The 57,289-nt window shown below is 58.1% G+C and carries 56 protein-coding genes and 1 tRNA gene (1 of these 57 cut by a window edge); 25 read left to right on the plus strand and 32 right to left on the minus strand.

All coding sequences use genetic code 11. The annotated features are described in order from the left end of the window. Window positions 1-132: helix-turn-helix domain-containing protein (locus BM035_RS12375; protein ID WP_139216039.1), on the minus strand; the 132-nt coding region annotated here is incomplete at its 3' end. A 96-nt stretch (window positions 133-228) separates the two neighbouring features. Between BM035_RS12375 and BM035_RS12385 the strand changes: the two genes are divergently transcribed. Both BM035_RS12385 and BM035_RS12390 read left to right on the plus strand, forming a co-directional pair. Next, entirely contained in the window at window positions 229-1,218 is a 990-nt protein-coding gene (locus tag BM035_RS12385) for a toprim domain-containing protein (protein ID WP_092032153.1), read from the plus strand. Continuing rightward, a complete protein-coding gene (locus tag BM035_RS12390; RefSeq protein ID WP_092032156.1) occupies window positions 1,215-3,116 on the plus strand; it encodes a DUF927 domain-containing protein in 1,902 nt (633 codons plus the stop codon). Before BM035_RS12385 ends, BM035_RS12390 begins: the two co-directional genes overlap by 4 nt. A gap of 688 nt (window positions 3,117-3,804) precedes the next feature. Here the strand turns inward: BM035_RS12390 and BM035_RS12395 are convergent. Both BM035_RS12395 and BM035_RS22795 read right to left on the minus strand, forming a co-directional pair. Continuing rightward, window positions 3,805-4,731, minus strand: coding sequence for a DUF5655 domain-containing protein (locus BM035_RS12395; RefSeq protein WP_092032157.1), 927 nt, complete (start codon window positions 4,729-4,731; stop codon window positions 3,805-3,807). A 56-nt stretch (window positions 4,732-4,787) separates the two neighbouring features. Then, a complete protein-coding gene (locus BM035_RS22795; RefSeq protein WP_217646350.1) occupies window positions 4,788-5,018 on the minus strand; it encodes a hypothetical protein in 231 nt (76 codons plus the stop codon). A 223-nt stretch (window positions 5,019-5,241) separates the two neighbouring features. Between BM035_RS22795 and BM035_RS23195 the strand changes: the two genes are divergently transcribed. Then, window positions 5,242-5,445, plus strand: a complete 204-nt coding sequence (locus tag BM035_RS23195; RefSeq protein ID WP_368073266.1) for a hypothetical protein — start codon at window positions 5,242-5,244, stop codon at window positions 5,443-5,445. A gap of 39 nt (window positions 5,446-5,484) precedes the next feature. On the opposite strand, the gene BM035_RS12410 is transcribed toward BM035_RS23195, so the two are convergent. The 13 genes from BM035_RS12410 to def all read right to left on the minus strand — a co-directional run bounded on the left by BM035_RS12410 (window position 5,485) and on the right by def (window position 22,310). Beyond that, window positions 5,485-5,916, minus strand: coding sequence for a hypothetical protein (locus BM035_RS12410; protein WP_092032164.1), 432 nt, complete (start codon window positions 5,914-5,916; stop codon window positions 5,485-5,487). After that, on the minus strand, window positions 5,913-7,307 hold the full coding sequence (locus tag BM035_RS12415; RefSeq protein ID WP_092032167.1) for a restriction endonuclease subunit S: 1,395 nt from the start codon (window positions 7,305-7,307) through the stop codon (window positions 5,913-5,915). The genes BM035_RS12410 and BM035_RS12415 overlap by 4 nt, the downstream gene beginning before the upstream one ends. Further along, a complete protein-coding gene (locus BM035_RS12420) occupies window positions 7,307-8,926 on the minus strand; it encodes a class I SAM-dependent DNA methyltransferase (RefSeq protein ID WP_092032170.1) in 1,620 nt (539 codons plus the stop codon). Before BM035_RS12420 ends, BM035_RS12415 begins: the two co-directional genes overlap by 1 nt. 148 nt (window positions 8,927-9,074) lie before the next feature. Further along, window positions 9,075-12,590: a type I restriction-modification system endonuclease gene (hsdR, locus tag BM035_RS12425; protein ID WP_092032354.1), complete on the minus strand. Its 3,516-nt coding sequence runs from the start codon at window positions 12,588-12,590 to the stop codon at window positions 9,075-9,077. Window positions 12,591-12,821: 231 nt separating this feature from the next. Next, window positions 12,822-13,622, minus strand: coding sequence for a hypothetical protein (locus BM035_RS12430; RefSeq protein ID WP_092032173.1), 801 nt, complete (start codon window positions 13,620-13,622; stop codon window positions 12,822-12,824). Window positions 13,623-14,162: 540 nt separating this feature from the next. Beyond that, window positions 14,163-14,239: transfer RNA gene (locus BM035_RS12435), tRNA-Pro, on the minus strand. A gap of 35 nt (window positions 14,240-14,274) precedes the next feature. After that, complete coding sequence (gene gmhB / locus BM035_RS12440; protein WP_014578870.1) at window positions 14,275-14,832, minus strand: D-glycero-beta-D-manno-heptose 1,7-bisphosphate 7-phosphatase; 558 nt, start codon at window positions 14,830-14,832, stop codon at window positions 14,275-14,277. 28 nt (window positions 14,833-14,860) lie between these two features. Continuing rightward, window positions 14,861-16,942, minus strand: coding sequence for a glycine--tRNA ligase subunit beta (gene glyS / locus BM035_RS12445; RefSeq protein ID WP_092032176.1), 2,082 nt, complete (start codon window positions 16,940-16,942; stop codon window positions 14,861-14,863). 2 nt (window positions 16,943-16,944) lie between these two features. Further along, window positions 16,945-17,970 carry a glycine--tRNA ligase subunit alpha gene (glyQ, locus tag BM035_RS12450; protein WP_092032180.1) on the minus strand — a complete coding sequence of 342 codons (1,026 nt, stop codon included), beginning with the start codon at window positions 17,968-17,970 and terminating at the stop codon, window positions 16,945-16,947. Window positions 17,971-18,075: 105 nt separating this feature from the next. After that, window positions 18,076-19,479 carry a Trk system potassium transporter TrkA gene (gene trkA / locus BM035_RS12455; RefSeq protein WP_008176663.1) on the minus strand — a complete coding sequence of 468 codons (1,404 nt, stop codon included), beginning with the start codon at window positions 19,477-19,479 and terminating at the stop codon, window positions 18,076-18,078. Beyond that, a complete protein-coding gene (gene rsmB / locus BM035_RS12460; RefSeq protein WP_092032183.1) occupies window positions 19,476-20,777 on the minus strand; it encodes a 16S rRNA (cytosine(967)-C(5))-methyltransferase RsmB in 1,302 nt (433 codons plus the stop codon). Before rsmB ends, trkA begins: the two co-directional genes overlap by 4 nt. 1 nt (window position 20,778) lies before the next feature. Then, a complete protein-coding gene (gene fmt, locus BM035_RS12465; RefSeq protein WP_092032186.1) occupies window positions 20,779-21,714 on the minus strand; it encodes a methionyl-tRNA formyltransferase in 936 nt (311 codons plus the stop codon). 92 nt (window positions 21,715-21,806) lie between these two features. Next, window positions 21,807-22,310 carry a peptide deformylase gene (gene def, locus BM035_RS12470; RefSeq protein ID WP_053113430.1) on the minus strand — a complete coding sequence of 168 codons (504 nt, stop codon included), beginning with the start codon at window positions 22,308-22,310 and terminating at the stop codon, window positions 21,807-21,809. A 418-nt stretch (window positions 22,311-22,728) separates the two neighbouring features. Here def and BM035_RS12475 point away from each other — a divergent pair, with 418 nt between their 5' ends. From BM035_RS12475 to BM035_RS12510, 8 genes are all read left to right on the plus strand, one after another. Beyond that, a complete protein-coding gene (locus BM035_RS12475) occupies window positions 22,729-23,745 on the plus strand; it encodes a LysM peptidoglycan-binding domain-containing protein (RefSeq protein ID WP_014578875.1) in 1,017 nt (338 codons plus the stop codon). Between the two features lie 70 nt (window positions 23,746-23,815). Next, window positions 23,816-24,958, plus strand: a complete 1,143-nt coding sequence (dprA, locus tag BM035_RS12480) for a DNA-processing protein DprA (protein WP_092032188.1) — start codon at window positions 23,816-23,818, stop codon at window positions 24,956-24,958. A gap of 45 nt (window positions 24,959-25,003) precedes the next feature. Continuing rightward, a complete protein-coding gene (locus BM035_RS12485) occupies window positions 25,004-25,576 on the plus strand; it encodes an L-threonylcarbamoyladenylate synthase (protein ID WP_092032192.1) in 573 nt (190 codons plus the stop codon). Between the two features lie 8 nt (window positions 25,577-25,584). Beyond that, window positions 25,585-26,511, plus strand: coding sequence for an oxygen-dependent coproporphyrinogen oxidase (gene hemF, locus BM035_RS12490; protein ID WP_092032193.1), 927 nt, complete (start codon window positions 25,585-25,587; stop codon window positions 26,509-26,511). Then, entirely contained in the window at window positions 26,504-27,331 is an 828-nt protein-coding gene (gene aroE, locus BM035_RS12495) for a shikimate dehydrogenase (protein WP_092032195.1), read from the plus strand. The genes hemF and aroE overlap by 8 nt, the downstream gene beginning before the upstream one ends. 54 nt (window positions 27,332-27,385) lie before the next feature. Continuing rightward, complete coding sequence (locus BM035_RS12500) at window positions 27,386-28,159, plus strand: motility protein A (RefSeq protein ID WP_053113435.1); 774 nt, start codon at window positions 27,386-27,388, stop codon at window positions 28,157-28,159. Window positions 28,160-28,163: 4 nt separating this feature from the next. Further along, complete coding sequence (locus BM035_RS12505) at window positions 28,164-28,997, plus strand: flagellar motor protein MotB (RefSeq protein ID WP_062783609.1); 834 nt, start codon at window positions 28,164-28,166, stop codon at window positions 28,995-28,997. A 112-nt stretch (window positions 28,998-29,109) separates the two neighbouring features. Beyond that, window positions 29,110-29,427 (plus strand): PA4642 family protein, encoded by a 318-nt coding sequence (locus tag BM035_RS12510; protein ID WP_014578883.1) that lies wholly within the window; start codon window positions 29,110-29,112, stop codon window positions 29,425-29,427. 41 nt (window positions 29,428-29,468) lie between these two features. Here BM035_RS12510 and BM035_RS12515 read toward each other — a convergent pair whose 3' ends face one another. The 6 genes from BM035_RS12515 to BM035_RS12535 all read right to left on the minus strand — a co-directional run bounded on the left by BM035_RS12515 (window position 29,469) and on the right by BM035_RS12535 (window position 34,456). Continuing rightward, window positions 29,469-29,924, minus strand: coding sequence for an Hsp20/alpha crystallin family protein (locus BM035_RS12515; protein ID WP_014578884.1), 456 nt, complete (start codon window positions 29,922-29,924; stop codon window positions 29,469-29,471). Window positions 29,925-30,113: 189 nt separating this feature from the next. Beyond that, window positions 30,114-31,664, minus strand: a complete 1,551-nt coding sequence (locus tag BM035_RS12520) for a sulfatase (protein ID WP_053113437.1) — start codon at window positions 31,662-31,664, stop codon at window positions 30,114-30,116. Continuing rightward, window positions 31,661-32,143 carry a hypothetical protein gene (locus tag BM035_RS22970; RefSeq protein WP_227507858.1) on the minus strand — a complete coding sequence of 161 codons (483 nt, stop codon included), beginning with the start codon at window positions 32,141-32,143 and terminating at the stop codon, window positions 31,661-31,663. Before BM035_RS22970 ends, BM035_RS12520 begins: the two co-directional genes overlap by 4 nt. Window positions 32,144-32,175: 32 nt before the next feature. Next, window positions 32,176-33,615, minus strand: coding sequence for a glucans biosynthesis glucosyltransferase MdoH (mdoH, locus tag BM035_RS12525; RefSeq protein WP_053113439.1), 1,440 nt, complete (start codon window positions 33,613-33,615; stop codon window positions 32,176-32,178). After that, entirely contained in the window at window positions 33,608-33,853 is a 246-nt protein-coding gene (locus BM035_RS12530; protein WP_053113440.1) for a hypothetical protein, read from the minus strand. Before BM035_RS12530 ends, mdoH begins: the two co-directional genes overlap by 8 nt. 66 nt (window positions 33,854-33,919) lie before the next feature. Then, window positions 33,920-34,456 (minus strand): gamma carbonic anhydrase family protein, encoded by a 537-nt coding sequence (locus BM035_RS12535; protein WP_092032197.1) that lies wholly within the window; start codon window positions 34,454-34,456, stop codon window positions 33,920-33,922. Between the two features lie 306 nt (window positions 34,457-34,762). Between BM035_RS12535 and prlC the strand changes: the two genes are divergently transcribed. Genes prlC through BM035_RS22340 form a run of 3 tightly spaced genes read left to right on the plus strand, consistent with a single transcriptional unit; the run spans window position 34,763 to window position 37,352 of the window. After that, window positions 34,763-36,808 carry an oligopeptidase A gene (gene prlC, locus BM035_RS12540; protein ID WP_053113466.1) on the plus strand — a complete coding sequence of 682 codons (2,046 nt, stop codon included), beginning with the start codon at window positions 34,763-34,765 and terminating at the stop codon, window positions 36,806-36,808. A gap of 57 nt (window positions 36,809-36,865) precedes the next feature. Continuing rightward, window positions 36,866-37,120 carry a YheV family putative zinc ribbon protein gene (locus BM035_RS12545; RefSeq protein WP_041645867.1) on the plus strand — a complete coding sequence of 85 codons (255 nt, stop codon included), beginning with the start codon at window positions 36,866-36,868 and terminating at the stop codon, window positions 37,118-37,120. Between the two features lie 40 nt (window positions 37,121-37,160). Beyond that, window positions 37,161-37,352, plus strand: a complete 192-nt coding sequence (locus BM035_RS22340) for a hypothetical protein (protein WP_139216041.1) — start codon at window positions 37,161-37,163, stop codon at window positions 37,350-37,352. A 93-nt stretch (window positions 37,353-37,445) separates the two neighbouring features. Here the strand turns inward: BM035_RS22340 and BM035_RS12550 are convergent, their stop codons facing one another. Further along, window positions 37,446-38,768, minus strand: coding sequence for a Na+/H+ antiporter family protein (locus BM035_RS12550; RefSeq protein ID WP_092032198.1), 1,323 nt, complete (start codon window positions 38,766-38,768; stop codon window positions 37,446-37,448). A gap of 116 nt (window positions 38,769-38,884) precedes the next feature. Continuing rightward, the gene (locus tag BM035_RS12555; protein WP_008176702.1) at window positions 38,885-39,115 is read right to left on the minus strand and encodes a DUF1653 domain-containing protein; all 231 of its coding nucleotides are present in this window, start codon (window positions 39,113-39,115) and stop codon (window positions 38,885-38,887) included. Between the two features lie 159 nt (window positions 39,116-39,274). On the opposite strand from BM035_RS12555, the gene BM035_RS12560 reads away from it, so the two are divergent. Then, entirely contained in the window at window positions 39,275-41,071 is a 1,797-nt protein-coding gene (locus BM035_RS12560; protein ID WP_175497391.1) for a sensor domain-containing diguanylate cyclase, read from the plus strand. 14 nt (window positions 41,072-41,085) lie between these two features. On the opposite strand, the gene BM035_RS12565 is transcribed toward BM035_RS12560, so the two are convergent. The 7 genes from BM035_RS12565 to BM035_RS12595 form a co-directional block, all read right to left on the minus strand. Then, window positions 41,086-41,472 (minus strand): DoxX family protein, encoded by a 387-nt coding sequence (locus BM035_RS12565; protein ID WP_008176705.1) that lies wholly within the window; start codon window positions 41,470-41,472, stop codon window positions 41,086-41,088. Window positions 41,473-41,488: 16 nt separating this feature from the next. After that, entirely contained in the window at window positions 41,489-41,938 is a 450-nt protein-coding gene (locus tag BM035_RS12570) for a group I truncated hemoglobin (protein ID WP_008176706.1), read from the minus strand. A gap of 2 nt (window positions 41,939-41,940) precedes the next feature. Beyond that, window positions 41,941-42,816 (minus strand): DUF3034 family protein, encoded by an 876-nt coding sequence (locus BM035_RS12575; protein ID WP_092032201.1) that lies wholly within the window; start codon window positions 42,814-42,816, stop codon window positions 41,941-41,943. Further along, complete coding sequence (locus BM035_RS12580) at window positions 42,813-45,167, minus strand: putative bifunctional diguanylate cyclase/phosphodiesterase (protein ID WP_092032202.1); 2,355 nt, start codon at window positions 45,165-45,167, stop codon at window positions 42,813-42,815. Before BM035_RS12580 ends, BM035_RS12575 begins: the two co-directional genes overlap by 4 nt. After that, a complete protein-coding gene (locus tag BM035_RS12585) occupies window positions 45,167-45,832 on the minus strand; it encodes a methylamine utilization protein (protein WP_008176712.1) in 666 nt (221 codons plus the stop codon). The genes BM035_RS12580 and BM035_RS12585 overlap by 1 nt, the downstream gene beginning before the upstream one ends. 16 nt (window positions 45,833-45,848) lie before the next feature. Next, window positions 45,849-46,499, minus strand: coding sequence for a hypothetical protein (locus tag BM035_RS12590; RefSeq protein WP_008176713.1), 651 nt, complete (start codon window positions 46,497-46,499; stop codon window positions 45,849-45,851). Window positions 46,500-46,705: 206 nt separating this feature from the next. Beyond that, complete coding sequence (locus tag BM035_RS12595; protein WP_008176715.1) at window positions 46,706-48,034, minus strand: MATE family efflux transporter; 1,329 nt, start codon at window positions 48,032-48,034, stop codon at window positions 46,706-46,708. A 200-nt stretch (window positions 48,035-48,234) separates the two neighbouring features. Between BM035_RS12595 and coxB the strand changes: the two genes are divergently transcribed. From coxB to BM035_RS12615, 4 genes are read left to right on the plus strand one after another with little or no spacing between them, the layout of a single operon-like run. Continuing rightward, complete coding sequence (coxB, locus tag BM035_RS12600) at window positions 48,235-49,359, plus strand: cytochrome c oxidase subunit II (RefSeq protein WP_092032205.1); 1,125 nt, start codon at window positions 48,235-48,237, stop codon at window positions 49,357-49,359. A 57-nt stretch (window positions 49,360-49,416) separates the two neighbouring features. After that, window positions 49,417-51,000: a cytochrome c oxidase subunit I gene (ctaD, locus tag BM035_RS12605; RefSeq protein ID WP_041645872.1), complete on the plus strand. Its 1,584-nt coding sequence runs from the start codon at window positions 49,417-49,419 to the stop codon at window positions 50,998-51,000. A 15-nt stretch (window positions 51,001-51,015) separates the two neighbouring features. Beyond that, window positions 51,016-51,618, plus strand: a complete 603-nt coding sequence (locus BM035_RS12610) for a cytochrome c oxidase assembly protein (protein ID WP_092032207.1) — start codon at window positions 51,016-51,018, stop codon at window positions 51,616-51,618. Between the two features lie 16 nt (window positions 51,619-51,634). Further along, window positions 51,635-52,522, plus strand: a complete 888-nt coding sequence (locus BM035_RS12615; RefSeq protein WP_014578903.1) for a cytochrome c oxidase subunit 3 — start codon at window positions 51,635-51,637, stop codon at window positions 52,520-52,522. Between the two features lie 10 nt (window positions 52,523-52,532). Here the strand turns inward: BM035_RS12615 and BM035_RS12620 are convergent, their stop codons facing one another. Then, window positions 52,533-52,736 carry a twin transmembrane helix small protein gene (locus BM035_RS12620; protein ID WP_053113472.1) on the minus strand — a complete coding sequence of 68 codons (204 nt, stop codon included), beginning with the start codon at window positions 52,734-52,736 and terminating at the stop codon, window positions 52,533-52,535. Window positions 52,737-52,816: 80 nt separating this feature from the next. On the opposite strand from BM035_RS12620, the gene BM035_RS12625 reads away from it, so the two are divergent. From BM035_RS12625 to hrpB, 6 genes are all read left to right on the plus strand, one after another. Continuing rightward, window positions 52,817-53,554, plus strand: coding sequence for an SURF1 family protein (locus tag BM035_RS12625; protein WP_092032210.1), 738 nt, complete (start codon window positions 52,817-52,819; stop codon window positions 53,552-53,554). Next, window positions 53,547-54,185 carry a hypothetical protein gene (locus tag BM035_RS12630; protein ID WP_053113474.1) on the plus strand — a complete coding sequence of 213 codons (639 nt, stop codon included), beginning with the start codon at window positions 53,547-53,549 and terminating at the stop codon, window positions 54,183-54,185. The genes BM035_RS12625 and BM035_RS12630 overlap by 8 nt, the downstream gene beginning before the upstream one ends. 64 nt (window positions 54,186-54,249) lie before the next feature. Continuing rightward, a complete protein-coding gene (locus BM035_RS12635) occupies window positions 54,250-55,311 on the plus strand; it encodes a COX15/CtaA family protein (protein WP_053113475.1) in 1,062 nt (353 codons plus the stop codon). Next, window positions 55,308-56,228, plus strand: a complete 921-nt coding sequence (gene cyoE / locus BM035_RS12640) for a heme o synthase (protein ID WP_008176734.1) — start codon at window positions 55,308-55,310, stop codon at window positions 56,226-56,228. The genes BM035_RS12635 and cyoE overlap by 4 nt, the downstream gene beginning before the upstream one ends. Before the next feature lie 148 nt (window positions 56,229-56,376). Next, window positions 56,377-57,048: an SCO family protein gene (locus tag BM035_RS12645; protein ID WP_092032213.1), complete on the plus strand. Its 672-nt coding sequence runs from the start codon at window positions 56,377-56,379 to the stop codon at window positions 57,046-57,048. A 22-nt stretch (window positions 57,049-57,070) separates the two neighbouring features. Continuing rightward, window positions 57,071-57,289 carry the 5' end (the start) of an ATP-dependent helicase HrpB gene (gene hrpB / locus BM035_RS12650; RefSeq protein ID WP_092032215.1) on the plus strand. Its footprint extends 2,262 nt past the window's final position, so 219 of the gene's 2,481 nt are visible here — the first part of the coding sequence; its start codon is at window positions 57,071-57,073; the stop codon falls past the right edge of the window.

Genomic DNA, 57,289 nt, shown 5'->3' on the forward strand with positions numbered 1-57,289 from the left:
GCGCAGGTATTCGCTCACGGTGGGACGGCTGATACCGCAGGCCGCCGCAACCTGACGGTTGCTCAGCCCTCGCTCCCACTTGAGGCGAAGGACTTCTTTGATCTTACGCATGGATAACCTCTTCGCTGGCATCTGACCCTCTCCGGATGAAAAGGGTCAGAGTACCGTTAGTTATCCCGCGTCGAACGTTTTGATGGGGAAGTCAGGCAGCCTGCCGGGGTGGCAGCTTTGCCGTGGAATCAGTGGCAGCTTTCGCGTGGAATGGGTGGCAGGCTTCGTCTGGAATCAGTGGCAACTTTGGTCTGGAATACGCACCATGAGGTCATTCGTTCACTATTTGCAACGCTCGAGCGCGCTGGAATTATTCCGGCCGATCCCAACGCCTTGCTGAATCAAATAGCTGATTGTCAGCTCATCCGATTCCCAACCGCTAACAAGCGCCGTAAAAAAAATGGCTACCTGATTGCGTTTTTTGAAGGAGAGGTGCCGAACGTGGTCGTGGCCGGTGATTGGTCCACGAACGCTCGAGTCACATGGAGTTCTGGGTATTCCGCTTTTCTCTCAAAGTCTGAGCGAGCTGCATTAGATGAAAAGATGCACCGTGCCCGGGAGGAGCGAAAGGCAGAACGACAAGCCGAGCAAGGCAGCGCTGCTGCTACCGCTTCTAAGATTTGGAACTCCGCTGAATCAGCCGAAGAAACTCACCCGTACCTTGTGCGAAAGCAAATTTCACCTGCCCGCGCGCGCCAGTCTGGGAACTCGTTAATTCTGGATGTGAGGGACTTCGATGGAAGGCTGAAGAGCTTGCAGTTCATTCATGCCAACGGCACCAAAAAGCTCTTGCCCAGAGGAGCAAAACAGGGCCATTTCATTCCAGTATGTGTACCCCAAACGCCATCTCAGATCTTGATCTGCGAAGGCTGGGCCACCGGCTGTACTCTGGCTGATTTATCCCCTGATGCTCTGGTTTTAGCAGCCGTGGATGCGGGAAACCTGAAAGCCGTAGCGACCGGTGCGCGCAATCACTGGCCTGATGCACATTTGATTATTTGTGGAGACGATGACCGAGAAACCCCCGGAAATCCTGGGGCCACCGCGGCGCGCGAAGCGGCAATTGCTGCCGGCGCCGAATATGCCCTGCCCTCCTGGCCCTCGGATGCGCCTACCTATCTTTCTGACTACAACGATCTGATTAATTGGTCAGGGAGGATCAAATGAAAGATAGGCACCTCGTTCATAAGGTAACAGAGGGGATGGAGGGGACGGTCAATGGAAACGCTAACTTAGGCGTTCCCCAGCCTCCAATTCGCGGGGATAGAGAGGGAACGGCCCCCTTTTCGGGTCAGCAGATCATCGAGCCGGTCTCACCCATGGTGCAGCCGCCGACCAACGTGTTGGAGCCGGAAATAGACCGGCCCTGCTTCAAAACCCATGATGATTGGTTTGCACTGAAGGGCTCTCGCAAGAAGCCTGGGCTCTACTGGCACGGCTACAAACCAACCAAAGGTGATGCGGCTCCGGAGGAGGTAGACATTTGGATCAGCTCGCCAATCCACGCCGAGGCAGAAACATCTGATGAGCTTGGAAGTGGGCACGGTTTGATGTTGCGGTTCTGTGATTCTAGAGGCACCTGGAAACGATGGGCCGCGCCGCTAGTAATGCTTAAGGGGTCCGGTGAGGAGCTGCGTGGGGAGTTGCTCGACAACGGGGTTCGAATCAATCCGAGAGCGCAGCGGCTATTGATAGAGTGGATGATGGAGCAGTACCCCAAGCACAGGATTGTTGCGGCTACTCGGACCGGATGGACGCGCGATAACACGGCTTTTGTGTTACCCGGGAAAACGATAGGAAATCATAAGTATTGCTTCCAATCCGAACACGCTGCACACGATGCCTACACCCGGCAAGGAAGTCTGAGCGAATGGAGAGAAAGCATCTCTGCATACTGCTCTGGCAATCCTTTGTTGATCCTTGCCGTCTCCTGTTCGCTGGCAGCGCCTCTGTTGCGAACGGTTGCGCAAAGGGAATCCGGCGGAGCCGGCTTACACCTACTGGGTGACTCCTCCAAGGGCAAGACAACAGCGTTGCAGGTTGCGGCAAGTGTATGGGGTAGTCCCGGCTATGTGCTGACATGGAGGGCCACCGGGAACGGGCTTGAAGCCACAGCTGCCGCGCGTAATGACACACTTCTCCCCCTAGATGAGATTAGCGAGAGCAATCCAAAAGAAATTGGTGCGGTGGTTTACGCTCTGGCTAACGGCCATGGTAAGCAAAGGGCGAGTAGAACAGGGGGTGCCAGAGAATCCCAGCGCTGGCGCGTCTTATTGCTGTCCAGTGGCGAGCGCTCGTTGGCGGCGCACATGGGCGAAGCCAATCAAAAAGCCAAAGCCGGGCAGCAGGCTCGATTGCTGGATATACCGGCGACCTCTCGTCGGTTTGGTTTATTCGATCACCTGCATGGCCATGGAACTCCAAGAGCTTTTGCTGACTACCTCAAACGGGCGACCGGTCGGTGCTATGGACTCATCGGCCCCGCTTTTGTCGAAGCGTTCCTCGAAGATAATCGTGATTTGAAAGAACGCTACGCAGAGGTATTAGAGGCCCCTGAGTTCGCCGGCAGAGATGGGCTTGAGTCGCGAGCAGCAGGAACGTTTGCGCTACTAGGAGTGGCTGGAGAGCTGGCGATCGATTATGGCCTGACGCTATGGAGTCAAGGTGATGCATTTAAAGCGGCCCTCGAGGCGTTCACCAGCTGGCGAGATAACCGTGGGTTCGGCCAGAACGAAGATAGTCAGATACTGGTGGCTGTAAGGGATTTCATTGCACGCCATGGCAGTGCTCGATTTTCATCTTGCGTAGAGACAGACGGAGGAACCGTCATACGAGACCGCGCAGGTTATTGGCGAGATGATCTGGGAGGTCGTGTTTATCTTTTTTTCAGTCATGGACTTCGAGAAGCGGCGAGCGGTTTTGATCTCAAGCGAATACTGCAGGCCTTGGATAATGCAGGTTGGATAGTCGAGCGTGAGAAGGGGAAAAATTCCAAAAAGATACGGATAGGTAATGACACTCCCCGCCTCTACTGGATCCGCCCGATAGAGGAGGCCGCAGAATGAGTGTTGATAGTTTGCTGCGAAGCCTGGGAGTTCAGCACACGCCCCCCCGGCCCCCAAGCCGAAACTAGTGAGGGGAGCCAAAAAGTCACCGAAACACAGAAGAGTACCCTTCATACCCCCGGTTCCCCGGGGTATGCGCCGAACTCCAAAAGCTCCAGGACGAATGACCCACAAGAGGTACTTGTTGAGGTCGCTCGGATTGTCAGAGGAGATTTGGATCTGTTACGACCACTATTTTCAGAGGATGATTTAGAGGCAATCGCAGTGGGTATTTATTCTGTTCCCCTGTTGGTTGCCTATGTGAGGCAGATGCAATTGGATGGGCATCCCATTGTTGATCCTTTTGTGCCCTTAAACCGACTTTTGGAAAGCGCAACGATGTTTGGGTTTTGCATGGGATCGCGGGGATCCGAATCGACCAGCGTATGGCGAGAAGCGCATGAAAGTTTTCTGAATCACACCATGGTGTGCGGAAACTGCCACGCGCCAAGGAGCAGATATTGTGCGATAGGGGCTCAGTTGCGGGGCAAGTACGAGGTGGAATACATCAACCGGCGACGAACCCACTAGCCAACCGGGGAAGTGTCGGTCGACACACTAAGGTTTTGCTAAGGGTTGTTTGGGCCAGCCGAAGTTACCTGCATCTTCGGATTGCTGTCTGCTGACACCGGTCCTTGAGAGCCATGTTTTAACTTTCTTGGTAGGCCTTGTCCACGAGTGGCCGAGCTTTTTCCCAATCGTCCGGGGTCCGGACATTTACCTCCAGATTCCCGGTCCCCCAGTGGCCGATGTGCGTGACATCCCGACTGAAGGGGCTTTCCTCCCCGAGGTTTCCAGGGAGCTTCAAGTACATCTGAAGACGAGGGTCTTTACCTGGTTGCACGACAATAGAAACAAAGTTCCGAATCCGTTTGAAGGCGGTATAGAGCTTCAACTCTTTGCGTTGGACTTCGTCTCCAAGTTGCTCCACGTATTGGCAAGCAGAATCGTAGAGGTCTAAAAGGGGTTTCGGGGCTTCTGTAAGACGCTCCTGCTGGCTCTTGTCTTTGGCGTTCGGTTTTAGGGGTTTCTTGCCGGTGGCCGGCGCAGTAAGTGGAGCTGCCTGATTCACGGTTTGCGCATTGACCAGTTCCAGTAACAAAAGCTCGTTGCCAAAGTAACGATAGCGCATCAGTTCAATATTGCGATTGATCTGCTGAACGGCGTGTTCGTCGTAGCGATTGAAGTCGGAGGCGATACAGACTAGTCGGGTTCCTCCCCATTCAATCGATTCCGCGGCTGACTTGCCAATCTTCTCCATCACGAGCCATTTGAACTCGGCTTGATGGTCGAGAAGCCAGTCCAAGTAAAACAGTCCCTGGTTGATCACGTTTTCGTTGCTGTGACGTTTGTATTCCACAATGACGGGGCAGCCGTTTTCATCCAGACCCAGTGAGTCGATCCGTCCTTTGTGGGTTTTCCCAGTACCATATTCGCTGGCCAAAAAGCGCACGCCAATGAGCGAATCCATGTTGGCCTCGATATGGTTTTGAAGGTCCTTCTCCAGCTGTGCGCTCTTACCACTCAGTTCGGTAGCGGTGTCGCCACTGAGCTGAAAAAGCTTTATATCGCTCATTCGCTGGTTCTCCCGTCTGGAAAGTATCTGCTGGCCTCTTGGCCGAGATGCTAGTTTCAGTCTCTGTTCCGGTCCTTCAGTGACTGCGTAAGACCCTTTGAGAAATCCAAGAGCGCCCCTTCAATTTCGGGATCCAAAAGCTTTGAAGCAGTGTATTGAGGAACAACCAGATTTGCCTTTTCAATTTCTGGCAGACGACGAATGACGTCGAGATAGTGCTCTAGCAGTTCAGGTTTCGTCGTGGGCCGGGTCAGTTCCTTCTTCAGACGTTCCTCGAAACGCTTCAAGTCTTCCTCATTGTCCGTGTCATTCAGTTCCCAGTGGAGTTGCCTGGCAAGCGACTTGCGGGACCAGCCGGCCCTCGCGATAAGTGACTCGATAATCTTTTGAAGCTCTAGTGTCCTCTCGGTCCCCATTTGTCCCCGACCCCCTATGTATCTTTTAAGTGTCCCAGCGGGGACACAAACCAATCATCAATGGAGAAATACCATGAAAAAGGCAAAAACCCCGATGTCGCCGGCCGCTGCTGCACGTATTCAGAGCGCAACCTCAAAACGACATGGTGGAACCACTCCCAAAGGCTCTTTCGCAGCGAAAGCACAATCCGCTGCATCGAGGAATACGGCTTCTAACGGTCAACGTCCACCTAATGGTCCAAGCACCACTGGCAATAAATCTGGTAAAGGGCGTGGCAACAATCGGCCATCTCGCTGATTAAGCTCGTTCGCACGCGGGGGCTTCTACGCCCCCGCTTCACCAGCATTCATAGACACTATTTTTGAGAAGGCCTTTAATCTCGGATTTCCTTTCTTCAATTTCTCCGTATGGCAGAGCTTCAACGGTTTTCCCAACGGCGCAAATACAAATCTCCTGCTTGGAATCATAGAGTTCCCTTGGTAGCGCGCCCAGGTCTCCATTTGTACAGGCATTGACCATGGCGTATTCCAGTTCTATGGGGTAGCGCTTGGATTCCAGGAAATTACGATCGACCAGACCATACCCAGTAAACCCGACGGTGAAAGCTAAGACCGCTGGCAGGGCTCCCTTTGCCCCATACTTATGACCAGTGATTGGCTTTTCGCATTTTTGGCATTCAACCCTGTGTCGCTGATCTAGCTCGTTGACGGCAGAGCAGGCGGGGCAATTTACCGTAACAGTTGTGGAACGCTCTATTTCCTGAGTCATGTTGCCGGAGTTTCCGTTTTCCTAGTTTTGGTGCGACGTCTTGCCGGTTGTTGTTTTGCCCGCTCAGTTTTGATTCTCTCCAGCAAAGCCTTCGCACTGTTCTCCCCGCTGATCAGGTCGGGGTTATCATTGCGCCATTGCTCGGTAAGTTCGCCCCGGAAGGCTTTGGCCAGGATGGACTGTGTGAGTTTGTTGATGCGGGTCAGGGCATTGTTAACCTGTTGTTCGATGCGGTCAGCGTGGGCGAACAGTTGGTCCACTCGGCGGACGATTTCGGCTTGTTCTTCCGGGGTAGGCCACTTGAGGTCTAATTGGCGAAACTTTTTTTGAGTCAGGTTCATGCCACTTTCGGAGATACCGGTCTTCAGGGTTTCGATCTTCTCAAGTACAGAAGGGCTGTTGAGCTGCAGCGCCAGAAATTTGCTACTGCCTTTTCCTTCAATGACTCTATAGCGATACACCTTGTCGCAAATCATCAGATTCCTCGATGTGCTACTGACGTAACAAGTGATACCACACCGCGATCTAGGCCCTGCTCTTGTCGTGAGTATGTCATTGGGCAACACACGTAAATTTGGCTTTACATCCAGGCTTTCCGGAAGTTTTTTATTTTCATTCTCAGCAAAGGTCATCGGGAGAACTGATGAGGTCTTTATAATCGCCCAGCTCTCATCAGTCGTAGGCTCATTGTGGCATTTTGGGCTCCACCCCTGATCAATGTTTCCAATTACGTTATCTACGACTGTTACCTCCCATGCCGGCAAACAAGCTCGGTTCCGCCACTCCTCCGTCAACCGCCCACTCACCGCCGCCGCCAACACGGACTGGCGGAAGCGTTTGAGGAGGTGCGGGATGAGTTCGAGGCGGGCTTTGGTGTTTTCCACCTGGGCCAGCAGAGTGTCGAGTTTGTCGGCGATGACTTTTTGTTCGGCGAGGGGGGCCAGAACGAATGGTGCAGCCACTCCATCCTTAGTCCCAAGCCGAGGCATATTTACGCCGTAACTGACTGCGTTGACGTAATTCAAGAAATCGCGGGTTCTAAGCCAATGAAACATGTATCGGTTGAGGACGAATGGCTCGGAATCCAGCGGGACGATCTCTGTGGTGCAAACTCCGTTAGTATCGGCAACAACCACTTTGTTGAGGTAGGGGCGCAGCTTGCCATATAGAACATTCCCCTTGTCAAAACGGTTTTTCGTACTTTTAAATGGTCTTTCTTTGGCCGTCTTCCGGCTGATTATTCGGGAACTTTCTTTCTCGACATCTTCCAGCTCCAAAACCCAGGTGTCATTAGTGACATCTGAGAGCTCGCATTTCTGGGTTTTGCCGTAGGAAACGACATCGCCAAGATGAATTTGAAGCCATTCATGGGGCAATTTGAGCTGAGCCATTACTTAACCTCACCCATCACTTCTCCTAACAGCACTCTCGCTCCATCAGCCTCCTCCTCAGCCCCCAATTCCCGCATCAACGCATCCAGCTCACCCAGCGCCTGCACCAGTTCACCCATCGCCTCACCGGCCAACACACTCGGCTCCGGCAGACTGGCGGCATCCAAACTCTCATTGTCTTTCAGCCACGAAATATCCAGCGAGTCGCCTTTGTGCTCTGCAATCCATTGGCGACTGAAGCTGCGCCAGCGGCTGTGGGCTAGGCGTGCGTCGACGCCTTCGTTCTCGTCGCTGTGCTCGGGCAGCTCAATGGCTTCGGAATGGAAGCTGTATTCGCCTTCTTTGCGTTCGCTGTCGCCGTTGGCACTTTCGCCATACACGCTTTCAAACGGCTTCAGGTGCTGGTCGCCAAAGGGAGTACGTTTGCCGAAGCTGGGCATGTTGGTGCGCAGATCGTAGACCCAGACGTATTCGGTGCAGTTCTCTTCCTGGTGCTTGTCTGCCGCGCTACCTTTGGTGAAGAACAGCACGTTGGTTTTCACGCCCTGGGCGTAGAAGATGCCTGTGGGCAGGCGCAGGATGGTGTGCAGGTTGCACTTGTGCATCATGTCCCGGCGCACGTCGGTGCCGACGCCAGCTTCGAACAGGACGTTGTCTGGCAGTACCACGGCGGCGCGTCCACCGGGCTTGAGGTTACGGTAGATGTGCTGCAAAAAGGCCAGCTGTTTGTTGCTGGTTTTGTAGGTGAGGTCGTCCCGGGTGATGCTGGCGTCGCCGCCTTTGCTGGTACCGAAGGGCGGGTTGGCGAGGATCACATCGGCCTTTTCCAGCCTGGCGCCGGTCTGGCCCAGGGCGTTCCCAAGGTGTACCACGCCCTCCTCGTCGCCTTCCATACCATGTAGCAGGCAGTTCATCAGCGCTAGGCGCCGCGTTCCGGGTACAAGTTCGATTCCAACAAAGGCTCGGTTGCGTTGAAACGCTTGCTGCTGGGCGTTGAGGTCGAACAGATCATCTGTCTGGTCTTTGATGTATTGATCGGCCGCAATCAGGAAGCCCGCCGTGCCAGCTGATGGGTCCTGAATGGCTTCGCCAGGCTGCGGTTTCAGACAACGCACCATGGTATTGATTAGAGCCCTCGGCGTGAAATACTGACCTGCACCCGACTTAGTTTCATTGGCGTTCTTCTCCAAGAGGCCCTCGTAGAGATCCCCGAGACCGTCTTTCTGGGCGCTGAACCAATCAATCTGATCCAGAGCCTTAATCATCTGTTCCAGGTGGCGTGGCTCACGCAGGCGGGTTTGAGCGTCTGAATAGATGGCGCTGATCAGCGGGTCGTCATGGATCAAGTTGCCCTCGCCGTCCTTGCCGGTGGACAGACTGAGGAGAATCCGTTTGTAGTCGTCCAGCAGAGTGATGCCTGACTTGTTGTTCAGATCTGTCCAGCGACACCCCTCGGGCAGGGGATGTCTCTTCAGTGTGCCGGCCTCCGTGTTCTCGTGCACCATCTTGATGAAGAGCAGTAGTACCAGTTCAGTCACGTAATCCGAGTAATTGATGCCATCGTCGCGCAGGACGTCACATAGGTTCCAGAGTTTCTGGACGATATCGTTGTTGGTCACTATTGGTCCTTTGGAGGTGTTTCAATTCGTCTATGTATAGAAAAAACCGAAATCTTTGCACATTGTGAGGGACCTGTTAAGAAAGCACGGTTTTCTTCACTGGTCGCGGTAATCTTCTCGGCAATTGCTATGATTGAGGCTTGCGCCGTCATGCACTCTGCTCCGGCCACATCGCATCTCCGAGCTCCTCCAGTACATCATCCAGCTGGTCTCCCAATATCTTATCGAGCTGCTTGGCTCCACCCTGGAACGCGGGTAATTGATTGACGGTCTCGCGGTCGATAATCACTTCATGGGTCAATTGCTTGGCGAGGCGATCCAGCCATTTGCGCTGAGCCGGTGTCCACGGATGTTGGGAGTAAATTCGATCCATTGCTTCCGCCACACGCTGTTCGAAGGGTTTTAGTGGCTCACCAAGCGCCGCCCGCCGGATATGGCCAATGATGCTGGCGGCGATGTCCTTGCTGGTTTGGTTACGTACAGCGCTTTGCAGCTTTGCTTCGGAATATCCATGGTTGTCCAACAGCAATTTAACCTCGCGAAGCTGCTCACGGGTAAGGTCTCTGGGCTTGTTGACGACTACAGATAGTGCAACAGATTGGTTGAGTTGCTCCCGGATAAACTGATTGAAGCTGTCCAGATAGTCCTCCGGACGATCGTGGATACCATAACTTTGGGTTCGTTCCCTTATTTCGTCTTCGTGTTCGGAGATCACGGGCATGTACTCACTGCCAGCCAGTGATTTCACTTCGGTCAGTTGATCGACTAGTCCGCTGTGTTCGCGAATGAATTCAGACGCCTGGCGTGGACCTAGTTTGTGTAGATATTGATGCAAAGATTTTGGTTCCACGCCCCAGAGCTGTTCGAGCTCGTCCAGTTTCTGCTTCAGCGCTGGTTTTTTTTCTGCCTTATTTTCCGCTTTGCGCAGCACACGCATCAATTTCTGGCTCAACTGGCTGAGTACTACATCTGCTTGGGTTTCGCCTTCCTGCTCGCCGGGGTTGTTCATGGCGGTTTCTAGCTGGTGCTCGTCGGTGAGTTCGTCTACCAGTTGCTCCAAGGTAATGTTTGGGTCTCTCACCAGAGGCTTCATGGTGTTCACATCTTGAAGAGCCGCATAGATGTCCACCGGATCATAGATGCGGAACACGGTTTTGCCGATCTCGTCGCAGCGACGGGTAGCGCGACCAATCATCTGCTCATACAGGATTCGAGAACGCACTCTGCGCATAAACACAAGATTGCAGATGCGGGGGACATCGATGCCGGTCGTGAGCAGATCTACGGTGACGGCGATACTTGGGTAACGCTCGTTCTTGTAGCGTCGTATTAGCTGTCCTACCTTGTCGCTTTGACCGGTGATCTTGGCAACGGCGGCCTGATTATAGTCGCCGTTATAAAGATCCTTGAAAGCGTCATCGAGCAGTCGCTTCACCATATCGGCGTGCAGGTCAGTCGCACAGAAAATCATGGTTTTCTCGTCGCCGAACGGATCGAGTTCCTGAACCAGTTGCTCGCAGATCACGCGGTTGAAGTTTTCGTTGATGACTCGGCGGTTGAAGGTGTCGACCTCGAAGGTTAGCTCATCCTCAAGTTCGGTCGTATCGATTTCACCGGTTTGAGTGTTGATGACTTCAACCGGTTTCCCTTTCTCAAACTGGATCCCGTTCTGTGTTAGGAGTGTCTCGTAACGGATTGGTGGTTCGTGGTCGATCAGCCAGTCGTCCGCGACCGCCTCGCGGTATGAGTAGGTGTACACCGGCTTGCCAAAAATTTCGCTGGTGTGTTTGGCAGGGGTCGCCGTCAGCCCGATTTTGACCGCATCGAAATAATCCAGAACCCGACGATAGCTGGAGATGTACTGGCTGCTGTCCCGGGTGGCCAACTCGCCTTCCGTCATCTCCTGATCCAGCGTATAGCCTCTGTGGGCTTCGTCGATAATGATGCAGTCGAACTGATCGATGGGAGGCGGCTCGTCACTCATGAATATGCGTTTGACCATGGCCTGAACGGTCGCGACCTGTACCCGTGTTTCAGCCTCTGCCGCCATGTCGCCGAGTTCTGCAACGTTGTAGATCTTGCTCAGAGTTTGATTCTGCTCCAGTGGCGCTTCGTTGAATGCGTCGATGGCCTGCTGGCCAAGAGCAGTGCGGTCGACGAGGAAGAGAATTCTGCGGAAGCGTTCGGTTTTCAGGAAGCGGTACATCAGACCGATGATAGTTCGCGTCTTGCCGGTTCCGGTCGCCATGGCTAGTAGGCCTGACCTAATACCCTGGGCAAGCGCATTTTCGGTAGCCGTGATCGCTTTCTGTTGGTAATCCCGCAATTTCAGGTAACCGAAGGGCTCATGCTTCAGGAGCTTCTCGGCGTTTTCCTTATCGCGCTCCAATAGATCCAGCAAGCCTCCTGGAGTGTGGAAACCCGGCAGAGCTCGCTTTGTGTTGCTGGATTCTCTAACGTCCCGGAACCAGGTGCCAGACTGTTCGGCCAGTTGCGGTATGAAGGGCCTGCCATTGCAGGAGTAAACAAAAGGCAACATGTAGTGGCCTTCCTCATCGGCGGGCCAAGCGATGGTCCGACCTGTCAGCTCCCAGGCTCCGACTAAAGGCATCTCAACCTTGAAGCCTTTGCTATAGCGTTCGGCTTGCCGGATTTTGCCTGAGACATTGGTGTTTTCCTTTTTGGCTTCCACCACGGCAATTGGTGTCAGGCCTGCGAAAAGGACGTAGTCTGCGCGCCCCTTACTGCCCTGGATTTCGGTAGGCCACTCTGCAATCGCCCGATTCACCCCTTTCTCGGGCCTTGCGCCTTTTTGGTACGTGATTTCCTGGCTGTCAGCTTCCCAGCCGGCCTCCGCCAGCTGCTGGTCGATCAGTATCCGGGTGAGTTCTTCGTTCAAGACCAGTGCAGCGCTGGCGGCTTTGGTCTGCTTGGCCACTTGCTGGCGTTGTTCGTTAACGGATTTTTCGCCCTGCTGCGTCAACTGATCCTGAAGAGCTTTAATTTTTTGTTCGTAGTCTTGCTGCTGTTTGTCGAGGGCTTGCTCGTGTTCGCGTGCCTGGTCCGCCAGGGCCCGCGATTCCTCGTCCATAGCGTGGGCCAGGGCTTCATACTCCGCCTTCTCTTTTTCAACTAACTCTGTCAGTTGCTGGCTGCTACCCAGCTCCATGTTTGCTTGATGAAGCTCATGGCGCAGCTTCTCAATATCTGTCTGGAGTAGTCGCAGTTCGCTACTGGGGTCGGATGGTGGAACAAAAGGACCGGGCTTGAAGTCCGCACCTTTTTTCCCGAAAGATCTGTGAAACCAGATCGCCAGCTCCCTAGCCAGCTTCAGACCATCCATCGCTTCTTTATGACGGGTACGGAATTGGTGGGTCGCCTTGTTGCCCTCTATGCGTAGGGTATGGAAAAGCTCTTTAACCTGAGGCTCCAGGCGAAGTTCGCGATTCAGACGATAGAGCAGATCGGACTGGCTGGTTTGTTCATCGAAGACAATGCCAGAAAGGGCAGCAAGATGCTGTGCCAGCGCCTCGCCCAATTGGCGGAGTTTGATTAGTGTGGTGTTGGGGTCGCTTGAAAAGACTCGTTCTGCTGATTCGGCGAGATCTACAAAGAGAGGATCGTGCTCGGCTAGAAAGCCGAAGTTGTGAGATGAGTGCTCCATTTCGAAATCCACTGTATCCCTCCATTACAGCAAAGACCAAACATTAGCAGACTTACTAAAAATCGCGAAACCGATGACGCGTAGTGCAGAAGGTCGAAGCTCGTAAGATAAAAAATTCTCGCTAACGAATATGAAAAATAGCGTTCTCAGGATCTCTTTCGAGGTGAATTGACCTAACAAGTTTGTAGCGGGGGAAAGTCAGCCTGGAAGCGATGAAGTTAAAACAGTCTATTATTCGCTGCTGGGAGCCGGTTGGTTATCGTCCCGATTTGAGACGTTAGCTTGTTTTTCGTTTGAAGAGTTTGCTTGAGGATCGGGGTTTTGCTTTCCGATCTCTTGTTGTTGGTCCCTTTGCCCATTGGCAGAAGTCTCAGGCCAATTCGAGATGAACCCAAGAGTAGTGAGAATGACACCGATTAGAGCTACAGAGAAAGCGGCTTTCCACCTTCTGGTTTTCGTTCTCTCTCCTGCCAGGTGTTTATTTAGTTCTGTCCTGGCAACTTTGAGCTTCCGATTGATCTGCTTAAGCTCCTTAAGATGAGACTCGGCGTCTTCATAATAGGCCTCGCGATCAGGAGCTTTTTCGTTTTGACCGAGCTTCTCCTTAATCCCCTCTACGCGCTCCATAAGTTCAACGTAATCCGGAAGAGCATTTGTTACTGGAACCAAACTATAGTCTCGCTCGAAATCGATGACTTGTTCGAGTTCATTAATCAAGCCGAGCTCGATTGCGTCGTAACTAGCGCGTCTGCAATGTCGAACGCCCTTGTTGAATTCTTGAAGCTGAGCATGGAGATCTGTGGTTTCAAGAGCGTTTATCAGGTGAAAGCCGGCGTAGCGGAGCTCATTGATGGTTGGAATGTCTAGCCGAAGGTCGTCCCACTCAGCTGTCTTCAGGAGATTTTCAGCTTGCCGGAATTCAGCTACTAATGACCAAAAAGTACCCGCATTTTCTTCGACTATTAGCGGGGTATGGCGGGTATGGACCTGGGGATCCTGAGGTGATTGCGCTTCTTTCCCGTGTTCCGTCACAAGTATGTTCTTCTTTCGTAGAGACAAAAAAGGCTGGTCAACTTACCAGCCTTTTCTCAAACTGACTTGGTTCGAGTTATGCGAATTTGAAACCGAGGACTCGTTTCCTGCGCTCACTCTTTTCCTTCTCAGTTACAAAACGCTGGTTTTGTAGGCTTACATTACCACGAGAGTATTGTGCTACCAGTGCTTTGTTCCGATCTTTTTTTGCGCACTCGTCTTGGCGATGCTGCCAGAACATGACGTGCCTCCAGCGTTTGGCTGATTAAAAATTGGCGTAGGATTGTATCTATTAGCTTTTGTTGCGTCAATGCATAAGACAAGCATGTCTTGCAACCATCTTTAGACGCTCTTGGGCCCAAAGTCAATTATTACTTGAGTAGTGCAGGTTGGCTTTTGGTCTAACGTATACAAAAATTGGAACGGACTCTGGCTGGTATGAGAATTTCCAATTTTGGTGGCAATACGGTGGCTGGTCAGTTTCTTTGCGGTCGAGGCTAAAGAGTCGGACTTTTAACCATCTGATTTTTGAGGGATATTTGGTCGGCGTGGCAGGATTCGAACCTGCGACCCCTTCGTCCCGAACGAAGTGCGCTACCAAGCTGCGCCACACGCCGATCAACGGCCGGTATTATACGGATTCGCTTTGGTTTTACCAGCCCTCGGCGGATAAAAGGGCATCCGTAAATTTGCTGAGATTATCGTAGATACTGACATCGGCGCCGGGTATGGGTCTGGCGTCCAGATGGCGTTCGGTGTCCAGTCCATTACCGGTTCTCACCAGTACCGGACGACACCCTTCGGCGTGGCCGGCTTCCAGGTCCTTGCGGCTGTCTCCCACCATGATGACCCCTTCAAGGCTGGCGAGATGAAAATGCTCGCGGATCTGCTCCAGCAAGCCGGTGAGTGGCTTGCGGCAGCAGCACTGGTCGTCGGGGTGGTGGGGGCAGTAGGCAATGAAGTCGATGCAGCCACCCTGGGCTTCCACCAGCTGCTCGAGCTTCTCGTGCATGGCATCCAGCTCATCGGTGTCGTAGTAGCCGCGGCCGATGCCTGACTGGTTAGTGGCGATGGCAATGCGATGGCCGGCAATACAGAGCCGGGCCACCGCCTCAACGCTGCCGGGAATGGGGTGCCATTCATCCGCCGAGCAGATGTAGTTGCCATCGTACTCGTTGATGACCCCGTCCCGGTCGAGAATGATCAACATCGCTGTGCGCGTGCCCCTTGGTCCGGTCTCAGCCTGCTGTGGGCAGCAGGGAGATATCCGCAACGCGCAGGAACAGGTTGCGCAGGCGGTTCAGCAACGCCAGCCGGTTGTTCCTTACCGCCTCGTCGTCGGCCATGACCATCACTTCATCAAAGAAGTTGTCCACCGGTGCACGCAGGCTGGCCAGGGAACTCAGGGCACTGGCGTAGTCGCCGTTCTCGAACAGCGGCAGAACCTTCGCGGCCTGTTGGTCGACCTGCTCGGCGAGGGCCTTTTCGGCGCTGTCCTGCAGCAGGCTGGCGTCGACCGTTTCGCCGATGCTGTCGCCACCCTGTTTGGTCAGGATGTTAGAAACCCGCTTATTGGCGCCGGCCAGGGCCTGCGCTTCGGGCAGCTGCCGGAAGGCTTCCACCGCTTTTACCCGGCGGTCGAAATCCAGCGGGCGGGTCGGACGGCGGGCGTGAACGGCCAGGTAGACCTCGGCGCCAATGCCCTGCTCGTCGTAGTGGGCACGGAAGCGCTCCAGCATATAGTCCACCACGGTGCTGGCGGTGTTCTGCTCGGTCAGCACGGTGAAGTTCTCTTCGGCCCACTCGCAGCAGGTTTGCAGGTCCAGCGGCAGTTCGCGCTCGATGATAATGCGCAGCACCCCGAGGGAGGCCCGGCGCAGGGCGAACGGGTCCCGTGTGCCGGATGGCGGCTGGTTGATGCCGAACAGGCCCACCAGGGAGTCCAGACGGTCCGCGATGGCGATGGCACAGCCGGTCAGGGTTGTTGGCAAATCGTCGCCAGCGAAACGGGGCATGTACTGTTCGTTCAGTGCCTTGGCCACGTCTTCCGGTTCGCCGTCATTGGCGGCGTAGTATTGGCCCATGATGCCCTGCAGGTCGGTGAACTCCAGGACCATTTCGGTGACCAGGTCGGTCTTCGCCAGCATGGCGGCGCGCTCGGCGAGGGCCGGATCACTGCCGATGGCGTCGGCGATTTTCTTGGCCAGTGCGGCAACGCGCACAGACTTGTCGTAGATACTGCCCAGTTTTTCCTGGAACACGATGGGCTTGAGGGCGTCGATGCGATCCTCGAGTTTGGTCTTCCGGTCGGTCTCGTAGAAGAACGCGGCATCGGAGAGCCGGGGCCGGATCACTTTCTCGTTACCGGAAACAACCTGTGACGGGTCCTTGCTTTCGATGTTTGCCACGGTGATGAACAGCGGCAGCATTTCCCCGTCGGCGGCCACCACGTGGAAGTACTTCTGGTGTTCCTTCATAGAGGAAATCAGGGCCTCCGCTGGAACCTCAAGGAACCGTTCCTCGAATCGGCCCATCAACGGCACTGGCCACTCGTTGAGCGCGGTGACTTCGTCCAGCAGGTCCTCATCGATGACGGCCTTGCCACCGGCTTCCTTCTCGGCCAGCTCGGTGACGCCGGCGCGAATCTGTTCCCGGCGCTCGGCGAAATCGGCAATCACATAGCCTTCCTGCTTGAGGACGACTTCGTAATCACCCGGCGTAGGTACGATCAGGGATTTCGGGCAATGGAAGCGGTGACCGCGGGTCTTGTTGCCCGGAGTCAGGCCCATGATGGGCGCCTCGATCACCTTGTTGCCGAACAACATTACTACCCAGTGGACCGGACGCACGAACTCGGTACGGTGGCCACCCCAGCGCATGCGCTTGGGAATCGGCAGGCCGGCCAGGGATTGCTCCACCAATTCTGGCATCAGCTCTACGGTGGGCTTGCCCTGCTCGACCGTGCGGTAGACCACCCAGGCACCCTTGTCGGTTTCCAGGGTGTCGAGCTGGTCCGGGGTTACGCCCAGAGAGGTGGCAAAGCCGGTCAGCGCGCGGGTCGGATTGCCAGCGTCGTCGAATGCCGCCTTGACGGCAGGGCCACGTTTTTCAACCGACTTGTCCGGCTGGGAGTCAGCCAGATCCCGGATCCGCACGGCCAGGCGGCGCGGAGCGGCAAAGGCTTCAACCTTGCCGAATTCGATGCCCGCTTCTTCCAGGCCCCGGGCAATGCCCTGGGTGAAGGCGTCAGACAGCGGCTTGAGGGCCTTGGGGGGCAGCTCTTCGGTGCCCAGTTCGACCAGAAAATCCTGTGTTGCCATGGTTATGCGTTCCCCTGTTCCTGCTGTGCCTTCTTCGCTTTCTTGCCCTTCTTGCTTTTCGCCTTGTCGTCGGCGGCCTCAGCGGCGGCAAGGACTTCCTTGCGCAACGCCTCGGGGGCGAGCGGGAAGCCAAGCGAGCGACGGCTGTTGAAGTACGCCTGGGCGACGGCACGGGCCAGGGTGCGAACCCTCAGGATGAAGCGCTGACGCTCGGTAACCGAGATGGCGTGGCGGGCGTCCAGCAGGTTAAAAGTATGGGAGGCCTTGAGAACCTGTTCATAGGCTGGCAGGGCCAGGCCGGCTTCGATCAGCCGTGCGCTCTCCCGCTCGTGAACATCAAAGCTATGAAACAGGAACTCGGTGTCAGCGTGCTCGAAGTTGTAGGTGGACATCTCCACTTCCTGTTGGTGAAACACGTCACCGTAGGTGACCACACCGTCCGGTCCCTCGGTCCAGACCAGGTCGTACACGCTGTCGACGCCCTGCAGGTACATGGCGATCCGCTCAAGCCCGTAGGTCAGTTCGCCGGTCACCGGGAAGCATTCCAGGCCGCCAACCTGCTGGAAGTAGGTGAACTGGGTCACTTCCATGCCGTTCAGCCAGATTTCCCAGCCCAGACCCCAGGCGCCCAGCGTCGGGGACTCCCAGTTGTCTTCCACAAACCGGATGTCGTGAACCAGCGGGTCCAGCCCCAGCGCCCGCAGGGAATCCAGGTACAGTTCCTGGATGTTGTCCGGTGATGGCTTCAGAACCACCTGGAACTGGTAGTAATGCTGCAGGCGGTTCGGGTTCTCACCGTAACGGCCGTCGGTAGGACGGCGGCTGGGCTGAACGTAGGCGGCGTTCCAGGTTTCCGGCCCGATGGCACGCAGGAAGGTGGCCGGGTGGAACGTGCCGGCACCCACTTCCATGTCCAGTGGCTGGAGGACCACGCAGCCATGCTGCGCCCAGAAATTCTGCAGAGCCAGGATAAGGCCCTGGAAGGTCCCGATATCCGGAGTTGTCTGTTTCGTTGCCTTGTCTGTCACGACGGTTGCCTGCTGATCAGTCTGTGTGTGGCGCCCCGGTTGTCCTTCGGGGCGCTCCGAAAAAAGAAAGGCGCATTATACGCGTGCTGGCTGTGTATTTCTAAGTCAGAAGAAGGTGAGACCCACCTGGAACAGTTTTTCCACATCCCGGATGCGGGTTTTGTCCACCAGGAACAGGATTACGTGGTCGTCCGGCTGGATCCGGAGGTGATCGTGGGCGATCAGAACTTCGTTGCGGCGCACGATGGCGCCGATGGTGGTGCCTTCTGGCAGGTTGATTTCATCAAGCCGTTTACCGACCACTTTCGAAGACCTGTGATCCCCGTGGGCAATCGCTTCGATTGCCTCCGCTGCGCCCCTGCGCAGTGAGTGAACGTTCACAACATCACCCCGGCGAACGTGGGTCAGAAGGCTGCCAATGGTGGTCTGCTGGGGCGAGATGGCCACGTCGATGTCGCCCCCCTGAATCAGATCCACGTAGTCCGGATTGTTGATCAGGGTCAGGACCTTGCGGGCGCCCAGGCGCTTGGCCAGAAGCGACGCCATGATGTTGGCTTCATCATCGTTGGTCACTGCGCAGAACACATCGGTACTCTCGATGTTCTCTTCCAGCAGGATATCCTTGTTGGCGGCGTTACCCTCCAGAACCACGGTCTTACGCAGGTTCTCCGAGAGCATGACGCAGCGCTCGTGGTCCCGCTCCAGCAGTTTGACCTGGTACCGGTTCTCGAGGGTATGGGCAAGCCGCTGACCGATATTGCCGCCCCCGCAGATGAAGATGCGCTTGTAGGGTTTGACCAGGGGTTGGAGTTCGCTCATCACCGACTTGATGTGGTCGCCGGCGGCAATGAAGAACACCTCGTCCCCGTCTTCAATCACCGTGTTGCCCTCGGGCATGATCGCCCGGTCTTTGCGGAAGATGGCCGCCACCCGGGTATCGATCTTGGGCATGTGGGTGCGCAGGTAAGACAGCTCATGGCCCACCAGCGGGCCACCCTTGGTGGCACGGATGGCCACAAGGCGGGTCAGGCCCTTGGAAAACTCCAGTACCTGGAGGGCGCCGGGGTTCTCGATCAGTCGGGTGATGTGTTTGGTCACCAGGTGTTCGGGGCTGATCAGAACATCAATGGGAAAGCCCCGCAGGCTGTCGAGGTCCTTGGTCTGGTCGCGCTGGTAGAAAAGTTCGGATTTCGCCAGATAGGCGTTGGCTCGTACCCGGCATATGGTGGTCGGGGTCTTGTACAGCAGTTTGGCCACCTGGCAGGCGACCATATTGGTTTCGTCACTGTTGGTGACGGCAATCAGCATGTCGGCGTCTTCGGCTCCGGCCTGTCGCAGTGCCGTGGGATAGGACGCCGCGCCCTGAACGGTGCGGATGTCGAGCCGGTCCTGCAATTCGCGCAATCGGGCACCATCGCTGTCGATGATGGTGATGTCGTTGGCTTCGTTGGCAAGGTTTTCGGCAAGGGTACCGCCGACCTGGCCGGCACCGAGAATCAGGATTTTCATGGTTCGGGTTTCTCCAGCACGGCGTAGAAGAAGCCGTCATGGCTGTCCGGATCCGGGAGCAGTTGCCGCCCCGCACCCATATCGCGTCCCCATTGAGCCTCCGGCTCAACGAGAATGGCATCGGTCTGCTGCTTGCAAAACCGCTGAATTATACGGTGGTTTTCCTGCGGGAACACCGAGCAGGTGGCATACACCAGCCGGCCTCCGGGTTTCAGGATAGCCCACATTGCGTCCAGCAACCCGAGTTGTATGGCCGCCAGGGGGGTAATGTCCGATTCACGGCGCAATAACTTGATATCAGGGTGGCGGCGAATCACGCCGCTGGCGCTGCAGGGCACGTCCAGCAGAATGCGATCGAATGCCTCGCCGTCCCACCATTGGTCGGTCGCAGCCGCATCCGCCTGTTTCAGGGTGGCGTTGAGATCAAGTCGGTCCAGATTCTCCTGAACCCTGGGCAGGCGATCAGCGGATTCGTCGATGGCGACCACTTCTGCCAACTTGCCACAGCCCTCCAGAATCGCGCAGGTTTTGCCGCCGGGAGCGGCACAAGCATCCAGGACCCTCTGGCCAGGCGCCAGGTCCATCAGGGTGGTACACAATTGTGCGGCCTCATCCTGCACGCTGACAGCGCCATCGGCGAACCAGGGCAGCCGGTCGACTGGAACCGGAGTGGCCAGTTGAATGCCGTGGGGTGCGAAGCGCGTTGCCTTTGCCTCGATGCCGGCCTCAGCCAGCAGGCCAAGATACTCATCCCGGGCAAAACGGAGGGCATTTACCCGCAGGGTCATGGGGGCCTGGGCATTGTTGGCGTCGAGAATGTGCTGCCAGTCTTCCGGCCAGTTGTGGCGGAGCTTTTCCACCATCCACACCGGGTGGCTGAACCTGGCGGCATCGTCTGCCGGTTCTTGTGCGCCTTCCCGCTCCGCGGCCCTGAGGACACCATTCACCAGCCCGGTCAGATGGGGTTTGTCCAGGGCGCGACTGGCTTCAACGGTTTCATTGAGAACGGCGTAATTGGCCTGTTGGCTGAAGCGCAACTGGAACAGGGCAACCAGCATCAGGTGATGGATGATGCGGTCGGGCTTGCGCAGAGGTTTTTTCAGCCGGCTGTTAAGCTCGCCGTCCAGGCGGTAAAACCAGCGGCAGGTGCCGTAACAGAGCGCCTGGAGAACCGGGCGTTCATTGGCGGGCAGGCGGTTGAGTGCGGGCGGCAGGCACTGGGACAGGGACTGGCCATTCTCCACGGAAAGCATCACACCCGCGGCGATGGCGCGCATGGGGTGTTGTCGGTCGCCCATCTCAGCGCAGCTCCTGGCCGGGCATGAGCAGTTCCTTGCCGCCATTGATCAGGTCGTTCACGCTCTGGGCGCGGGAGCCCGGCAGCTGGAGACGGGTGATGCGCAGGGTGCCGTTGCCGCAGGCAATGTCGATCCCGTCCCGGTCCCGTTGTACTACGGTGCCGGGGAAAGCGTCGCTGGCGGTAACCAGGGCATGGGCTTCGTGAATCCGGATGCGTTGGTCACCCAGATCGGTGTAGGTTCCGGGCCAGGGGTTAAAGGCGCGAACCAGCCGTTCAATCGCTATGGCATCTGCGGCCCAGTCAATATGGCCTTCAGTCTTGCTCAGTTTGCTGGCGTAGCAGGCCAGCTGGTCGTTCTGGAATTCCCCGGTGAGTTCGCCCTTCTGAAGAAGCTCCAGGGCCTTGATGATGGCCTGGCCTCCGAGTTCAGCCAGGCGGTCATGGAGACTGCCGCCGGTGTCGTTGTCCTCGATGGTGGTCAGGGATTTCAACAGCATGGCGCCGGTATCCAGGCCCTCGTCCATCTGCATGATGGTGATGCCGGTTTCCGCATCGCCTGCCGCTATGGCCCGCTGAATAGGTGCGGCGCCGCGCCAGCGTGGCAGCAGAGAGGCGTGGATGTTCAGGCAGCCGTGGGTTGGAATGTCCAGAACCGCCTTCGGCAGGATCAGACCGTAGGCCGCGACAATCATCACGTCCGGATTCAGATCGGCCAACTGCTTCTGGGCGTCGGGCGTTTTCAGTGTTTCGGGCTGGAAGACCGGGATCCCGTGGTCCAGCGCCACCTGCTTGACCGGGCTGGGCTGCAGCTTTCGGCCGCGACCGGCGGGCCGGTCCGGCTGGGAATAAACGCCAACGATGGTGTGGCCGGCGGCAATCAGTGCTTTGAGCGCGGTTGCCGCGAAATCCGGGGTGCCAGCAAAAACAAGTCGCACGGTGTTTTGATCTCTGTTCCGTTGTAATACGAAAAGACCGGGTCATGACCCGGTCCGGAATAGTGTCTGGTTTTGGCTCGCCTGCAGCCTGATCAGGCACTCTTCTTATGCAGCTTTTCCAGCTTCTTGCGAATGCGAGTCCGCTTGAGCGAGCTGAGATAGTCAACGAACAGTTTGCCGTTCAGGTGATCCATCTCGTGCTGGATACAGACGGCCAACAGGCCTTTCGCTTCCAGTTCGAACGGTTTTCCATCCCGGTCCATCGCCCGGATCATGCAGTGTTCGATCCTTTCGACATCTTCGTAGAATCCGGGTACCGACAGGCAGCCTTCCTGCATGGCTTCCCGTTCACCGTCCAGCACTTCCACCTCGGGATTGATGAACACCCGCGGCTCGCTCTTGTCCTCGGACAGATCCATAACGATGATCTGTTTGTGCACATTCACCTGGGTGGCCGCAAGGCCAATGCCGGGCGCATCGTACATGGTCTCGAACATGTCGTCGATCAGCTTGCGGTCGGCGTCTGTCACCTCTTCTACCGGCTTGGCAATGGTGCGCAGACGGGGATCCGGGTATTCGAGAATCTCTAATATCATAGGTCAGTCTTTTCGCCTGTGTGTCGGGACGCCCGCAGAATAATACCGGCGCCTCTTTTGACTTTGCTGCTCTTTGTAACAGTGTGAAACTGATCTCCGAAATGCGACAGCGTACTGCGCAAATTTTCACCTTGCCTCTACTATTATCGGGGCAAGGCCCCAGCTTTCAACGGCTGGAGGGGTTATCAACGTTTATACGACCATTATCCAACAATTCGTCGATTGAGTACAAACTGATCAGTTAATAGTTAAAATCTTTCAACGGCGGGATAGAATTTACTGGAAGAACAAAAGATAACATCACAATTTGCGAGACTTCTTCTATAGTAACTGGAATAACAACGTAATAAGCTGCAGGTAACTGACTGCATCCCAACAGAATGCAAAGAATCAAGGCACGCGATCAAGGACTTACACAATGAGGAAACTGCTGTACGCTCTGGCAGCAACTACGCTGCTTATAACCTCCTGGGCTCATGCTGCACCGGAGCTGCGGTCCGATCATCCCGAGCGTTACACCGTAGTTAAGGGTGACACCCTCTGGGACATTTCGGCCCGTTTTCTGAACAACCCCTGGTACTGGCCGGAAATATGGCATGTAAACCCGCAGGTCGCCAACCCTCACCTGATTTATCCCGGTGATCGCCTTGCCCTGGTTTATATTGATGGCAAGCCCCGTATTACGAAGGTTGCCAGCAACGATGTCGTAAAGCTGTCGCCCAAGGTACGTTCCGAGCCCATCGATACGCCCATCCCGGCGATCCCGCTTGATGCCATTGGCAGTTTCCTGACGGACACCCGTATTGTCAGCCCGGAAGAGATCAACGGTGCTCCGTATGTTCTCGAAGGTGAAGACGGCCGGATTATCACCGGTGCCGGCGACAAGCTCTATGCCCGCGGGGAAAAGCCTGCAGACAAGGTGGGTGTATTCCGTCGCAGCAAGGAATTCCGGGATCCGGATACTGGCGAGTTCCTCGGTCTTGAGGCGCGCAGTATTGCCCGTGGTGATGTCGCCCGGGAAAACGGCGATGTGTTGACCGTAAACCTGACCAGCTCCAGCGAAGAAGTTCGAATTGGCGACCGACTGATGGTGAGTGAAGACCGCCGTCTGACCACCAGCTTCGTGCCCAGTGCTCCCGACCAGGATATTGAAGGGCAGATGATCTCGGTTGACGGTGGTGTGAGCCAGATCGGTCAGTTTGATGTGGTTGCCATAAACCGTGGCACCCGGGAAGGTCTGGAAGCTGGCAACGTGATGGCCGTACTGAAAAGCGGCAACCTGGTTCGCGATCCGGTGACCGGAGAAACCATCGAGCTGCCCTCCGAGCGTGCCGGGTTGTTGATGGTGTTCCAGGCCTACGAAAAAATGAGCTACGGTCTGGTGCTGCAGGCCAGCCGCGTGTTGACGGTGGGTGACAAGGTTACCAACCCCTGATTGACTGACTACCGATAGACGCAATGGCCGGACCAGGAAGGTCCGGCCTCGCTGTTTCAAGGATGATGCCGTGTTTTCCTCTGCCACAGCCCAATGGCTGTTCCTGACTTGCCTGCCCGGCCTCGGCCGTACCCGCCGGCGTGAACTGCTGACTGAATTTCCTGACTTGCCCCAAATGCTTTCCATGAATGCTGCTACCCTGCGGGCCGTGGGCATGACTGCAGACGCCATGGCCGCAATCCAGGCCTGGCAAAAGCAGGATGATGCGCATCCGGCGATTCGTGAGGTGCGGACCATCCTGCACGATTGCCAGAAGCATGCCGTCGGTATTCTGACCTGGGAAGATACCCACTACCCCGAGCAGCTCCGGCACATTCACGACGCGCCCCTAGTGCTCTTCACCCGAGGTGATACGGAGCTCCTGGCACGGGACCAGATCGGTATCATCGGTAGCCGCAAGGCTACGCCCGCCGGTCTGGATCATGCCCGGCGTTTTGCCGCCGAACTGAGCGCCCGCGATCTGATGGTGACCAGCGGTCTGGCGCTGGGGGTCGATGGCGCTGCCCATGCGGGGGCACTGGATGCGGGGTATCCCACCGTCGCGGTGATTGGCTGTGGCCTCGACCGCGTCTACCCTCACCAGCATCGCCGCCTGGGTGAGCGAGTCGTTGCCGACGGACTGATGATTTCCGAGTATCCTCCTGGCACGCCGGCAAGAGCCGCGCACTTTCCCCAACGCAACCGGATTATAAGTGGCCTGAGCCGTGGCGTGCTGGTGGTCGAGGCGGGCCTGCGCAGTGGCTCCCTGATTACCGCGAGGATGGCGCTGGAGCAGGGGCGGGAAGTATTCGCCATTCCCGGCTCGGTGCACAGCCCTGTTGCCCGGGGGTGTCATCACCTGATCAAACAGGGTGCCCGCCTGGTGGAAACGGTGGAGGATATCCTGGAGGAGCTTGGTGCCTGGTGGTCCCCGCCGCTGGCAAACGAAGCGGCTGGCACCCCGGAGCCGAAGCCCGGAGGCAAGGGCCCGCTGGCCGGCCTCGACGGCCGTGAAATCGCGGTGTTTGAGGCTTTAGGGTATGATCCACAGTCAACCGATGCACTGAGTTCAGCAACCGGCCTTCCTGCCAATCAGCTTATGCAGTCCCTGTTGCTTCTGGAGTTGCAGGGGCTGGTCAGCTCGGCACCGGGAGGCTTTCAGAAAATCGCCTGAATCCCGTGTGATCATTTAACCGGATCGACGTCTGACACAAGCAGTATGGCCCATTCCCACCCCCTATCTGACTGGCAATTGCACTGCGCTCGCCGCACGGTTCTCGGAGGCGGCGTTATTGCCTATCCCACCGAGGCCGTCTGGGGGCTGGGTTGTGATCCCTGGGACCAGGAAGCGGTGGAGAAGGTTCTGGAGCTGAAGCAGCGCCCGGTCGAGAAAGGCGTGATTCTGGTGGCTTCTTCCCTTGACCAGGTCCGCTTCCTGCTGGATCCCCTTCCCCCGTTGCTCCGGGCCGAGGCTGAGCGGCACTGGCCCGGCCCCGTGACCTGTCTGCTGCCAGACCCGGAGCGAAAGGTGCCGGAATGGGTGCGCGGAAAGCACAGTTCCATCGCGGTTCGGGTCAGCGAGCACCCGGTGGTGCGGGCGCTCTGTGAAGCGACGGGCATGCCCCTGGTCTCCACGTCCTGTAATCCGGCCGGGCGACAGCCCGCCCGCCATATCTGGCAGGTGCGCGGGTATTTTGGCGATCAGTTGGACTGGATCGTTCCGGGAGCACTGGGCGGTAATCGCAAACCCAGCCGTATTATTGATATTGTCAGCGGTCAGCAACTTCGTTAGGAGCGTTTATGGCACAGCAACCCGATAGCCAGGCGGTCAAGCAGTATCTGCTGGGCCTGCAGGAGTCCATCTGCAACCGTCTGGAGGCCCTCGATGATGGCGCATCGTTCATCAAGGATGCCTGGGACCGGCCCGAGGGTGGCGGTGGCGTCAGCCGGGTGATCACCGAAGGCCAGGTGTTCGAGAAAGGCGGTGTTAATTTTTCTCACGTCATGGGCGATACCATGCCAGCTTCGGCCACCGCTCATCGTCCCCATCTGGCCGGTGCACCCTGGCAGGCCATGGGTGTGTCCCTGGTGATCCACCCCAACAACCCCTATGTGCCGACCTCCCACGCCAACGTGCGGTTTTTTATTGCCACTCCGCAGAACAGCGAGCCGGTTTACTGGTTTGGCGGCGGCTACGACCTCACGCCTTACTACGGTTTTGAGGAAGACTGTGTGCACTGGCACCGAACAGCCCGCGATGCCTGCGAGCCGTTCGGAGAGGGCACCTACAAGCGCTTCAAGGACTGGTGCGATGATTACTTTTATCTGAAACACCGGGATGAACCCCGGGGTGTTGGTGGTCTGTTTTTTGATGACCACAACACCGGCGACTTCGAGCAGGATTTCGGCCTGATGAAAGCGGTGGGCGATAGCTACATAGACGCGTACGAGCCTGTCGTCCGACGCCGAATGGATCATCCGTATGGTGACCGTGAGCGGGATTTCCAGCTCTACCGCCGGGGGCGTTATGTGGAATTCAACCTGGTCTATGACCGCGGCACCCTGTTTGGCCTGCAATCCGGCGGTCGCACCGAATCCATACTGATGTCGCTGCCGCCGCTGGTGCGCTGGGACTACAACCGGACCGCCGAGCCCGGTTCGGAAGAAGCCCGGCTGACAGACTATTTCCTGACCGGGCGGAACTGGTTGGAGACCCAAGATGACTAACGATCTCTACGCGGTAGTTGGCAACCCCATCAGCCACAGCAAATCGCCGAGGATCCACAGCCTGTTTGCCAGCGAGACCGGTGAGCCGGTTGAGTACACGGCTATCCAGGCGCCACTGGATGATTTTGCCGGCACGGTGAGGCAATTCTTTGAACGGGGCGGCAAGGGCCTGAACGTAACCGTGCCCTTCAAGGAGGAAGCCTGGAAGCTGGCGGACCGTCGTACCGAGCGAGCCCAGAATGCCGGGGCCGCCAATACCCTGTATCTCGATGACGAGGGCCGGCTCACCGCTGACAACACTGACGGGTGCGGCATTGTGCGAGACCTGGTTGTGAACCACGGTGTTGTCCTCGGGCAGGCACGCATCCTAGTGCTGGGGGCCGGTGGCGCGGTTCGTGGTGTTCTGGGGCCGATCCTGGCGGAGCATCCTGCCGCCATTACCATTGCCAACCGGACGGTTGCCAAGGCTGACGCGCTGGTTAACCTGTTTAAACCCGTGGCGGGCGAGACCGCGCTTTCTGCCTGCGGATTCGAACAGCCCCGGGAGCCTTTTGACGTGATCATCAACGGTACCAGTGCCAGCCTCCAGGGCGATCTGCCACCGCTGTCACCGGAGGTAGTCGGAGAGCAAACGGTGGTCTACGACATGATGTATTCTCTGCAAACCACGACGTTCAATCAGTGGGCGCTGGAACAGGGTGCACAGAACGTTCATGACGGGCTTGGTATGCTGGTGGAGCAGGCGGCGGAATCCTTCCGTATCTGGCGCGGCGTGAACCCTGCCACCGGCCCCGTCATTGAGGAATTGCGTAACGACTGAGCCGCTGCGCCCGGATTGGGCTATGCTCAGGGTCAACTTCCGTAGGGATTTTCGATGGATATTCTTACCCTTGTAGGGCTTGTGGCAGGTGTCCTGATCGTCATCATGGCGATGCTCGCCAATGCCTCTTTCCTGACGTTCCTGAACCTTCCGGGGCTTGCCATTGTGCTGGGCGGAACCTTCGCCGTTACCCTGATCAAATTCCGAATGGCGTCAGTCATGAGCGCCTTCCGCCTGGCCATGTCGGCTGCATTCACCGACCGTATGGCGCGGCCGGCGGAATTGATCCGGGAAGTGGGATCACTGGCCATGGTGGTGCGTAAAGAGGGCATTCTGGGCCTGGAAAACCACCAGACGGATAATGAGTTCCTTCAGAAGGCGATCAATCTGTGTGTCGACGGCCACCCGCCGGAACTGGTGGAGGAGGCGCTGGCCCAGGAAACACAGCAGACCGCCGAACGGTACGAAGTGGCCGAGCGGGTGTTCCGGGGCATCGGCGAATCGGCTCCAGCCATTGGCATGCTGGGCACCCTGGTAGGCCTGGTGCAGATGCTCAACACCCTCGACGATCCGTCCTCCATCGGCCCGGCCATGGCCATCGCCCTGCTTACCACCTTGTACGGTGCGTTTATTGCCCAGCTGGTTGCCCTGCCCCTGGCCGACAAGCTGCAGCTGAAAGCCGAGGACGAGGCCCGGAACCAGGTGCTGATCATCACGTCCATCAAGAACATCATGCGCGGTGAGAATCCCCGGGTAATGACCGAACTGCTGTCGTCGTTTGTTCACCCGGAGCAGCGCACCGGCCTGGCGCCGGAGCGGGAGGCCTGAGGGTTTGGAACTGGTCCATAAGAAAAACAGGAAGCGTTTGCAGAACCAGACGCCGGCCTGGATCGTCACATTTGCCGATCTGGCCACCCTGCTGCTGACCTTTTTCATACTCCTGCTTTCGTTTGCCGAGATGGACGTGGAGAAGTACCGGGCCATGGCCAATTCCATGGCGGTCGCTTTTGGCTCCAGTAATGTCCTGGCCGATGATATCGGTGGTTCCCCCCTGACCATGATTGAATCCGAGACAGTATCCCTTCCCGAGCCAACGGAATCCCAGACCAGGGAGCCCGAATTTATTGATGAGCGCGCCGAGGGTGTCGCGCCCACCCAGATCCCCGGCGGCGTGATTGATCTGGCCAGCCGGATGATCCGGGAGCTGGAATCGGAAGTCGCGTCGGAAGCCCTGAGTGTCAATTACGACCAGAACCAGGTGGTGATCCGCTTTTCCGAGGAAGCCACCTTTCGATCCGGTGACGCCGCCATAAAGCCAGAGATGATTCCGATCATCGAACGGGTGGTCAATGTGCTGTCCGCCTGTACCGGTGATGTCCTGGTGTCCGGCTACACCGATGACCGGCCCATCTCCAGTGACCGCTACCGTTCGAACTGGGATCTTTCGGCGGCCCGAGCCGTGTCCGTCGTGCACGAGCTGGTGATGAACCGCCAGGTACCCGCCGACCGCGTGGTGGCGGCCGGTCGTGCCGAGACCAATCCTCTGGCGCCCAACGATTCGCCAGAGAACCGGGCCCTTAACCGTCGGGTGGAGATCGCGATTCGTAATCCCGAGTGCAACGATGACGTCCCGACCGGCGACCTTCCGGTCGAAATCATGCCCTGAGTCTTATATCCGGCGTGAAGCTTCTCATTCGTAATCCATATAACTGTCGTGCTTTCAGGGCTTTATACTGTCCGCCGTTTATTGACTTGCACAGCGGAGCGAGAGGGTAACCATGAGTGGACCGGACAAGCCAAAAGTGATTGGCGAAGAATGGAGTGATGAGCGGGTCAGAAGTTTTCTGGCTATCCAGCCCTGGGATGCTGCCGAGAACCCTGACTTCAACGCCCTGTTGAAAGCCTATCAGGCCATGCGGGCCGAAGATTTCGAGCGCTTTATCGGCTTTTTTGTTGCCGAGGGTCGGGATCTGAATGCCGCAGGCCCAGACGGGGAAACCATTCTTGACCTGATTTCCCGTCATCGCCGCAGTGTCGATTATGCCCGGGCGCTGGAGAACGCCGGCGCCAAGAAAACGGCCGCGGCGGGCAACTGAGCCCAGCGCGGCCGCTTCATCTGGTTTGAGATCAATGGCGTTTACTGCACGTCGACTTCAATGGCCTTGGGCTCTTTCGGCTCGGCTTTCTGAAGCGTCAGTGTGAGCATGCCGTCCTTGAAGTTCGCCTTCACGCTGTTTTCGTCAACGTTGTCCGGCAGCGTGAAGCGGCGAAGGAAGCTCCCGTAGAATCGTTCGATCCGGTGATGCTTCTTGTCCTTGGATTCATCTTCACTCTTGCGTTCTCCCTGAATACTCAGAACGCCCTCGTGTACCGTTACCTTTACGTCTTCCTTGGACATACCCGGCAACTCTGCCTCGATGGTGAAGGCCTCAGGAGTTTCTTTGATGTCTACGGCCGGCGCCCAGTCGCTGCGGCTGAATACGTCTTTACCTTCGCGCTCGCCGCCTGAGCGGGCCAGGCCAAACATGCGGTTGTAGCGGTTCATCAGGTCTTCGAACTCATTGACCGGATTCCAGCGGGTAAGATTGCTCATAAAGCATCCCTCCTTTTCAAACGAAACGAATCTGAATAGTTGAGCATCAGCTTCGATCGCGGAACTGCTCCATGCCGGTGGCGCCTGCCGGATGGCTATCCGTGAACCTCTGCTAATTCCGAATGTAGGTGCAGCAAAAATGTTTTCAAGGGTGGGGTTGGTCGAATTTTGATCAGGGTCAAATTGGCTTCAGAGTTCCCCGAAATGCCGGTGTAAAAACGGGCGGAATCGGCTCATGGTGGCGCCTGCCGTCTCCGGATCGGGCCAGATACCGGGTTGGAATCCCGGGAGCTCGCCGGACAGGAAAGGTTCCACCAGCGATGGGTTGGCACTGATGACATGAACGACCACATCCCGGCTGGCATCCTCGCCGGTGATCAATGGCGCCGGCTGATGGTCACCCAGAATGATCATCAGGGCGTCCTGGCGCAGATAGTGGGCGGCGAAGCCTCCGGCAACTTCCAGAGCATAGGCAATCGCCTGACCGTAATGTTCCCGGACCCGGTCCGGATCGCGCCACAGCGAAACCGGCGCCTCGCCAGCACCCTCCCAGCGCCGGAACACTTCACCGTTGCCGATGCTTTGCCAGTCATCGAGCACCGGCAGGATCGGCACCCAGGGAGCGTGGCTGCTGATCAGCGCCAGCTCGGCAAAGAGCGGCCCCTCATTCGCATCGCGAATGTCCTGAAACCGGTGCCAGGTGTACTGGTCGGGCATGGTGACCCAGTTGAATGGTGGCCCCTGGTAACCCAGATCATCGTGATCGTAAATCCGGTCGTAGCGGAACAGCCGGCCCTCGGGCCAAGCCTGGGTGATAGCCGGCATCACGGCGACAGTGCTGTGCCCTGTGCTGCGGAAGTCATCGATCAGCGTGGCGTAGCCGGAGCTGAGGAGGGTTTCGTAGGCAAGCTGGTTGTGGATCCACTGGCCACTCAATACGGATAGATGACCAAGCCAGGACTGGCCACCCTGGATGGGTGATTGCAGCCGGCCAGTCACCACCGACAGCCCGGCCGCATCAAGGGACCGGCCCAGCGCCTCAAGGCCCGGATTGACGAGTGACCGGTAGCGCTCGTCCGTGACCGTCGACACCCCGTAGGATTCGATAAAACCCAGAATGACATCGGTATGTGCCAGCCTTGGCAGGGGCGTTGCCCGGCCTTCCCGCCCTGGCAGCGCACTCAATTCGTTGGCAAAGTTGCGGGTTGTCTGGTGAGTGTGGGTGATCAGGGAGGCCTGATTGGCAACGAAGGCCAGCGCCGGGCTGCCAATCCAGGGCGTGATGGCCCCGGCCAGAAACAGGCCGGCCACAAACCAGAGCGGTTTGCCCAAGTGTGCCGGCGAGTGGTGCGCCAGCCGTTCCAGGCCATGGCGAAACAGCCAGCCCACGCCTGCGAGCAAACCCAGCAGAGCGGTGAGGGCTGCAATCGCCAGAGCCGCCCCCAGGTTTGTGTTGAGCAGATTCCAGGCCGCATCCAACAGGCCAACTTCAAGATACAGGTTCAGGCCGCGGCCGAGACTCTCCCGAACCAGGGCATCTGCCAGAACAAGCAGGAACAGAAACGCGTAGGCGACGGCCAGCGAACGAGCGACGCGGTATCTCCGCTCGGGATCCCTGAGCCCGCAAATGATGGCCCATAGGATCAGGGCCTCCAGAGAAAGCCAGGGGGTGTTACCCGGCAATGCCAGAGATGGAAACAGGAACAGCCCGTTCAGCAGAAAAAGCCAGACCAGTATCACGAAGCGACCTCAACCCAGGCGATCTGTTCCTGCCGACGGGGCAGGGGCACCGGTATCGGCGAGTCTCCCTCAACCGATTGTGCCATACGAGTCAGTGTTTCCCGCCAGGGTGATTCATGGGAGGCATGCCAGACGCGCCAATGCAGGGCGGCTAACGCCTCTGGGTGGTTGCAGATCAGGCTGAGCTCCCGGTGAGTCAGGCCCTGCTTTCCTTCCGTGGCGCAGCGATCCACCAGAGACGCCAGGGCCCGCGCTTTCTTGCCCCTTAATGGCGAGGCACTTCGCCTGTGGTCCCGGGCGGAAACGGGAGACAGAACCATCTGTTCGAACCAGTCCAGGCCGCCCGGTGTCCGATGACCCATAGGTGCGGGACCGGCAAGATCAATCACCGTCGTTGTCCGGTAATCTTCGGGCACCGCCAACCACTGCCCTTCGCCCGGTTTTCGGCTCAGCCACCAGGCCAGAGCAGGTGAAAACAATACCGGTGCCAATACGGGCAGGGCCCAGGGTGTCAGCGACGGCGGAAGCCAGCAGGAGGGCAAATTGCCGAAGGCTGAGCCCCGGCTTGGCACCGCCGGACCGGTTCTGTCCCTGCCAGCCGACTTTGAGATTCGACAGCGCGCCCCCAACATGGAAGGTGTGAATCAACATCCGGATGGGGGCCGAACAGCAGCACCGAGGTCACCAGGACCAGCAGAAAGCCCGGACCAGAGCCGGTGTCCGTGGTAGCCATCACGCCCGGCAAAGCCGGCGTCGAATCGGCCAGCGCCACATAGCCTGACAAGCCCAGGAAAACCAGCCAGAGCGGAGAGGCCAGGTACGAGAAAATTCCGGTTACCAGGGCCATCCGATGGGCGAGCCGGATCTTCCCCAGGGTTGCCAGTAACCAAAGATGCTGGAGGTTGCCACGGCACCAGCGCCGGTCCCGGATCAGGTCATCCTCGAGGGTCGGCGGTGATTCCTCAAAACTGCCGGCGATGGCAGGTTCCAGCCAGACCTCGTAGCCGGCCCGTCCCATCAGTGCCGCTTCGATAAAATCATGGCTGAGTACCGGCCCCCGGAATAGACCGGGTCCCCGAAGCTTGCGCAGACCACAGTGGGCCATGAACGGCGCCACCCGGATAATCGCGTTGTGGCCCCAGTAGGTGGCCTCACCCAGCTGGATGGCCGCCAGTCCGGCACTGTAGAGCCTGCCATAACAGCGGTTGGCGAACTGCTGCAGCCGGCCAAAGCGGGTTTCTGCCCGGGCCAGGCGGGGTGTGGTCTGGATAATCCCCGCCTCGGGCCGGGCTTCCATGAGCTGTATCAGCCGGGTAATGCAGTTGGCACTGAGCAGGCTGTCGGCATCCAGAACCACCACATAGCGGTAGCGGCGACCCCATCGACGCAGGAAATCCGCGATATTGCCGCTCTTGTAGTTCAGGTTGATGTTGCGCCGCCGGTAGAACAATTGCTGGCCAGGGCCGAGCTCCCGGCGTATTTGTTCGCAGGTCGCCTGTTCCTCGAGCCAGATTTCCGGGTCCCGGCTGTCCGAGAGCACATAGAAATCAACGGATTCCTGCTGTCCCGTTCGTTCGAGATCGCGGATGATTGCTTTCAGACCGCCGAGGGTGCGCTGCACCGGTTCATTGCAAACGGGCATCACGACGGCGGTAGGTGCGAGCGTTGCTTCTTCGGACTCAGGCTGCCCAACGCGGCTGGACAGGCTCCAGGGGTCGCCGCCAAAGCGGAGCGCAACAAAGCCAAAAACGGCGGTCCAGAAGCCCACGCCGATCCACGCAAAGAGGAGCCCGAAGACGGCCAGCAACGTGGCAGTCGTTCCGCCATTCGCCTGCTCCGGCACTGTCTGGGCAAACAAATAGACGCCGGCCAGGGTTTGAGCGGCCACCAGGAAAATAAGCAGAAGGCGTCGCCGGAACGCGACCGGGCGCCAGCACGCGGCGCTATTCACGAGGGTAACCGATACTGGCCCGGGTAATGGGTGGCAGAGGGCGCCCCTGGCATGGCCCGGGCAGGGTAAACCAATCCGGCATCCGCGCCAGCAACTGCCCGTTGCTCAAGGCCGGGTTGTCAGCGGCGTGTACCTGCAGCAGGCTGTGCAACCGCGCCCGGGTTTCAGGACCGGTATCGTGGCCTGCCGCGCGCAGGTAGAGCAGTGCTCGATCAAACGGTTGGTCTGGTGTGTCCACAGTGGTCTCCGGGATGTAAGGTTACCCCGAAAGATACGGCCACGGCGGTGACTTCAGACCACTGGCTTACTGATCGTTAAGATACTCATTCTTCAGGCGGACATAGTTGGCGGCGGTGTATTTGAAAAAGCCCCGCTCCTTTTCCGTAAGCGCCCGGGCTTTCTTGCAGGGCGACCCGACGTAGAGGTGCCCGGATTCCAGGGTCTTGCCGGGCGGAACCAGGCAGCCCGCGGCAACAATCACCTCGTCCTCCACCACGGCGCCATCCATGATGATGCAGCCCATGCCGACCAGAACCCGGCTGCCAATGGAGCAACCATGCAGCAGTGCCTTGTGGCCCACCGTCACATCGTCGCCGATGGTGAGCGGATAACCGCCGGGGTTGTAGTCACTGGCATGGGTGATGTGCAGGACCGACCCATCCTGGATGCTGCACCTGTGCCCTATGCGGATTTTGTGCATATCGCCACGAACCACGGTCATCGGCCAGATGGAAACATCATCGCCGGTTTCCACATCGCCAATCACCACGGCACTTGGATCGACCCATGCCCGTTCCCCAAAATGTGGCGTGATACCCTTGTGTGAACGTATATTCGTCATTACATAGTACCCGTTAAAGTGAAATTGAACGCGTATACCCGGAGGCCCGGGGCGCCTGTGGGAGAGGTCCTTCCAAAACTGTCTGTCGCCATGGATGGCGACAGTCAAGCGTCACATGGGTGAGGCTGAGCGTTTATGAAGCAAAGCTTCATGCTTCAGCCGAACGACTGCAATCTATGATTGCAGGCCGGACCCCGGAGGGGTGCCGCCAGGAGCGTGTTTTGGAAGGACCTCTCCCACAGGTGCCAGCCCCATAGAATTAAGAAACCAAACTACCCAAGATTCGACGAACTGAGAAGGGGACCTATGAATAACCCGTTACTGACTGACGACCTGTTGCCGAAATTTGACCATGTCCGCACCGAACACATGGAAACGGCAATTGACCAGATTCTCAGTGAAAACCGGATGAAAATCAGCCAAATCGCAGACCAGGACGATCCCACCTGGGAAACCCTGGCCCAGCCGATGCAGGCGCTGGATGACAAGCTGAGCAATGCCTGGTCAGTGATTTCGCACCTGAACGGCGTGATGAACAACGACGAGCTGCGCAAGGTTTACAAAAACTGCCTGGAGAAGCTCACCGAGTACAGCACCGAGGTGAGCCAGAATGCGGCACTCTGCAACGCCTACAAGAAGCTGGCCGAGCGAGAAGACTTCAAGAACCTGAGCGAAGCCCAGCGCAAGTCTGTGGAAAACACCCTCCGGGATTTCCATCTGGGTGGTGTCGACCTGCCGGAAGACAAGAAAAAGCAGTATGCCGAGTTGTCCCGGGAGCTGTCCGAGCTGTCCAACAAGTTCAGTGATAACGTGCTGGATGCTACCCAGCACTGGTTCAAACATATCACCGACGTCGATGAGCTCGCCGGCGTCCCCGAGACCGCTATTGAAAGCGCCAAACAGGCCGCCCGCCAGAAGGAACGGGACGGCTATGTCATCACCCTGGATTTCCCCAGCTTCTTCCCGGTCATGACCTACTGCGACAACCGGGATCTGCGCCGGGAAGTCTATGAGGCCTTTGTGACCCGCGCCTCCGACCAGGGCCCGGATGCCGGCCAGTGGGACAACACCCCGGTGATGGCGGAAATCCTCAAGCGCCGCCACGCCCAGGCCAAGCTGCTGGGCTTTGACAACTACGCCGAGCGCTCCCTGGCCACCAAGATGGCCCGCAGCAGCGAGGAGGTCCTGGACTTCCTGAACCAACTGGCGGCCAAGTCCAAGCCACAGGCCGAGAAAGAATTTGCCGAGCTCAAGGCGTTCGCGAAAGACGAGTACGGCGCCGAGGAGCTGCAGGCCTGGGATATCGGCTATTACAGCGAAAAACTTCGCCAGAAGCGCTACGACATCTCTCCGGAAACCCTGCGTCCCTGGTTCCCGGTGAACAAGGTGGTGCCCGGACTATTCCGTGTCGCAGAGAAGCTGTTCGATGTCCAGATTGAAGCGAAGCCGGAAGTGGAAACCTGGCACGAGGATGCGACGGCCTACTGTATCAGTCGCAACGGTGAGCCCCTGGCCTGGTTCTATCTCGACCTCTATGCCCGCCAAGGCAAACGTGGCGGTGCCTGGATGGCCGATTGCCGGGTGCGCTGGCGCAACCTGCGTGGCCAGCTCCAGTTGCCGGTAGCCTTCCTGACCTGCAACTTCACACCGCCGGTCAGCGGCAAGCCGTCACTGCTGACCCACGATGAGGTCACCACCCTGTTCCACGAATTCGGCCACGGCCTGCATCACATGCTGACCCAGGTGGACGTGCTGGATGTGTCCGGCATCAACGGTGTCGCCTGGGACGCCGTCGAGCTGCCCAGCCAGTTCCTGGAAAACTGGTGCTGGAATCCGGAATCCCTGGGCCTGATCGCCTCGCACCACGAAACCGGTGAGCCGCTGCCGGAAGATCTGCTGCAGAAACTGCTGGCGGCCAAGAACTTCCAGTCCGGCATGGGCATGGTGCGCCAGCTCGAATTTTCACTGTTCGACTTCCGCCTGCACGCGGAATTCACCGACGAAGCGCCCACCAACCCGCTGGATATGCATCGCAAGGTGCGAAGCGAGATTGCCGTGGTGGAAGCCCCGGAATTCAACCGCTTCCCCAACTCCTTCTCGCACATCTTTGCCGGTGGCTATGCGGCTGGCTACTACAGCTACAAGTGGGCGGAAGTGCTGGCGGCCGATGCCTTCTCCCTGTTCGAGGAAAAAGGTATCTTCGACCCGGAAACCGGCAAGGCCTTCCTCCATAATATTCTGGAGAAAGGCGGCTCACAGGAGCCGATGGAATTGTTCAAGGCCTTCCGGGGTCGCGAACCGCAGGTGGATGCGCTACTGAAACAAACCGGCATCACGGACGAAGCGGCCTGACCCAATTTGAGCCGGCAGTCGTAAAGGCTGCCGGTTGTTCCAAACGGGAGTATTTATATGGCGAGTCCAAAACGTTTTATCGCCGGCGCCGTCTGTCCTCGCTGCGCGGAGATGGACAAGATCATGATGTTCACCACCGACGACGATGACCAGGTTCGCGAGTGCGTGGCCTGTGGCTTCACCGATGCAGTGTCTGACGCCGAACAGCCGTCCAACCCCGAGCTTGAGACGCGGGTGAACAAGCGCAAGAACGAGGACGATCACACGGTCAAGCAGGTCGTGTTCTTCAAGTCTTCTGCCGACGACGAGTAAGCTGTTCTTCCTAGCCTGCAGGTTTGCGGGCGGAGAGGCCATGGGAATGCTTTTCTTCTGGGGAAAAGCAACTCGCTTCGCTCAGACATCTTTTCCCCGCCAGAAAAGCACACCCACACCCTCTCTACCTGACTCAAAAGATATTTCTTCAGAACAAGATCTTTTTAGCGATATCCGTGAGTTCTTATGTGAGGGGGCCGTACTACTTTTCCCGCCGGAAATTGATGTCTGAGCGCAGCGAGTTGCCATTTCCAAGGGAAAAGTAGTACGGCCCCCTCGCAATTCCCCTCAACACGAAGGCTACAAGGGACGGCAAACTCCAAGCTCAGAGAACCATAGCCGCCAACCACCCAAAGCCAAGCAGCGGCAAATTGTAGTGCAGGAACGTCGGCACCACGGTATCCCAGATGTGGTTGTGCTGGCCGTCGGCGTTCAGGCCGGCGGTGGGGCCGAGGGTGGAGTCGGAGGCCGGGGAACCGGCATCCCCCAGGGCGCCGGCGGTGCCGACCAGGGCCACGATGGCCAGGGGGCTGAAACCCAACTGCAGGGCCAGGGGCACGTACAGGGCCGCGATAATGGGGATGGTCGAGAAGGACGAACCGATACCCATGGTGATCAGCAGACCCACCACCAGCATCAGCAGCGCCGCCATGGCCTTGTTCTCGCCGATGGTCGCCACGGAGCTGTCCACCAGGGCGGCAATTTCACCGGTTTCCCGCATCACTTCGGCAAAACCAGACGCGGCGATCATGATGAAACCGATCATCGCCAGCATCTTCATGCCCTCGGTGAACAGGTCGTCGGCCTCCTTCCAGCGCACCACACCAGACAGGTTGAAGAGCACGAACCCGGCCAGGGCGCCCAGGATCATCGAGCCAAGCCAGAGCTGCACTACAAAGGCGGTGACGATGGCCAACAGAGCCATAACCAGGGTGCGGGGGCTATAGCTGGTGTCTACCCGTTCGGCTTTGGTGATGGTTTCCAGGTTGTAGGTGCGGCCACTGCGGTAGCTGAAAAAGACCGCGATCAGCAAGCCGCACAGCATGCCCAGTGCCGGCAGGGCCATGGCTTTCATGACGCTCAGGCCGGAGGCATCGACGCCGTTGGCGTTGATCTTGGCGATCAGGATCTCGTTCAGGTAAATGCCGCCAAAGCCGACGGGCAAAAACATGTAGGGTGTAATCAGGCCGAAGGTCAGCACACAGGCAACCAGGCGGCGGTCCATGTTCAGTTTTGCCATCACGTACAGCAGCGGCGGTACTACCAACGGTATGAAGGCAATGTGGATCGGCAGGATATTCTGGGACGAGATGGCAATGGCCAGCAGCAGGCCAATGATCAGGAAGCGGATGCCGTTAACGGCGGCGCCTTCTTCCTGGCGACCGACCAGGGCCAGGGCCTTGTCGGCCAGGGCGTGGGCCAGGCCGGACTTGCCGATGGCAACGGCGAAAGCACCGAGGGTGGCATAGGACAGTGCCACGGTGGCACCGCCGCCCAGGCCGCTATTGAAGGCTTCGATGGTGGCTTCCAGGGACATTCCTGCAATCAGGCCGCCGGATACGGCACCGATGATGAGGGCAACAACAACGTGAATGCGGCACAAACTCAGGACGAGCATGATGGCAACCGCAGCAACAACGGCATTCATGGCAAAACTCCGGGTAGGAATTAATGGTTTGTCCGGCCCCTTGTGGGGACCGGCATCATGAAAAGCGCGGTAATGTGCAGGAAATGATCGCGGTAGTCAAAGCGGTTGTGTAACGGTCAGACTTCGTCAAGGCGGGCAAAGCGGGGGACCTGTTCGCCGGCCATTTCCACGGTTTCCCGGAACATGGTCAGCGGGCGTACCCAGAGGCTGTAATCACCGTACAGGCAGCGATAAACCACCATCTGTTCTTCAGTTTCACTGTGCCGGGCGATCCCGAGTACTTCGTAATCCTTGCCCTTATAGTGCCGGTAACGGCCAGGGCGTATGTCGTTCTTGCGTTCGGTCATTCTCGGCCTCGATGGTTTCAGGCTATGCTGGCCTTGCAGTTATAGAGGACGCAGCACGCGCAACCGTCTAAAATGGAAGCAACTGCAAGGATGCAAAAAGACTCAGTCAGGGCCTGAAAGTGTAGAACACCAGGAAGGGCCCGGAAACCGGAAACCGCTATGATGCGGCAGTTATCCTGCATCCTTCTGATTTTTCTGTCGCTGGCATGCCTGGCCAGCGCGCCTGTTCAGGCCGCTCCCGTAGCCTTTGACTGGCTGGAAGCGCCCGCCGATGAGCTGGCACTCGAAGACGTTCGCGCCCTGCCCCCGGGCGCCTGGCAGAGGTTTGGCTCAAATGAGGTTTTTAATCGCGGGTTCAGCGATGGCAGTTTCTGGCTGAGAGTCGAGATTCCGCCAGAGCCGGTGAACCGGGTTCTGGAAATCGGCTATCCGTTGCTGGACGAGGTGTCCGTGCACTGGGTGGTTGATGGCGAGCTGATCCAGACCCACCATACGGGCGATACCCTCCCGTTCAGCAGTCGCCCGATTTATCACCGCAATTTCGTCTTCCTGGTACCGTCGAATACCGATACGGCGACCGCCTTTGTGCGCGTGCAAACGCTCGGGTCGGTACAGATTCCCGTGGCAGTCACGCCTTCGGCCGAATTCCTGGCCAATGAGCAGCTGTCTTACGGCTGGCAGACGATGTTTCTGGGTATCATCGCTGCGATGGCGCTCTACAATCTGTTTCTGTTTGTCATCGTGCGCCATTCCACCTACTTCTGGTACGTGCTGACTGTTGTGTTTACCGGGCTGGTTCAGCTCAACTTCAATGGTGTGCTCTTCCAGTGGCTGTGGCCGAATGCCCCGGGTATCAACCGGTATTTCACCATTCCGGTTATCTGTTTCGCTCTGTTCTCCGCCATTATCTTCGCCATCCGTTTTCTCAATATCCGGTCCTACAGCCTCAGAAGTTACCGCTTCCTGCAGTGGATTCTGGCCGCCATTTCTGCCAGCTTCGTCTTTACTCTTTTTGGCAGTTACCAGACGGGGATTGTCCTGGTCAGCGCGGTTGCGGCAGTGGTCACTCCCGCGGTCTGGTTCATCGGTTTCCTGGTCTGGCGGAAAGGTCAGGTATTGGGCGGTTTCTACGTTCTGGCCTGGACGCCATTGCTGATCGGCCATCTGATTCTCGCGGTCAGCAAGCTTGGCATCATGCCCCGCAGTTTCCTGACCGAGTTCATGCCTCAGATCGGCGTGGCCCTGGAGGTGGTTCTGCTTTCCTTTGCGCTTGCCTACCGGATCAACCTGGAACGTCGCAAGCGCCATGAGGCCCAGGAGCAGGCGCTGGCGATCCAGCAGCAGGCCAACCTGACCCTGGAGATGCGGGTTCAGGCGCGCACCGACGAACTGGAACGGGCCAATGAGCAGCTCAAGGCGATCAGCCTCACCGACGGTCTGACCCATGTGGCCAACCGGCGTCGGTTCGATGAAAAACTCAACGATGAGTGGCGACGGGCCCAGAGACACGGTCACCCGTTGAGCCTGTTGATGCTGGATATTGATCACTTCAAGCGGGTAAACGACGAGCTGGGACACCTGGTTGGCGACGATTGCCTGACCGCGGTGGCCGCCTTGTGCGTCGCAGAAGTGCAGCGTTCCGGGGATCTGTTGGCCCGCTATGGCGGCGAGGAATTCAGCATCCTGCTACCAGCCACGCCTGAGGAGGGAGCGGTTCGGGTGGCCGAGCGAGTGCGTCAGGCGGTGGCCCGTTCCCCGGTGCATTCCGGGGAACGGGTGGCTCCGGTCAGTCTTACCATCAGTGTGGGCGTGGCGTGCCTGGTGCCAGGGCCAGATATGGAGCCCCAGGAGCTCATCCGTCAGGCCGATGAGGCGCTATACGCGGCCAAGGAGTCTGGCCGTAACCGGGTTATGGTGGCGCGGGATTTCAGGGCGGCGAGCGCACCTGGTGCCTGAGGTCTCCCGGATCTTCAGTTCTTCAGTTTGTACCGCCCTGGTCCGAGGAATATCACTGCAACTGCTGTAAAGAGGAAGAAGCCCTGCAGCTCCAGCGCCCAGCCGCCGCTGCGCCCAAGGCTCAGGAGTTCGTTGCCGTGAACCAGGATGATGGCAAACAGCATGTTGAAAATAATCAGCAGCGCACCGATCCGGGTCTGATACCCAAGGATGACCATCAGCGGCGCGATGATCTCACCCACGTACACCCCGTAGGCGAGGAAGGTTGGCAGGCCGTGGCTGGCCAGCTCCCCTTCAATGAAGCCGATGCCGTTGAGCAGCTTGGCAATGCCATGGAACAGCATCAGGCCGCCCAGGGTCAGGCGGATAATCAGTTTTCCCAGATCAGCGTTTTCGAGCAAGGTACAGGTCTCCGTTCTACAGATTGCGAATGTCAGGGTAAAGCGGCAGCAGTTGTTTGATCAGTCGGTTCTGGGCGCCGGTTGGGATATCGTTCTGTTCCATGGCCAGAATCAGGTTCTCGGCCAGGGCATTGAACTGGGTGTCCGTGATGTCCATGTCAGAGTGCAGTTCACGCATCTCTCGCCCGGTATAGCTGCAGGGCCCACCGCTGAGCTCGCACAACTGATCCGTGAGGTTCTGGTGAAACCGGGCGACATCCATGCCTTTGAACTGTTGGTTGATGCGTTCGTCCTCGACGATCAGGTAGAGCAGGTCCTCCACCACGTTTTCAATGCCTTCACGTTCACCGAGCTGCTGATAAAGGGATCTATCAGGTTGGCTGTTCAGACTCTGGCAGCCACCGAGCATCAGTGCCAGCGAGATTAACAGGGCGGTAGGCGTAAGGTAGAGATTGGTAAGTGCCATGATCAGAAACTCCCCTGCAGCGACAGATACAGACCTTGCTGGTCTTCCAGTGTGGCAACGTCACCCAGGTTGACCAGGGCGCCCGTGACCGCCAGACGACGGTCCGGCACCCAGGCCACGAACAGGTCCCACCAGTCATCTTCGGTGGCAAACCCCAGGTTGTCCGGTTTTTGCCGGTATTCCGCGCCCACCAGCCACTGGCGGTTGAGGAAAAGCCCGACGCTGCCCTCCATCATCAGTTCGTGGCTGTTGTTACGGTCGCCGCCAAAGCCCAGGAGTCCACCCTGGTTGGCCCGGGTAGCCCTGGCGGTCAGGTTTACCAGCAGGTTTCGCTCCTTCACCGCGGCGAAGAACAGCTTGCTGCCACTGACATAGACATCGGTGCCACTGTCATCCCGGGCGCCGATCGCCGAGGGTACGGTGAAATCCCTCTGGCGCTTGTACTGAACGCCCGCAGACCACTGGCCCCAGGGACTGTACAACACATCGCCGGCGAGCCGGACCTTGGCGCCGAAAATATCCTGATTCAGTTCATCCTGCTCCAGGCCAAAGCCGTCCTTGAGGGTAAACACCAGGCTGTCCAGATCCAGGGTCTGGCGGGCCACGGTGATCTCCAGGCGGTTATTCCAGTTCAGCCCGGCACCGGTCACCGAGAGAGAGTAATCGTCCACTTCGGCCCGGCTGAGTGCCACGGTGCCGCCCCACTCCTCGTCGCTGGCGTAGCTGCCCAGTAGAGCCCAGGGAACCAGGCCACCGCCGGCACTGCCCTCAATGGTGGTGACGCCTCCGGTCGCCCAGATCCGGCTGCCGATGTCGGCCATGGCGGCCGGTGCCATCAGAAGCGCCACGGTCAGTGTCATCAGACGTCTCTTTATCATTCTGAATACTCCGGGTTGGGTCGGCTCAGCTCTCCTTTGCGGGCAGCCAGGGACAGCGCAGTCTCCGGCAGATCCTCGGGGGCAATCGGGCGGCTCAGGTAAAAACCCTGGCCGAGGTTGCAGCCCCAGTGTTGCAGCAGCTGCCAGGCTTCCAGGTTCTCGATCCCTTCTGCCACGACCTTCAGCCCGAGGCCGTGGGCCATATCAATGGTGGACCGGACAATCAGCTGGTCCTGGGGCTCGGAATCCAGCTTCAGCACGAATGACCTGTCGATTTTCAGCTCCTGTACCGGCAGCTTGCGCAGCTGGGACAACGAGGAGTAGCCGGTGCCAAAGTCGTCCACCGACAGGGTCACTCCCAGCGCCCTGAGCTGGTTCAGGGTGGCCATGGCCTCTTCCGGATCTTCCATCAGGGCACTTTCCGTGACTTCCAGGGTCACCCGTTCCAGATCGTGGTGCCAATCGTGAAAGGTTTCCGCGATGTGCCGGGTCAGGGCGGGCCAGGTGAGGTCCATGGCGGACAGATTGATGGCAACGCCCGCGTCAACACCCTGCTCGTGCCATCGCCGGGCATCGCTGGCCACCCGTTGCAGGATATGGGCTGTCAGGTCGTGGATCTGCCCTGACTGTTCGGCGAGAAAGATGAACTCCTCGGGGGAAATAAAGCCCAGTTCCGGGTGAATCCATCGCACCAGGGCCTCTACCTGCACCAATTCGCCGGTCTGGCTGTTCAGTTTGGGCTGGTAGTTCATGTGCAACCCGTTATGCAGAATTGCGGCGTGCAGGTCGGTGATCAGTTTCAGTTCTCTGAGGTGACTCTCATCCTGCCCGGGCTTGTAGCGCGTGAAGGCTTCGGGGTGGGCCTCCGCCTGCTCGAAGGTGAGATTGAGCCGGCGACGCAGGGCGTCGGTATCCGAGGCATCTTCCGGCAGTTCCATGGTGACGATGGTGACCCTGAGGGAGAAGGGCGTCTGGTCTACCTGCAAGGGAGATTCGATGAGCGCGTGCAGTTGCCGGATTCTGTCACTGCCTTGCTCCGGGGGCAGTGAAGGGATCAGGGCCAGGAATTCGCCGCCACCGGTGCGGGCGAGGATATGGGCGTCCGGGAGTTCCTGCTGCAGGCGCTTGGCAATACCGATCAGGACCTTGTCGCCGAATTCCAGCCCCAGGGTGTCGTTGATATCGGAGAGATCGTTGAGCCGGATCCCCACCAGTGAACCCGTGCCACGGTTCTCAAACAGCTCGGCGGCCTCCTGCATCAGGGCGTTGCGGTTTTTCAGTCCGGTGACGTCATCGTGGGTTGCCGCATAGCGGATCTGGGCTTCCCGCTCCCGAAGGCCAGACAGCATATCCCGCAGGGCGTTGCGGAGCTGGGTCAGTTCGCCGCCGGCCCGGATGGCCGGTGCCTCGGGTGTGGTGCCCTCACCGATAGCCCGCGCGTAGCTTGCCAGCTGCAAAACCGGGCGCCCGAGGTTCCGGGCAATGACCAGCGCCAGCAGAATGGCGAAAATCAGGATGGCGGTCACCAGCAGGGCAATTTCCACCGCTCGCCGGTAGTAATTCTGGAGCGTGGCATCACGGCTGATCAGGAGCACGGCCTGGACGGCGGCGGGGTCTGATTCGCCCAGGTTGATGATCCGGGTGAAATAACCGGCACTTTCAATAAAATTGGCGTTGGCGGATGCGCCTGCAAGCTCCTGTTCCAGCTTGGCATCGATGCTGCTGGTGGCGGCAAAACTGTTCAGGTTGTCGTTCTGGTTCGATCGCGCCCGGAAGATCACCGAGGTGCCACTGAGCCTGGCGATGACCTCTGCCAGGGACTGGTCCATGGCAAAGCCGCTGACCAGCGAGGCCCGAAGCCCCGGGGCCTCTATCGGGATGATGAGAATCTCGTAGCCCCTGCCATCAATGGCCCGCGGTGACCGGGTAAACCCATTACGACGGGTGCTTGTCAGCTGTTCCTGGCTGACGGCAGGAAAAGGGTTTTGCAGGGTCGAGGCCAGGGGCTCTCCCTGACTGTCCAGCAAGAGCGCGAAGTCGGCACCCACCCTGCCGCTGTGGTTTTCCAGGGCACTGTCGATGGTTGCCGGGTCGCGGCTGGCAATGGCCGAGCGAAAGCCGAAATCCTGCACCACAACACTGAGCCGGGACAGTTCCAGATCGGTCCGGCGATCAATGACCTCGTTGGTCAGCCGCTCTCCGATGGCCAGCTGTTCCAGTGCACGGCTTTTTTCATCCTCGAACAGGTACACCATCAGCAGGGCGATGATCACCAGGCTGACCAGCGCCACCAGTGAGATCATCGCCGCAATAAGCCGGCCCCGGAATCCGAGACGAGATACCAGACCCATCAAAGCTCCCGAAAGCGCTGCTGGAGACGGTCCAGCGAGCCTTCTGCGGCAGGCTCGGGCTCAAGATTGAGGGTGACGATTGCGGACTCGCTATCACGTTCGATTTCACGGGTGACCGGGCGGGTATTATCCGGCAGCCGTGGGTGCCAGATCTCAAGTGTCACCGTGCCCTGGCTGCCCTCGCTGGGCAGTGTATCGAGCGACAGGGTGACCTTGCCGGAGGTATCTGTCCGGCCGGTGTCAGCGGTGTCGGTGACCACCACAAAGCCCTGCATGTGGTCGTGAATGTTGCAGCCCAGTTCAACGATGCCTGGCTTGTCGAAAACAATGGGAGCCGCCGGGCGGTCGGCGTAAAGCTCGATGTTGAAGGTTTTTGCCGGCGAGAAGGAATACACGTGATGCTGGGTATTGTCGCGATTCGGGAAATCCACGCTGGAGCCGACTGGCACCACCAGTACATGGGGATGGAAGGCGCGATCCTTCTGATAGATTTCGGCAGAAACCGGTGTTGCCGGACGGGCACTGTCTACGGAAACCACGGCATTGGCCACGGGTTCGGTGTTGCCTTCCAGGGTGACGGTTACGGACAGCTCGTACGCGTTGGCTGTCGATACCATGGCAGAAATCAACAGTCCCGCCAGCACTGCAATCGCTGATACTTTCATTAAACCTCTGAACCTGTCAGGCCAGGCCGGACCCGAGAGAAAATCGAATGTGGTTCCTTACCAGCAGATTTTCCCAGTAATGCCGCATCCAGTCCCAGGCGGCGTTGTTCACCTGCTCGACAAACGGGTCGAGGTTGAGTTCGTAGTAGTCCGGCGTGCCTGCTATCTGCAACACGGTTACGGTGATGGAGTCGTCCAGCTCGTTGGCAAAGGGCTCGCCGATAAGCTGATGAGCCAGAAGATTAGCACGAGTTGCTTCCATATCCACGATTTCGCTGGCCCGGGTACACCGGTTGTTTTCGTACATTTCTTCCATCAACCGATGACAAAGGTAGGCGCGGATCAGTAGGCCATCGAGACCGTCGTAGCGAACCAGGAGCGCTGATGGCTGAGTAAAATACCGGATGGCGGCATTCACAAAGGGCTCAAACAGATCGGCTTTTCCGGCTTCCCGGGCACAGGCTTCAACGCATTCGATGAGCCTTGGTGCCATTTCGATGTACTCAACCACGAACTGGAACAGGCAGGTGGCGGGCTGATACCCCTCAATAGTGACCGCAGACGGGAGCGCGGCAACCTTTTCGTGAAGCTGTCGGAGGAAGGTCCCGGAGCGGGCTTCCTTGCGCCGCGCCTGGTCAATAATCTCAAGGACTACCTGTGGTGTCATTTCAGGAGAAGCCGATGTCTGAACGAATTGAGGTCGCAAGGCGCCTCCCGTTGTTAGCAACTGATAGCAACGAGTTCCCGGGCAGGAGAGGAGGGCTGGCTACCACATCGTGCCTGCCTTTTCAGACAAGTGTAGCCGAGATTTTTGCGACTGCTTTTCCGCTGTGATGAAAATACCCGGCTGTAATGTTACGGATTGAATCTGCGTCACTGGCTCTGGAACCAACGGTCGTTCCTGGTATGGGACCAGCACAGCCATCCCATGCTCAGGGCCCGCGCTACCATCAGAGAGATCAGCGCGAACCAGAGCCCGTGATTGCCCCAGCCCGTGGTCAGCCACCAGACCGGTGCAAACACGGCCAGGGCCGAAAACAGCATGGTGTTCTGCATGTCCCGGGTTCGGGTTGCGCCGATAAAAATCCCATCAAGAAGAAAGCCCCAGACTGCGGCAAAAGGTAGCAGCCAAAGCCAGGGCAGGTAGCGCCAGGCGGTGGCTCTCACTTCCTCGATACCGGTTAGCAGTGCAATGAGCCAATGCCCGCCGGCCACAAAAACAATGGTGAGCAAGAGGGCGCCCCAGAGTGACCATCGCAGGGCACTTCGAAAGACCACCCGGAAGCGCCGCCGGCTGCCTTTGCCGATAGCCTCGCCAATCAGCGCCTCGGCAGCATTGGCAAAACCGTCCAGGGCGTTGGAGATCAACAGAAGAAAGGTGATCAGAACGGCATTGGCAGCGAGGATGGTGTCTCCCTGACGGGCGCCCTGGGCGGTAAAAAATGCCAGCACCAATAACAGCGCGATGGTTCGGACCATGATGTAGCGGTTAACCTGGAGAATCCTCAGGTAATCCTCGAGTTTGCCGAACAGAGCCTTCGTCAGCCCCTGCCCCTCAGGCATTCGCCGTAATACGATCAGGAAACCGATGGCGGCGGCACCGTATTCGGCGATCACAGTGGCAATGGCCACGCCACGGCTGTTCCAGCCAAGCACGGTAACAAAAAGAATATCCAACACGATGTTCAGGCCGTTTGCTGCAATCAGCATGATCATCGGGCCCCGTGGAAACTGGGTGCCGATGAGCCAGCCAACCAGCGTGTACTGGCAGAGAACGGCCGGCGCGCTCCAGATCCGGATTCCGGCGTACTCGGCCGCCAGTTCGGTCACGTTGTCACTGGGATTCATCAGGCTCAGGCCGGTCTGTATCAGAGGCTGGTGAAACAGAATGAGAAGAAGGCCGATCCCGGTTGCCAACAGGATCGAGCGCAGCAGCAATGCCACCTGACTGAAGTTGTCCCGCTTGCCCCATGCCTGAGCGGCCAGGCCGGTCGTGCCCATGCGCATGAAGCCAAAGGTCCAGTACAGGATGCTGAACAGATTGGCACCAACGGCGACGGCGCCAAGATACTCCGGGCTTTCCAGGTGGCCGAGCACGGCCGTATCCACCAGTCCCAGGAGAGGGACGGTGAGGTTGGTGAGCATCAATGGCCAGGCCAGGGCCCAGAGACGTCGGTCGGTTGCCGGCAAGTTAAAAGGCATATGCGTTTTAATTCTTAAAAAATTCTGTTTAGCTTTTTTGGGTTTAGCCGATTTTTTAGTCTTTTTTTGATCTGTGTCTATACTCCAAGCTGAGTATCCGAAAGCAGGCTTCCACTCTGGTTTTGCGGTGTATGCGACGCCGAAAATGCCAGCGGGATAACGCAAAATCCGACAAGAATAACACTCTGTGGAGACACAGTATGCGCGTGCACGCTCAGCGGGCAGGTGCCCTTTTAGGCGGTCTGATGTTCCCCGCCTGGTCCATGGCGGACTGGACACTGAACATGACCCCCGGGGTGACCGGCACCAGTAATGACATTTTCAGCCTTCACATGACCATACTCTGGATCTGCGTCGTCATCGGCGTCGTGGTCTTCGGAGTCATGTTCTGGTCTATTTTTGCCCACCGAAAATCCCAGGGCGCCAAACCGGCCAACTTTCACGAGAACACCCTGGTAGAAATTCTCTGGACCATCATACCGTTTGTGATCCTCGTTGTTATGGCGATTCCTGCCACGGCGACCCTGGTCGACATGTATGACACCTCCGAATCGGAGGTGGACATCAAGATCACCGGGTATCAGTGGAAGTGGCAATACGAATATATCAATGAAGATTTCGGCTACTTTTCCAACCTGGCGACGCCACGTGACCAGATTGAGAACCGACAGGCCAAAGGTGAAAACTACCTTCTCGAGGTGGATAACCATCTGGTGATTCCGGTCGGGAAAAAGATTCGTTTTCTGGTAACGGCGAACGATGTTATCCACTCCTGGTGGGTGCCGGACTTTGGTGTCAAGAAAGATGCGATTCCAGGCTTCATCAACGAGACCTGGACCCGCGTCGACAAGCCCGGCATTTACCGCGGTCAGTGCACCGAACTTTGTGGCAAGGACCATGGCTTCATGCCGGTGGTTGTCGAGGCGGTTCCCGAGGAGGAATACAACACCTGGGTCGCGGAGAAGAAGGAAGCTGCCGAGCGCGAGCGCCAGTTGACCCAGAAAGACTGGACCATGGCCGAGCTGATGGAACGGGGCGAAAAAGCCTACCAGACCGCTTGTGCTGCCTGCCACCAGGCCGACGGCAGCGGTGCGCCACCGGCGTTCCCGGCGCTGAAGGGCAGTCCCATTGCAACCCAGGACATGGCGGCTCACATAGACATCGTTGTGAACGGCAAGTCCGGCACGGCCATGCAGGCTTTCGGCAACCAGCTGAGCGAAGTGGACCTGGCGGCGGTGATTACCTACGAGCGGAACGCCTGGGGTAACAACACCGGTGAAATGGTCACTCCGAAAGAAATTTTTGATTACAAGAACCAGCAGTAATCAACGCCAGATAACAGATATCACCAGCCACAATAAATGGCGGTAACGGGGGTTTTCATGAGTGCGGTTGCAGATACCCACGCCCAGGATCATCATCACGGCCCGGCAAAAGGCATCAGCCGCTGGCTGCTGACCACGAACCACAAGGATATCGGGACCATGTACCTGATATTCAGCTTTGCCATGTTCCTGTTGGGCGGGAGCATGGCCATGGTCATCCGGGCAGAACTCTTCCAGCCCGGGCTGCAGATCGTGCAGCCGGAATTCTTCAACCAGATGACCACGATGCATGGTCTGATCATGGTCTTTGGTGCGGTCATGCCGGCGTTTGTCGGCCTTGCCAACTGGATGCTGCCCTTGATGATCGGGGCTCCAGACATGGCGCTGCCCCGGATGAACAACTGGAGCTTCTGGCTGCTGCCCTGCGCCTTCCTGATTCTGGTTTCCACCCTGTTCATGGAAGGCGGCGGTCCCAACTTCGGCTGGACCTTCTACGCGCCCCTGTCCACAACCTACGGGCCGCCGAGCACGACCTTCTTCATTTTCGCGGTCCACATCATGGGTATCTCGTCGATCATGGGCGCGATCAACGTGATCGCCACCATCCTGAACCTCCGGGCGCCGGGCATGACCCTGATGAAGATGCCCCTGTTTGTCTGGACCTGGCTGATTACGGCGTTCCTGCTGATTGCGGTGATGCCGGTCCTGGCCGGTGTGGTGACCATGATGCTGATGGACATCAACTTCGGCACCAGCTTCTTTGACGCCTCCGGCGGCGGCGATCCGGTACTGTTCCAGCACGTGTTCTGGTTCTTCGGGCACCCCGAGGTATACATCATGATCCTCCCGGCCTTCGGGGCGGTCTCCCATATCATTCCGGCATTTTCCCGCAAACCCCTGTTTGGCTATGCCTCCATGGTCTATGCGGTCGGTGCCATTGCCCTGCTGTCTTTCGTGGTCTGGGCCCACCACATGTTCACCGTTGGCATTCCCATCGTTGGCCAGCTGTTCTTCATGTACGCCACCATGCTGATCGCGGTGCCCACCGGGGTGAAGGTGTTCAACTGGGTGGCCACCATGTTCCGGGGTTCTCTCACCTTTGAGGCGCCCATGCTGTTTGCCGTGGCCTTCGTGATCCTGTTCACCATTGGAGGTTTCTCCGGTCTGATGCTGGCCATCGCGCCGGCTGACTTCCAGTACCACGATACCTATTTCGTGGTTGCCCACTTCCACTATGTGCTGGTGCCGGGTGCCATCTTCGGGATCTTCGCTTCGGCTTACTTCTGGCTGCCCAAGTGGACCGGGCACATGTATGACGAAACCCTGGCCAAGACCCATTTCTGGCTGTCTTTTGTTGGCATGAACCTGGCGTTCTTCCCGATGCACTTCCTGGGACTGGCAGGCATGCCACGACGGATTCCGGATTACGCGCTGCAGTTCGCCGATTTCAACATGGTTTCCAGTGTCGGTGCATTCATGTTCGGTGCCACACAGCTGTTGTTCCTGTTTATCGTGGTCAAGTGCATCAGGGGTGGCAAAGAGGCGGCCGCCAAGCCCTGGGATGGTGCCGAAGGTCTTGAGTGGACCGTGCCCTCACCGGCGCCTTACCACACCTTCTCGACACCACCGGAAGTTAAGTAACCGGAGGCCGGCACCATGTCGAACCAGCAGGCAAACAAGGCAGGCGCATCCCGCAGCACCAACCGTGTTGTGGGTTGGTGCCTGGCCGGGGTAGTTGGCATGTTTGCCTTCGGCTTTGCCATGGTGCCTCTCTACAACGTGTTCTGTGAGATTACCGGGATAAACGGCAAAACCGGCGGGCGATACGAGTCCACCGAGGTGGCCGAAGCTGACATGAGCCGGACGGTAAAAGTTCAGTTTCTTGCGTCCAATGGCCCGGGAATGACCTGGAAGTTTCGCCCGGTTGTGCGCTCCGTGGAAGTGCATCCCGGAGAGCCGACGACGGTGAACTTCTATGCCGAGAACCCCACGGCCGAGCCGATGGTCGGGCAGGCGGTTCCCAGCCTTGCGCCCTCGGAAGGCACGCTCTACTTCCACAAGACCGAGTGCTTCTGCTTCAACCAGCAACCGCTTGAAGCCGGCGAAAGCACTGAAATGCCCCTGATTTTTATCGTCGATAAAGACCTGCCGGCGCACATCACGAAACTCACCCTGTCCTATACGCTTTACGATCAGGGCAAGCAGCCGGCGGTAACGCAAACTTCCCGGAAAGACACAACAACAAACGATAACGGATAAGCCATCGGAGACTGTCATGGCGGAAAACCAGACCTACTACGTTCCGGAACAGAGCAAGTGGCCCATCATTGCGACGGTTGGCCTCGGCGTGACCCTCTATGGGGTTGCGGCCATCATGGTCAACGGCAAGCAGGGCGAGAGCACCACCGGTGCCTGGATCATGTTCATGATTGGCGCCATCATCATGGCGTACATGTTGTTCGGCTGGTTCGGGAACGTCATCAAGGAAAGCCGGGCCGGGCTTTACAGTCCGCAGATGGATCGTTCTTTCCGCTGGGGCATGAGCTGGTTTATTTTCTCGGAAGTGATGTTCTTCGCCGCGTTTTTCGGGGCCCTGTTTTACGTTCGGGTTTTCGCTGTGCCCTGGCTGGGTGGCGAGGGCGACCGGGGTTCCTCCAACATGCTGTGGGAAGGCTTTCAGTCGAGCTGGCCTCTCATCAATAACCCTAGCCCGGAGGCCTACCCCGGACCCAAAGAGGTCATCAGTGCATGGGGCTTGCCGTTGATGAATACCATTCTGCTGGTGACATCTTCCTTCACGGTAACCGTGGCTCACCATGCCCTGAAGGCGGGCAATCGGGCGAAAACCAAGCTCTGGCTTGCCCTGACCATTGCGCTGGCCATCGTGTTCGTGTTTGTCCAGGGCTATGAGTACATGCACGCCTACCAGGACCTCGATTTGACTCTGCAATCCGGGATCTACGGCAGCACCTTCTTCATGCTGACAGGCTTCCACGGGGCACATGTGATTCTCGGGTCTCTGATGCTGATCATCATGCTGATTCGCATAAACAAAGGCCACTTCACGGCCGATAATCACTTCGGGTTTGAAGCGGCGGCCTGGTACTGGCACTTTGTGGACGTGGTGTGGCTTGGTCTCTTTGTCTTTGTCTACATTCTCTGAAAAAGGTTGATCAGGGCGTCGGGTTCAATGTCAGGGCGCCCTGCCACAGAGCAATCAGAATGACCGCCAGGAGCAGTATGCTGAGTGTGACCCGAACCGCCAGGGAGTTCACCACCCGGTTGGTTTTGCCGCCATCCTTGATGAGAAAGAACAGGCCACTGAACAGACTCACCACGACGGCAAGCATCAGAAAAACGATAAAGCCCTTGAGCATGGGAGTTCCTGTTTTTGTAGGTGCAGTGAATGTACGGGCAGGAACAGGTTCCAGACCCGTTGAGGTCACTATAGCAGAGCATGTCTGATTCGCAGGGCCAACACCGTCAATGGCACTTTGACTGGCGATTGCTGGTGTTCAGCGGCGTCTTCCTGCCCATACTTATTGGCCTCGGTGTCTGGCAGCTGAATCGGGCGGAAGAAAAGCAGCTTCTGCTGAACCAGTGGCAGCAGGAAGCGGAAAACCGGGCCTGGCAGGACATGGAGTCCGGTGATCTGACCCGTGGTCGGCCTCTGACACTGACCGGGATGTACGGAAGCCGAAACTGGCTGCTGGATAACCGGACCCGTGATGGCATCCCGGGTTATGAAGTCCTGACAGAGTTTCGTCCTCTGGAAGGGCCGCCGATTGTGGTTAATCGCGGTTGGGTCCAGGCGCCGCGAACCCGGGATCAGCTCCCGCAGCTGGAAACGCCGGAAGGGATTTTTACCCTGGAAGGTCGACTCAGTGACTATCCGGTGCCGCCGGTGCTGGTGGATCAGCCAGAGGCAGGCGGTCCGTGGCCCCGGCGGGTACAGAGTCTGTCCGGAGAGGCCGCACGAAAGGAGATTCCGGATCTTCCCGACAAAATAGTAAGGCTTTCCGGCAATCGCCAGCCGGGCGCTTACCGGGCGGATTGGGAACCGGACCTGATGGGGCCACAAACCCATTACGGATATGCCACGCAATGGTTTGCGCTGGCCGTGGCGCTGACTATATTGACTATAGTGGCGAGTTACCGAAAGACAGGAGCCAATAATGACAATGACAATGGCTAACCGGATATCCGACCAGGAACACAACGAAGGGCCAACCCCGGAACAGGTGCGTCGCGGCCGTCGCACGGCATTCCTCCTGTTTGCGCTGGGTTTTGGCCCGATGATTGTTGCAACCATCATGTTTTATACCGGCTGGCTGAACCCGGCCGGCCACACCAATAACGGCGTTTTGCTCCAGCCAGTGGCCCCGGTTTCAACGCTCAATCTCGAAACGGCTTCCGGTACTCCGCTGGCAGAACGCTTTGGCCCGGAAAAAATCGATCCGGACTGGCTCATGATTGTGGCTGCCGGCCAATGTGGCAGTCAGTGCGAAGAGCTGCTCTATCTGGCCAGGCAGGTGAATATCGCCCTTGGCAAGAACGCCAACCGGGTCTCCCGGGCTGCCGCACTGGGTAGTGTGCCCTCCGATCTGCAGGCGCGTTGGTCCTCCGAATACAGCTCCATGGAGCGCCTTGTGCCTGCGGCGGGTGCCCGGCCGGACTGGCCAGCCGGTATCAATCCGGAAGCGGAGCCGCGCATCCTGCTGGTTGATCCGTTCGGTAATGTGATGATGCATTACGGTTCCGAGCATACTGGTAAGGATATGCTGGAGGACCTGAAACACCTGCTCAAACTGTCGCAGATCGGTTAATGGCCAGAGCGGAGAGTCAGCCTTGAATCAGTCATCTGTTTCCCCAACTACGGCAGCCCACAAGATGGCAAAGTGGGCAACCTTTGCCGTTTTGCTGGCGGTTGTCGTGATCATGCTGGGTGCCTGGACCCGCCTGGTGCACGCAGGGCTGGGGTGTCCTGACTGGCCCGGGTGCTATGGTTTTCTCACGGTGCCCCAGAGCGAATCGAACATTGCCATAGCGAATGCCCGTTTTCCCGATACGCCGGTGGATGTGCAAAAAGGCTGGCCCGAAATGATCCACCGTTACGCCGCCGGCACCCTGGGGCTGGTGGTGTTCGGCCTGGCGGCCTACGCGGTTCGTAACCGGCGCCAGGGTGTTCCGGTAAAGCTGCCTTTGTTTATCGCCGGTTTCATCATTCTTCAGGGCGCTTTCGGCATGTGGACGGTGACCCTGAAACTGTGGCCCCAGGTGGTGGCGCTGCACCTGCTTGGCGGCTTTACCACCCTGAGTCTCCTGACGCTGCTGGCCCTCCGGTTGCGACGTCAGGCCAGACGGACAGGGGATCGGGAGCCCCCGCCATCCAATGCCCTGTCCGGTTTCCGGCCCTGGCTCTATGGCGGGCTGCTGTTAGTGGTGATGCAGATTGCCCTGGGGGCCTGGACAGCGGCCAACTACGCGGCCGTTGCCTGTACCGATCTGCCCACCTGTCAGGGCCAGTGGTGGCCTGAGGGCATGGATTTCCGGCACGGCTTTGACGTGACCCAGCATGTGGGCCCGAACTACCTGGGTGGCCAGCTGACGGCGGATGGCCGGGTGGCCATTCATGTCACTCACAGACTCGGTGCCATGCTGGTGCTGGTCTATTTCGCCGCATTACTGGCGTTGATGTGGCGTCGACGTGGTGATTCCGGCCTGGATAACGCCATCCGGCTGGTGGCGGTCCTGCTGGGTGTTCAGATCCTGTTGGGTCTGGCCAACGTAATTTTCCATATTCCCCTGTCCATCGCCGTGGCCCACAACGCCATGGGCGCAGGTCTGCTGTTGTCAGTCATTCACCTGATCTGGCGGCATCAGCTGTTACTCGAACCACATAGCATCCCGGCAACACACACAACAACAATGAACCAGGAGGTTACGGCATGAGCGAGCAAGTGGAAGCACTGCCGGCCCAGGCAATTGCGAGCGACTCCAGAACAACCATTTCCTGGCGTGACTTTCTGGAGCTGACCAAGCCCAGGGTTGTCGCGCTGATGATCCTTACCTCGGTGATCGGCATGCTGCTGGCGGCGCCAGGCGTGCCCGGTTGGGGCGTGTTGGTCTGGGGCAATCTGGGTATTGCCCTGCTTGCCGGCTCGGCTGCGGTGGTCAACCATGTGGTAGACCAGAAAATTGACACCGTCATGGCTCGCACCCGCAAGCGCCCGGTGGCCACAGGCAAGATCTCGCCTCTGGATGCGATCCTGTTCGCAACGATACTCGCGTGTGTTGGTATGGCCGTGCTGATGTGGCAGGTGAACCACCTCACTGCCTGGCTGACCCTCGCCTCCCTGGTGGGTTACGCTGGTGTCTATACCCTGTTCCTCAAGCGTGCTACGCCCCAGAACATCACCATCGGAGGTCTTGCCGGGGCCATGCCACCGTTGTTGGGCTGGACCGCTGTGACCGGCCAGGTTGAGGGCCACGCTCTGCTGCTGGTGCTGATCATTTTTGCCTGGACCCCGCCGCATTTCTGGGCTCTGGCTATCCATCGCAAGGAAGAGTACGCCAAGGCGGGCATTCCCATGCTGCCGGTCACCCATGGCAACAAGTTCACCGAGCTGCACATCCTGCTCTACACCCTGATGTTGCTGGCGGTCAGTCTGCTACCTTTTGTCACAGGCATGTCCGGCGGTATCTACCTGGTGGGCGCCCTGGCCCTTGGCCTGCGCTTTCTGCAGTATGCGGTAAGGCTGTTGAAGGGTGACGATCGGCGGGTGGCCCTGAATACCTTCAAGTATTCCATCACTTACCTCATGGCCCTGTTTGTGGTATTGCTTGTGGATCATTTTGTATTCTTTTGAGTCAGACATTGTGCTGACGCAGGCGGGGATGGCTTTCCGAAACACGCTGTAAATACGTCCGTGTACGCCCGGCTACGCCATCCATGGCTCCGCACGGTTTCGGAAAGCCATCCCCGTCTGCTTATCTGATCAACGAAGTGGACCACCCATGAAAAGCTCCAGCTCTATTCGCCTTACCCTGTTCTGCCTTCTGCTAATCGTTGTTCTGATCTTTGGACTGGTTGTCGGACGGCAGGTGTTCCTGGTGGGTAACCAGGAACCGATTCCGGCGCCGGAGCTGACGGAGTTCAATACGTATGTCTATGATCAGCCTCGTCAATTGGCAGAGTTCACGCTGACGGATGAGAACGGTGAAACGGTCACGCGGGAGAGTCTGAGGGGTCGCTGGACCATTGCATTCATGGGCTACACCAATTGCCCGGATATCTGCCCGGCAGCCATGGCCAATTTGCGCCAGACCGACAAGCTGCTGTCCAAGGAATTGCCCCAGCCTGACTATCTGCTGGTCAGCGCCGATCCGGAGCACGATACGCCGGAGAAACTCAAAGCCTACACGGATTTCTTCGGTGAAAATTTCCATGGTCTGACCGGAGATCTGGACACCTTGCGGGAACTGGCCAAAAGCCTGAACGCGGTGTTTGTCCATCGTGAGGTCGATGGCGAGCTGCTGGTGGATCACAGCGGCCATTTTGCGCTGCTGAACCCCGACGGTGAACTTGCTGCTGTGATCCAGCCGCCCCATAATCCGCACAACCTGGCCGAGGCCTTTGAGCGGATTTACCAGTGGGCAAAGGCCAATCGGGAACGGGTGAGCTCCTGACGCTTCAGAAACCCGGAATCCGATGCTCCCTATTGATGCCATTCTTCCAGACCTGAATGCGGCCCTGGAAAGCACGACTACTGTACTTCTGCAGGCTCCGCCCGGTGCCGGTAAAACCACCCGTGTGCCTGCCGCCCTTCTGGATGCGCCCTGGCGCGGTGACGGCAAGATCCTGATGCTGGAGCCCCGTCGGCTTGCAGCTCGCTCTGCCGCCCGGTTCATGGCCCGGCAACTCAATGAA

This window comes from Marinobacter sp. DSM 26671 (assembly GCF_900112835.1).
In the GTDB taxonomy this organism is placed as follows: Bacteria; Pseudomonadota; Gammaproteobacteria; order Pseudomonadales; family Oleiphilaceae; genus Marinobacter; species Marinobacter flavimaris.

Bases quoted from the DNA above. Each gene is read 5' to 3' on its own strand.
- BM035_RS12410 (WP_092032164.1), bottom strand. From the start codon at position 5,916: ATGACTCAGGAAATAGAGCGTTCCACAACTGTTACGGTAAATTGCCCC.
- BM035_RS12610 (WP_092032207.1), top strand. From the start codon at position 51,016: ATGTCGAACCAGCAGGCAAACAAGGCAGGCGCATCCCGCAGCACCAAC.
- cyoE (WP_008176734.1), top strand. From the start codon at position 55,308: ATGAGCGAGCAAGTGGAAGCACTGCCGGCCCAGGCAATTGCGAGCGAC.
- hemF (WP_092032193.1), top strand. From the start codon at position 25,585: ATGGCACAGCAACCCGATAGCCAGGCGGTCAAGCAGTATCTGCTGGGC.
- BM035_RS12515 (WP_014578884.1), bottom strand. From the start codon at position 29,924: ATGAGCAATCTTACCCGCTGGAATCCGGTCAATGAGTTCGAAGACCTG.
- BM035_RS12645 (WP_092032213.1), top strand. From the start codon at position 56,377: ATGAAAAGCTCCAGCTCTATTCGCCTTACCCTGTTCTGCCTTCTGCTA.
- BM035_RS12545 (WP_041645867.1), top strand. From the start codon at position 36,866: ATGGCGAGTCCAAAACGTTTTATCGCCGGCGCCGTCTGTCCTCGCTGC.
- BM035_RS12555 (WP_008176702.1), bottom strand. From the start codon at position 39,115: ATGACCGAACGCAAGAACGACATACGCCCTGGCCGTTACCGGCACTAT.
- BM035_RS12630 (WP_053113474.1), top strand. From the start codon at position 53,547: ATGGCTAACCGGATATCCGACCAGGAACACAACGAAGGGCCAACCCCG.
- BM035_RS12620 (WP_053113472.1), bottom strand. From the start codon at position 52,736: ATGCTCAAGGGCTTTATCGTTTTTCTGATGCTTGCCGTCGTGGTGAGT.
- BM035_RS12560 (WP_175497391.1), top strand. From the start codon at position 39,275: ATGATGCGGCAGTTATCCTGCATCCTTCTGATTTTTCTGTCGCTGGCA.
- coxB (WP_092032205.1), top strand. From the start codon at position 48,235: ATGCGCGTGCACGCTCAGCGGGCAGGTGCCCTTTTAGGCGGTCTGATG.
- BM035_RS23195 (WP_368073266.1), top strand. From the start codon at position 5,242: ATGTCGCCGGCCGCTGCTGCACGTATTCAGAGCGCAACCTCAAAACGA.
- hsdR (WP_092032354.1), bottom strand. From the start codon at position 12,590: ATGGAGCACTCATCTCACAACTTCGGCTTTCTAGCCGAGCACGATCCT.
- BM035_RS12590 (WP_008176713.1), bottom strand. From the start codon at position 46,499: ATGACACCACAGGTAGTCCTTGAGATTATTGACCAGGCGCGGCGCAAG.
- BM035_RS12625 (WP_092032210.1), top strand. From the start codon at position 52,817: ATGTCTGATTCGCAGGGCCAACACCGTCAATGGCACTTTGACTGGCGA.
- BM035_RS12570 (WP_008176706.1), bottom strand. From the start codon at position 41,938: ATGGCACTTACCAATCTCTACCTTACGCCTACCGCCCTGTTAATCTCG.
- BM035_RS12500 (WP_053113435.1), top strand. From the start codon at position 27,386: ATGGATATTCTTACCCTTGTAGGGCTTGTGGCAGGTGTCCTGATCGTC.
- BM035_RS12595 (WP_008176715.1), bottom strand. From the start codon at position 48,034: ATGCCTTTTAACTTGCCGGCAACCGACCGACGTCTCTGGGCCCTGGCC.
- BM035_RS12415 (WP_092032167.1), bottom strand. From the start codon at position 7,307: ATGGCTCAGCTCAAATTGCCCCATGAATGGCTTCAAATTCATCTTGGC.
- rsmB (WP_092032183.1), bottom strand. From the start codon at position 20,777: ATGGGCGACCGACAACACCCCATGCGCGCCATCGCCGCGGGTGTGATG.
- BM035_RS12635 (WP_053113475.1), top strand. From the start codon at position 54,250: ATGGCAAAGTGGGCAACCTTTGCCGTTTTGCTGGCGGTTGTCGTGATC.
- trkA (WP_008176663.1), bottom strand. From the start codon at position 19,479: ATGAAAATCCTGATTCTCGGTGCCGGCCAGGTCGGCGGTACCCTTGCC.
- BM035_RS12615 (WP_014578903.1), top strand. From the start codon at position 51,635: ATGGCGGAAAACCAGACCTACTACGTTCCGGAACAGAGCAAGTGGCCC.
- BM035_RS12585 (WP_008176712.1), bottom strand. From the start codon at position 45,832: ATGAAAGTATCAGCGATTGCAGTGCTGGCGGGACTGTTGATTTCTGCC.
- BM035_RS12485 (WP_092032192.1), top strand. From the start codon at position 25,004: ATGGCCCATTCCCACCCCCTATCTGACTGGCAATTGCACTGCGCTCGC.
- BM035_RS12395 (WP_092032157.1), bottom strand. From the start codon at position 4,731: ATGAGCGATATAAAGCTTTTTCAGCTCAGTGGCGACACCGCTACCGAA.
- aroE (WP_092032195.1), top strand. From the start codon at position 26,504: ATGACTAACGATCTCTACGCGGTAGTTGGCAACCCCATCAGCCACAGC.
- gmhB (WP_014578870.1), bottom strand. From the start codon at position 14,832: ATGTTGATCATTCTCGACCGGGACGGGGTCATCAACGAGTACGATGGC.
- BM035_RS12580 (WP_092032202.1), bottom strand. From the start codon at position 45,167: ATGGGTCTGGTATCTCGTCTCGGATTCCGGGGCCGGCTTATTGCGGCG.
- BM035_RS12550 (WP_092032198.1), bottom strand. From the start codon at position 38,768: ATGAATGCCGTTGTTGCTGCGGTTGCCATCATGCTCGTCCTGAGTTTG.
- BM035_RS12475 (WP_014578875.1), top strand. From the start codon at position 22,729: ATGAGGAAACTGCTGTACGCTCTGGCAGCAACTACGCTGCTTATAACC.
- BM035_RS22340 (WP_139216041.1), top strand. From the start codon at position 37,161: ATGGGAATGCTTTTCTTCTGGGGAAAAGCAACTCGCTTCGCTCAGACA.
- prlC (WP_053113466.1), top strand. From the start codon at position 34,763: ATGAATAACCCGTTACTGACTGACGACCTGTTGCCGAAATTTGACCAT.
- BM035_RS12510 (WP_014578883.1), top strand. From the start codon at position 29,110: ATGAGTGGACCGGACAAGCCAAAAGTGATTGGCGAAGAATGGAGTGAT.
- BM035_RS12390 (WP_092032156.1), top strand. From the start codon at position 1,215: ATGAAAGATAGGCACCTCGTTCATAAGGTAACAGAGGGGATGGAGGGG.
- def (WP_053113430.1), bottom strand. From the start codon at position 22,310: ATGATATTAGAGATTCTCGAATACCCGGATCCCCGTCTGCGCACCATT.
- glyS (WP_092032176.1), bottom strand. From the start codon at position 16,942: ATGGCAACACAGGATTTTCTGGTCGAACTGGGCACCGAAGAGCTGCCC.
- BM035_RS12535 (WP_092032197.1), bottom strand. From the start codon at position 34,456: ATGACGAATATACGTTCACACAAGGGTATCACGCCACATTTTGGGGAA.
- BM035_RS12575 (WP_092032201.1), bottom strand. From the start codon at position 42,816: ATGATAAAGAGACGTCTGATGACACTGACCGTGGCGCTTCTGATGGCA.
- ctaD (WP_041645872.1), top strand. From the start codon at position 49,417: ATGAGTGCGGTTGCAGATACCCACGCCCAGGATCATCATCACGGCCCG.